General features: G+C 38.7%; 38 protein-coding genes and 1 tRNA gene. 20 read left to right on the top strand and 19 right to left on the bottom strand.

Features of this window, described 5'->3' with window-relative positions:
• The coding region (locus tag A0J48_RS15020) for an AAA family ATPase (protein ID WP_411841135.1) at window positions 1-296 on the top strand (296 nt) is incomplete at its 5' end.
• 1 nt (window position 297) lies between these two features.
• Window positions 298-1,059 carry an RloB family protein gene (locus tag A0J48_RS15025; protein WP_200324329.1) on the top strand — a complete coding sequence of 254 codons (762 nt, stop codon included), beginning with the start codon at window positions 298-300 and terminating at the stop codon, window positions 1,057-1,059.
• 7 nt (window positions 1,060-1,066) lie between these two features.
• On the opposite strand, the gene A0J48_RS15030 is transcribed toward A0J48_RS15025, so the two are convergent.
• The 4 genes from A0J48_RS15030 to A0J48_RS15045 all read right to left on the bottom strand — a co-directional run bounded on the left by A0J48_RS15030 (window position 1,067) and on the right by A0J48_RS15045 (window position 3,950).
• Window positions 1,067-1,516, bottom strand: coding sequence for an SRPBCC family protein (locus A0J48_RS15030; RefSeq protein WP_200324331.1), 450 nt, complete (start codon window positions 1,514-1,516; stop codon window positions 1,067-1,069).
• Between the two features lie 18 nt (window positions 1,517-1,534).
• Window positions 1,535-1,723 (bottom strand): CPXCG motif-containing cysteine-rich protein, encoded by a 189-nt coding sequence (locus A0J48_RS15035; protein ID WP_200324333.1) that lies wholly within the window; start codon window positions 1,721-1,723, stop codon window positions 1,535-1,537.
• Between the two features lie 47 nt (window positions 1,724-1,770).
• Window positions 1,771-3,402 (bottom strand): B12-binding domain-containing radical SAM protein, encoded by a 1,632-nt coding sequence (locus A0J48_RS15040; protein ID WP_200324335.1) that lies wholly within the window; start codon window positions 3,400-3,402, stop codon window positions 1,771-1,773.
• A 293-nt stretch (window positions 3,403-3,695) separates the two neighbouring features.
• Complete coding sequence (locus tag A0J48_RS15045; protein WP_200324337.1) at window positions 3,696-3,950, bottom strand: SemiSWEET transporter; 255 nt, start codon at window positions 3,948-3,950, stop codon at window positions 3,696-3,698.
• Window positions 3,951-4,379: 429 nt separating this feature from the next.
• Between A0J48_RS15045 and A0J48_RS15050 the strand changes: the two genes are divergently transcribed.
• Entirely contained in the window at window positions 4,380-4,853 is a 474-nt protein-coding gene (locus A0J48_RS15050) for a hypothetical protein (RefSeq protein WP_234300937.1), read from the top strand.
• A 365-nt stretch (window positions 4,854-5,218) separates the two neighbouring features.
• Here A0J48_RS15050 and A0J48_RS15055 read toward each other — a convergent pair whose 3' ends face one another.
• From A0J48_RS15055 to A0J48_RS15065, 3 genes are all read right to left on the bottom strand, one after another.
• Window positions 5,219-5,470 carry a hypothetical protein gene (locus A0J48_RS15055; protein WP_200324399.1) on the bottom strand — a complete coding sequence of 84 codons (252 nt, stop codon included), beginning with the start codon at window positions 5,468-5,470 and terminating at the stop codon, window positions 5,219-5,221.
• A 241-nt stretch (window positions 5,471-5,711) separates the two neighbouring features.
• Window positions 5,712-6,629, bottom strand: coding sequence for a hypothetical protein (locus A0J48_RS15060; protein ID WP_325078836.1), 918 nt, complete (start codon window positions 6,627-6,629; stop codon window positions 5,712-5,714).
• A gap of 117 nt (window positions 6,630-6,746) precedes the next feature.
• A complete protein-coding gene (locus tag A0J48_RS15065) occupies window positions 6,747-7,523 on the bottom strand; it encodes an RNA polymerase sigma factor SigF (RefSeq protein ID WP_200324343.1) in 777 nt (258 codons plus the stop codon).
• A 927-nt stretch (window positions 7,524-8,450) separates the two neighbouring features.
• Here A0J48_RS15065 and A0J48_RS15070 point away from each other — a divergent pair.
• Entirely contained in the window at window positions 8,451-9,002 is a 552-nt protein-coding gene (locus tag A0J48_RS15070; protein WP_200324345.1) for a DUF4126 domain-containing protein, read from the top strand.
• Window positions 9,003-9,130: 128 nt separating this feature from the next.
• Here A0J48_RS15070 and hemH read toward each other — a convergent pair whose 3' ends face one another.
• Window positions 9,131-10,294, bottom strand: a complete 1,164-nt coding sequence (gene hemH / locus A0J48_RS15075) for a ferrochelatase (protein ID WP_200324347.1) — start codon at window positions 10,292-10,294, stop codon at window positions 9,131-9,133.
• A 92-nt stretch (window positions 10,295-10,386) separates the two neighbouring features.
• Between hemH and A0J48_RS15080 the strand changes: the two genes are divergently transcribed.
• The gene (locus A0J48_RS15080) at window positions 10,387-11,010 is read left to right on the top strand and encodes a class I SAM-dependent methyltransferase (RefSeq protein WP_200324349.1); all 624 of its coding nucleotides are present in this window, start codon (window positions 10,387-10,389) and stop codon (window positions 11,008-11,010) included.
• A 221-nt stretch (window positions 11,011-11,231) separates the two neighbouring features.
• Here the strand turns inward: A0J48_RS15080 and A0J48_RS15085 are convergent, their stop codons facing one another.
• Both A0J48_RS15085 and A0J48_RS15090 read right to left on the bottom strand, forming a co-directional pair.
• A complete protein-coding gene (locus A0J48_RS15085; protein WP_200324351.1) occupies window positions 11,232-12,005 on the bottom strand; it encodes a hypothetical protein in 774 nt (257 codons plus the stop codon).
• A 708-nt stretch (window positions 12,006-12,713) separates the two neighbouring features.
• On the bottom strand, window positions 12,714-13,121 hold the full coding sequence (locus A0J48_RS15090; protein ID WP_200324353.1) for an NUDIX hydrolase: 408 nt from the start codon (window positions 13,119-13,121) through the stop codon (window positions 12,714-12,716).
• 269 nt (window positions 13,122-13,390) lie between these two features.
• Here A0J48_RS15090 and A0J48_RS15095 point away from each other — a divergent pair, with 269 nt between their 5' ends.
• Both A0J48_RS15095 and A0J48_RS15100 read left to right on the top strand, forming a co-directional pair.
• A complete protein-coding gene (locus A0J48_RS15095; protein WP_200324355.1) occupies window positions 13,391-13,831 on the top strand; it encodes a hypothetical protein in 441 nt (146 codons plus the stop codon).
• 157 nt (window positions 13,832-13,988) lie between these two features.
• The gene (locus tag A0J48_RS15100; RefSeq protein WP_200324357.1) at window positions 13,989-14,816 is read left to right on the top strand and encodes an SDR family oxidoreductase; all 828 of its coding nucleotides are present in this window, start codon (window positions 13,989-13,991) and stop codon (window positions 14,814-14,816) included.
• On the opposite strand, the gene A0J48_RS15105 is transcribed toward A0J48_RS15100, so the two are convergent.
• A complete protein-coding gene (locus tag A0J48_RS15105) occupies window positions 14,813-15,274 on the bottom strand; it encodes a cupin domain-containing protein (protein WP_200324359.1) in 462 nt (153 codons plus the stop codon). The genes A0J48_RS15100 and A0J48_RS15105 overlap by 4 nt on opposite strands.
• 111 nt (window positions 15,275-15,385) lie before the next feature.
• Window positions 15,386-16,168 carry a cysteine hydrolase family protein gene (locus A0J48_RS15110; RefSeq protein ID WP_200324361.1) on the bottom strand — a complete coding sequence of 261 codons (783 nt, stop codon included), beginning with the start codon at window positions 16,166-16,168 and terminating at the stop codon, window positions 15,386-15,388.
• Between the two features lie 177 nt (window positions 16,169-16,345).
• On the opposite strand from A0J48_RS15110, the gene A0J48_RS15115 reads away from it, so the two are divergent.
• The 4 genes from A0J48_RS15115 (at window position 16,346) to A0J48_RS15130 (ending at window position 21,221) form a co-directional block, all read left to right on the top strand.
• Entirely contained in the window at window positions 16,346-17,743 is a 1,398-nt protein-coding gene (locus A0J48_RS15115) for an amidohydrolase (protein ID WP_200324363.1), read from the top strand.
• A gap of 53 nt (window positions 17,744-17,796) precedes the next feature.
• The gene (locus A0J48_RS15120) at window positions 17,797-18,975 is read left to right on the top strand and encodes a pentapeptide repeat-containing protein (RefSeq protein WP_200324365.1); all 1,179 of its coding nucleotides are present in this window, start codon (window positions 17,797-17,799) and stop codon (window positions 18,973-18,975) included.
• 49 nt (window positions 18,976-19,024) lie between these two features.
• A complete protein-coding gene (locus A0J48_RS15125) occupies window positions 19,025-21,028 on the top strand; it encodes a glycoside hydrolase family 10 protein (RefSeq protein ID WP_200324367.1) in 2,004 nt (667 codons plus the stop codon).
• A gap of 119 nt (window positions 21,029-21,147) precedes the next feature.
• Window positions 21,148-21,221: transfer RNA gene (locus tag A0J48_RS15130), tRNA-Val, on the top strand.
• 199 nt (window positions 21,222-21,420) lie between these two features.
• On the opposite strand, the gene A0J48_RS15135 is transcribed toward A0J48_RS15130, so the two are convergent.
• Window positions 21,421-25,410, bottom strand: a complete 3,990-nt coding sequence (locus A0J48_RS15135) for a magnesium chelatase subunit H (protein ID WP_200324369.1) — start codon at window positions 25,408-25,410, stop codon at window positions 21,421-21,423.
• 486 nt (window positions 25,411-25,896) lie between these two features.
• Here A0J48_RS15135 and A0J48_RS15140 point away from each other — a divergent pair, with 486 nt between their 5' ends.
• From A0J48_RS15140 to A0J48_RS15150, 3 genes are all read left to right on the top strand, one after another.
• Complete coding sequence (locus A0J48_RS15140) at window positions 25,897-26,472, top strand: Uma2 family endonuclease (protein WP_200324371.1); 576 nt, start codon at window positions 25,897-25,899, stop codon at window positions 26,470-26,472.
• 813 nt (window positions 26,473-27,285) lie between these two features.
• Window positions 27,286-27,789, top strand: coding sequence for a hypothetical protein (locus tag A0J48_RS15145; RefSeq protein WP_200324373.1), 504 nt, complete (start codon window positions 27,286-27,288; stop codon window positions 27,787-27,789).
• Window positions 27,790-27,882: 93 nt separating this feature from the next.
• The gene (locus A0J48_RS15150) at window positions 27,883-29,124 is read left to right on the top strand and encodes a glycosyltransferase family protein (RefSeq protein ID WP_200324401.1); all 1,242 of its coding nucleotides are present in this window, start codon (window positions 27,883-27,885) and stop codon (window positions 29,122-29,124) included.
• Here the strand turns inward: A0J48_RS15150 and A0J48_RS15155 are convergent.
• Window positions 29,121-30,482: a UDP-N-acetylmuramoyl-tripeptide--D-alanyl-D-alanine ligase gene (locus A0J48_RS15155; RefSeq protein ID WP_200324375.1), complete on the bottom strand. Its 1,362-nt coding sequence runs from the start codon at window positions 30,480-30,482 to the stop codon at window positions 29,121-29,123. The two genes, A0J48_RS15150 and A0J48_RS15155, sit on opposite strands and share 4 nt — an antisense overlap.
• Window positions 30,483-30,907: 425 nt before the next feature.
• Window positions 30,908-31,045: a hypothetical protein gene (locus A0J48_RS15160; protein WP_200324377.1), complete on the bottom strand. Its 138-nt coding sequence runs from the start codon at window positions 31,043-31,045 to the stop codon at window positions 30,908-30,910.
• 282 nt (window positions 31,046-31,327) lie between these two features.
• On the opposite strand from A0J48_RS15160, the gene A0J48_RS15165 reads away from it, so the two are divergent.
• Window positions 31,328-31,861: a GNAT family N-acetyltransferase gene (locus tag A0J48_RS15165; protein WP_200324379.1), complete on the top strand. Its 534-nt coding sequence runs from the start codon at window positions 31,328-31,330 to the stop codon at window positions 31,859-31,861.
• 42 nt (window positions 31,862-31,903) lie between these two features.
• On the opposite strand, the gene A0J48_RS15170 is transcribed toward A0J48_RS15165, so the two are convergent.
• Window positions 31,904-32,827: a histone deacetylase family protein gene (locus A0J48_RS15170; protein WP_200324381.1), complete on the bottom strand. Its 924-nt coding sequence runs from the start codon at window positions 32,825-32,827 to the stop codon at window positions 31,904-31,906.
• A gap of 150 nt (window positions 32,828-32,977) precedes the next feature.
• Between A0J48_RS15170 and A0J48_RS15175 the strand changes: the two genes are divergently transcribed.
• From A0J48_RS15175 to A0J48_RS15185, 3 genes are all read left to right on the top strand, one after another.
• On the top strand, window positions 32,978-34,468 hold the full coding sequence (locus A0J48_RS15175; protein ID WP_200324383.1) for an acyl-CoA synthetase: 1,491 nt from the start codon (window positions 32,978-32,980) through the stop codon (window positions 34,466-34,468).
• A 139-nt stretch (window positions 34,469-34,607) separates the two neighbouring features.
• The gene (locus tag A0J48_RS15180) at window positions 34,608-34,865 is read left to right on the top strand and encodes a hypothetical protein (protein WP_200324385.1); all 258 of its coding nucleotides are present in this window, start codon (window positions 34,608-34,610) and stop codon (window positions 34,863-34,865) included.
• 9 nt (window positions 34,866-34,874) lie between these two features.
• Window positions 34,875-35,318 (top strand): HNH endonuclease, encoded by a 444-nt coding sequence (locus A0J48_RS15185; protein WP_200324387.1) that lies wholly within the window; start codon window positions 34,875-34,877, stop codon window positions 35,316-35,318.
• 12 nt (window positions 35,319-35,330) lie between these two features.
• Here the strand turns inward: A0J48_RS15185 and A0J48_RS15190 are convergent, their stop codons facing one another.
• The 3 genes from A0J48_RS15190 to A0J48_RS15200 form a co-directional block, all read right to left on the bottom strand.
• Window positions 35,331-35,591: a hypothetical protein gene (locus A0J48_RS15190; RefSeq protein ID WP_200324389.1), complete on the bottom strand. Its 261-nt coding sequence runs from the start codon at window positions 35,589-35,591 to the stop codon at window positions 35,331-35,333.
• Between the two features lie 299 nt (window positions 35,592-35,890).
• Window positions 35,891-36,703: a hypothetical protein gene (locus tag A0J48_RS15195; protein ID WP_200324391.1), complete on the bottom strand. Its 813-nt coding sequence runs from the start codon at window positions 36,701-36,703 to the stop codon at window positions 35,891-35,893.
• Window positions 36,704-36,790: 87 nt separating this feature from the next.
• A complete protein-coding gene (locus A0J48_RS15200) occupies window positions 36,791-39,046 on the bottom strand; it encodes a DUF1796 family putative cysteine peptidase (RefSeq protein ID WP_200324393.1) in 2,256 nt (751 codons plus the stop codon).
• A gap of 376 nt (window positions 39,047-39,422) precedes the next feature.
• On the opposite strand from A0J48_RS15200, the gene A0J48_RS15205 reads away from it, so the two are divergent.
• Window positions 39,423-39,587, top strand: coding sequence for a hypothetical protein (locus A0J48_RS15205; protein ID WP_200324395.1), 165 nt, complete (start codon window positions 39,423-39,425; stop codon window positions 39,585-39,587).
• 831 nt (window positions 39,588-40,418) lie between these two features.
• Complete coding sequence (gene gyrA / locus A0J48_RS15210; RefSeq protein WP_200324397.1) at window positions 40,419-43,031, top strand: DNA topoisomerase (ATP-hydrolyzing) subunit A; 2,613 nt, start codon at window positions 40,419-40,421, stop codon at window positions 43,029-43,031.
• Window positions 43,032-43,212: the final 181 nt, after the last annotated feature.

Genomic DNA, 43,212 nt, shown 5'->3' on the forward strand with positions numbered 1-43,212 from the left:
CTATACTGATTTATAAACTGTTTGACCATTTTTTAAACAATACTGAATATAAGAACTCAAGTAGTCAGTTAATAGCATCAACACATGAAGTTAACTTACTAGATATAAAGGATGTTTTTAGAAAAGATGAAATTTGGTTTGTAGAAAAAGATAAATATGGACAATCTATACTTTATTCTTTAGCAAATACAGATGTTGAAAATTTAGATTTAGTTGCTGGATATCTTAATGGAAGATTTGGAGCAATACCTTTTATCAAAGATTTAAAAGCTTTAGGTTGGAGCAAAGAGAAATAAAATGGGAAGAGAAAGAAATGATGATTATCAGAGGATATCAATTGAAATTAATAGTAAATGTAGTCCAGATGGAAAATGGAAATTATATATAATAGTTGCAGAAGGTGATAAAACTGAATATAAATATTTTCATGCTTTAAAAAAGCAATATGCAGAAGAATTTAGGATGAGTAATTTATATGTAGAGTTTATAGATAGAGAAGAATCTAAAGCGGGTAATTCTCATCCTGATATAGTCTTAGAGACTTTAGATAAATTTCTCGAAGAATTAAAACAAAGGTATCAACCTCAAGAAAATTATGATGAGTTATGGTTAATAGTAGATACAGATGAATATGATAACCGTAAAACATCTATTGAACAAATTTATCAAAAATGTTTAGAAAGTTCTCTTTATCAGCTAGGATTAAGTAATCCATGTTTTGAACTTTGGTTAATTTTGCACTTTGTGGATTTAAACACGACTTTAAAAGATTGTGTTTTAGGAGAAACTTCAACTGAAAGTTTACATGATTACATCTGGAAACATCCTATTAAAAAACGTCCAGGAATATGTAAAAGTTTATTAGCTCGTATTCATCAAGGAAAATTTCCTCAATATTATGAGACACTAATTGAATATATACCCAAAGCAATACCTAGAGCAAAAATCCTGGGTGGATGTAGTCCCAATGATGCAAATTATCCAGAGCAAAAAATTGGGACTGAGGTTTATAAACTGCTGGAAAAATTAACACAACTTTCTATAAATATGGATAATTAATAATTAATTACTTGACCTCACATTCCCGTTTTGTGATAAAATGCCGATAACGAAACATGGCTTCTAACTGCACTTGTACCAACCAACCACCGACAAATTCCACCCCATCACCTCCCGGCATAGAATAAGAAATATTATCAGTTAATCTCGTCTTTCCCTCTTCCTCTGCAAACTCATGACGATGTACCCAAGACTCAAAAGGCCCAGATATTTGTTCATCAGTAAACAGACGATATTTTTCAAATTCACTGTGACGTGCTAACCAAGTCAAAGGTAAAAGACCAATAAACAAACGGAACTCTGTAATAGCACCTTCATCTAGTCCTCCTTCTCGACGCACTACTTGGAGTGGTTGCCAAGGTGGAGTTAGTAACTGTAGAATGTCTGGACGTTCATGAAATTTCCAAACTACTTCGACAGGTGCATTAATAATAGAAGAGTGAGTAAAGTACAGCATGAAACGAAAACCTAAACTTTAACCTTCGTATTCACTATCAATTTCAATATCTAGTGTATCTTCATCAATTCTGACATACAAAATATTAGGACGACAACAAACCTGACAATCTTCCACATAACTTTGTGTCATTCCTGCACTCAAGTCAATAAAAGTAGTGTTTTCTTCACCACAATAAGCACAATAAAACTCCGATGTATTTTGCATCCTCTAACTCCGCGAACCTCTGCGTTGACCTCTGCGAACCTCTGCGTTTATTTCACTCCTGCAACAGAGCGAAAATGACTCATTGCTTCATGCAAATGCTTTACTAGTGTAGACTGAGGTAAAGGTCCTTGCAAGTGATTCCAAGGTAAAATTTGCTCAGTAGACCAATGACTATAAACGTAAAAATCTAAATCAGGAATTTTTCCCTTTAATTCCTTAAAAGCGCGTTTGTAACTACCCAAAGAATCACCAAAATCACGAGTTAATTCTAACAGATGGGAAAGTCTGCGATCGCCTCTCGATAACAAAGCTTGAATAATAGACCAATTATAACTTTCAGGACGAAAATCTATACCTTGGGGTTTTAACTGTTTTTGTAAAAATTGCAACCGCTTCTCAGATTGCTTATTCACGCCAAACCACTGAAAAGGCGTGTGTGACTTCGGTACAAAGGTGCTACATCCCAGAGTTAACCGCAAACCAGGAGCAGCTTTTTTAACAGCCTTCATCATTGCCACGGTTGCATCTAAATCTTCTGGTTCTTCCCCAGGAATACCCACCATTCCGTATAATTTTAAACTTGATAAACCTCCAGCTTTCGCATTTATGGCAGCTTGGATAATTTCATCATTATATAACTTTTTATTGATGATTTCCCGCAGTTTTTCTGAACCACTTTCTACAGCAATTGTCAAAGAACGAGTATCACGTTTTGCCAAAGTTGCAGCTAACTTTTCCGTTACTGTATTTGTTCTCACCGACGCAACACTCAACCGCACATCATCATATTTAGGTTGACTAATATAATCTAATAACTCTGAAAATTCAGGATGTTGTGTCACGGAAGCACCCAATAGACCCAGACGGTTAGTAACCTTTAAACCTTGTTCAATAGCGGGAATTAAAGAATTTTCCAAACTCGCAGTTCTAAAAGGTAAAGTTAAATAACTTGCTAAACAGAAGCGACACATTTCTGGACAACTCCTCACCACTTCCACCATGAAAATATTTTCCCAAGCGGCTTTTTCCGTTACCACAGTAGAAGCAGAAAGAGTATTTCCCCGGTAAGTTTGCTTTTGAATAACTGCGGTAATTTCTGAAGAAATGGGATTTATTGATTTTATTTCTCCATCAGGGCTAGAATATTCAACATAATATAAACTGGGAATATAGATGCCAGGTACTTGTGCCAATCTTGTTAATTTAACTTCCCTGGATGCGTTTCTAACTTCTTTATAAGCTTCGATAAAACTCCCCAGTAAAATTTCCCCATCACCCAATAAAATCACATCAAAAAAATCAGCAAACGGTTCAGGGTTAGCAGTCAAAACCGGACCGCCACCAAAAACTAAAGGGTGATTTTCTGTTCTATTACTTGCGCGAAGGGGAATATTTAAAGATTCCAAAAGATTGAAAATATTCACATAATCTAATTCCCAAGACATAGAAAAACCTAGTATTTCTGGTTTTCTAGGAAGTTGTTCTTGAGTATCAGTAAATAAGCGACTCACCTGTAAATCATCACGCATCGCTAAAGTTGCCCATACCACTTGATAGCCAAGACTGGTTATTCCCACCGTGTACTCATTTGGGAAAGCGAAAATAAGGGGAATAGCATCAGTTTGGGGAGTAGCGGGTGTAAATAAAAGGCGTTCAGAGTTAAATACAGATGATGTCACAGGTTAATCTAAAAATTTAGCTATTATATAATTATAAACCAAATTAGCTCTTGTCGGTTGGTTTGACGCAAGTAACCCCAAAATTTTTACCAATTATAAATTATTTATAAATTCACATACAACTTTTTTCCTACATTCTCATCAATCCTTAGCAGATTAATTTCCTTTCTTCCTTTGCGTACTTGGCGTACTTTGCGGTTCGTTAAATATATTTTTTGGGGATTGATATCAAGCGTACAAAATTTAAGAACTCTGTAGGTTTTTAGCAATGCCAAACCCTTAACAATCAAATATTATCTATATTTAATTTTCAACCAGAGAATAATGAAATTGAAAAATAAAGTGATGCCATTAGCTAAAATAATGGGTATAGCACCAAGGATAATCCCATAAATTAACCACAGAAACAAACCGGACATAAAAGTAATCAGCATCACGAAAGAGACATCTTTTGCTGATTTGGTTTTCCAGGTTTGGAACATCTGCGGTAAAAAAGCAATAGTGGTTAATGTCCCTGCAACTAAGCCTAAAATAGTGAGTAAATCCATTTGTAGTCATTGATGCTAAATTCTAACATAGAATATACCATGTTAATAATAATTATACTTACCATTACCCGGCATCTATAAAAGATACATAGGGTGTGTTGTTGAAGATTCTTTACACTCTTCTTTTTCACCTTCTATAACAATCCCCTGTTGATTAATATTTATTAAATATTAAGCAAATATGAATTTTGTAAGGGGCTGCTAGATAATTGCATTTAGCTGTCTTAATTTTTCTTTGTCACGAAAAATAAGGTTTGAGGCTAATAAACAGGAAACAGTAAACCAATGGTATTTATGAGAATTGCGAACTTGAAAATTTGTCAAACGTACTACAGCTTATTAAAATCCAGCGATTTAAAGTAAAGCATACAAAGAGCAGAGCATTTCGCTACAGTTACAAAGGCATTATACGATACAGGAGGATATATTATGTCTAAGCTTAAAACGCTAGTGCATTATTACGAAATTCCGTCTGTACCTTGGATTGGAGGTGGAGATCCAGACGTATATACCAAACCAGGACGCAAAACAAGAATGATTCTTGAAGCTAATAATTTAAGAGTTAGAGAAGATGGAAAAGCTCTTCTAATTCATATTGCTTATGATGTCAAAGAAATGCGAAGTAATTATACGCATCTTCGCTATGAGGGTGATGTTACTATTCCCGTGCCACTTGATTGGAAAGCAAAAGTTTTAAAATTTGCTGACGTAGAGGACTTCTATTTACAGACAAGCTTTGTTGGTGAAAATCATCAGTGGAATGAAATAATCATGAATGTTCCCAATTCAGTTATTCAAAGTGCGCGAGCAAGGATTGATGGACATGGTAATGATGATCAAGGTAACGCATCACTGCAAGTTACGTTTAAAATTCCTGTGTTGGTTGAAGACCGCTTTACTTGATAATATATGAGCTTTTCAGTCTTGTCTTAACAACCAGAATTTTCCTTTACTCAAACTAAGCTGTAATGCACATATCGGTGTTGTTGAATATGTAATGATTTTTATGCAATTACTTACAACAAAAGTACTTGTTCCGGTTTTAAAAATGCTTAATTTCATTACCTAATTAGCAATGCCTAAGATGACCTAAAAAGTTCAAGGCTTTTGAAGAAGCACCATTGGTGTGCATTTTGGGTCTGATCAATCAAAAAATTTGGGGATAACGAATAACTAAAACTATTCCCTATTCCCTATTCCCTCTTCCCTATTAATAGCCCTCACAGATAACTTTTATGGCTTACGCCACGCTCCGCTATCAGCAAACCCTATTTAACAGAATAACTACCATAACAATTTTGATAGTAAGCCAAAATTTGTTGAATCCGTTCTTCATTAGTATTTGGTTGCCAAGAAACAGACAAGTAAGCAATTTGACTTTGATTGTAATCAAAATCAGAAGAAGTTTGGGGAATTAAATCAACATCTACCCCTTCTACTTGACGCAAATGTGATGCTATTTCCCGATACACAGCCAAAGGTAAATTAGTAAATTCAATTTTTTTCTGAGTCATTTCCATAGAAATAATATAAAACCGGAAATATCCGGTCATTAAATCTTATTGTTTGTTTTTTGGCAACCGTGTATAGCTATAGTCGGTAACAGTGAACAGGTGACAGGTGACAATGCTAAAAGTTTTTTGGTGTCTTTTGTTTTATCATCCGTTGCTACATATTCAGCAAAAACTCAGTTAAATTAACCTGATTTTTGAGATTGCTCACCGCATTAAAATCAGGTTTAAAGTTGATATTTCACAACATTTACAATGGTGTACCCATCGAAATCGCACTACTAGCAGCAGTCTTAGAAGGCTCAGAGACGGGTTTTTCTCCTACACCTTTTGCTACTTCAATACCGTATTGTTCAAAAATCACAATAGGATTAGAACCACCGTTCATTTCAATCCGTTTAATCAAAACCCCATTACCTAATCTTTGTCCCGCTTGAACATAGCGACTGGTTGGCTCTTCTGGTACTTTAATAATTGCCTGGGGTTGTCTACCAATTAAAACTACACCACTAACTACAACTGCTCTTGCAGTTTCCGGTTGTGGCTGTGGTGGTAGTACAGGCGTGATTTTGGGATTGGGAACAGGTTGAGGTAAAACTTTAGGCAGTTGTGACACTACAGGAGGCTTGGGTTTAGGTACAGTGGCAATTGTTCCAGTAGTACCACCAGGTCTTCCTACTCCGTTGGGAGTTGTTGGTAATTGTCCACCACCAGGTGTATTTACTCCTGTGGAACCTGTTTGTGGTTTTTGTGTAGTGGGAAGGGGAGGTAATGTAGGAACTGGCCTGGTGCTGGATATCGTCAGCGGAGTAGTTCCTTGACCAATTGGAGGTTTAACAATTTCTGCAAATGGGTCGCGTCTACCTGGTTGTATAATTTTTTGCTGCAAATCTATATTTGTAGATGGAATTAAATCATTACCCCCTGCAACAGTGGTGCTTTTCACAGGAGGAGATACCAGAGGACTGGGAAAAGGCGCTGGTGATGGTGGTGTCTGGGCTGTATCTTGGGGAGTTGGGGCAGGAGGAGTGTTAGTAGCTTCTGGTGTTTCTCCAATAGTACAACCTGCGATCGCCAAAGTTAAAATAGCCGTAGCTGTAATTTGCGAATTTATACCCATTAGCTGTTCTCGAAAGCTATAGGAAAGTTTACTTGTGGTAGTCAACACACTTGAAGTTAATATTCAAAGCGAAGACTGTTTAATTTATAACCTACATTTTGACATTTCGCAGCTTATTTTTAATACAGTCAGGCCAGCAAAACCACAGCTTGAGCTTGTTTGCTGTTAATCTTCTCCGACACCCATCAGATGTTTCAATAAATCCAGACCTTTTTTGACTCTTCGAGATACCGTAACTACACTAATACCTAAATGTTCTGCAACTTGCTTCTGAGTCAAATCATGCAAAAATACACACTCTAAAACCTCACGGGTACGATTCTCTAACTGTACCAGTGCTAGTTGCAGACGAATTTGATCCTCTTGAGCCAGTTGAAAACTGCGGTAATGAGGATCTGGAACTAGTTCACCCAAGCTAGTAGAGCCTTCTTCTCCATCTTGTATAGGCACATCCAGACTCAAAGGGGAGCGGTTCACCCAAGCTAATTTAATCTCTTGCCATTCGCTAACAGGGATATTTAGCACTGCTGCTATTTCTGCATCAGTAGGTTGACGATTGTATTTTTCGCGTAAAGAACGGGAAACTCCTATTGCTTGCTGTTGTAGTGCCAACCAGCGCCGGGGGATTCGCATAGTAACACCTTTATCTCGCAGGTAGTGTTGAATTTCCCCGCGAATATAAGGAATAGCATAAGAACTAAAGGCATTACCTTTGGAAAGTTCAAATTTTTCAATAGCCCTAATTAAACCTAAACAGCCGACCTGGATCAAATCTTCGTAGCTTTCTTGACATTGATTGATCCAGTAGTGAGCTTCTTTTCTCACCAGTCCAAAATTTAGTTTCACCAGTTGATTGCGAATACGTTCGGAAGGACACTGCTGATACTCTCGCAATAACTGGGAAATCTCATGTTTCAGTTCGTTCGTGGCTGTAGTAGACATGGCACATTGGGGATTAAGCAAATAGTTGAGTTGAGTAATCGCTCTTAAACCTAGCTTTGTTCGCGCTTGAGGCAGACAGACACCGTTCTGGCAGAATCCATAAACACCAGAGCAGACGAAAATTTTGGATGGAAGAAGGATTCTCTAGGATGGGTAGAAAATCTAGCGCGATTTTGAGCGGAATGCGGAATTAGTTGTTTTGTTATTGAATGAGATTTGGTATGTTGTAGTTTATCAGACAACTACCATAGAATCAAAATATACAATTGTGTCCCCAAAGTCAAACCGAAATCGTACTTAATTTAACAAATGCAATATGAGATTTACTTATAAGTGTTTAGTAAAAATATTCATTATTTTTCTAGCTCAGTAACAGGAAGTTACCAGTAATAGTACGTATTGAAGTTTAGTAAATTCATATTTTCTTTAAAAAGACTAATTTTGTTTACGTTTATTTACTGATGCAAAATGTGGATCTAATTATGTAATATCTTATATTTTTATGTCAAGTTTTGTAAAAAGTAAGACCTTAAGAGGAGTTAACGAGGGTGTGGGGTCTACCCGCTTAAAGTCAGTGACTTAAGCTTTAACCCAATTGGGTGTAAAGTAGATTCATAGTTTAAAAACTCGACTTTTTTTTATTTACACCCTGTTTCGGTAAGAGGTATAAAACAGAAGGCAGGTATGATTTGGGAATTTTGAATTTTTTCCTCCCCTAGTTCATTTCCAGAAATCTAAAATTTAAAATTGCTCTTATATCTACCCAAACATCAAAACTATAGATTACAACTGAGTATATAAAATATAAATAGAGTATCTAAAATTATGGACAAAGTAGTTAATGTAAATTTTGAGCAAAAATTACTTTCGGAAACATAACTACCCATAACCTGCTCTTAACAATTGATTAATACCAGGGATATTCCCATGATTGAAATCCTTGCCGCCCTATCTGCTGGAGCAGCAGCAGGACTAAGATTAGGTATACCATTACTAGTCATTGGCTTGTTACAAGGCAATAACCTCTGGTCTCAAGTCCCGCTTTTATCACGTATTTCACCTTATGTATTACTTTGTTTATTTACTAGTTGGTCACTATTTGAACTATTGGCTTCCAAAAAGCTAGGAGGACAGAGAATATTACAGCTGGTGCAATTATTTTTGTCTCCCATAGTAGGCGCAATTATGGGTTTAGCAGTTGCTTCGGCAACAGAAATGCCCAGTTGGATAATTGCTTTAATAGGCGGTTTACTGGCTTTGGTACTCCAGCTAGTTCAATTAGGCTGGTTTTATCGCTTGCGTGGCTTGCCCTTGTGGGCAGTGTTTATTCAAGATGCCTTGTGTATTCTTTTGGTGCTGTTTGCCGTTGATGCTCCCCGTTCAGGAGGATTAATTGCGCTAATTCTGCTCTGGTGTGCAATTCGTAGTGCTAAACAGTGGTATCGCTGGTACTGGGAAAATCGAAAGAAGAGGGTGTAGGGTGTGGGGTGTGGGGTGTGGGGGACAGACAAGTAACGAGCGATGAGTCATGAGTGGTGACAAGAAGACGAGTCAACCACTCGGTACTCGGTACTCGGTACTCTTTATTCAACTGCCCCCTACCTTGTTTAGAGAAGACCTATGGCATGGAGTAAGCCTCGACCGGTCACGATCTCAATGATTAAAGCAATAAAACCTAGCATGGCTATGCGACCATTCCAGACTTCGGCGCTGGTTGTCATTCCCCATTCCCAACGCTCTTGAGGATACATTTTTACCCTTTTTTTCATCTGGGTGACTTGGGAAAGTTTGAGACTAGGTTTTTCTAGAGACTCAATTACCAAGTCTGCGAGTGCTTTAATAAATACCGGATGGGTGTTGGGAGCAGAAGCGCGACGGAAGTTGTGAATTCCTGCTGCTTCAGCTATTTCTCGATATTCAATATCAATTTCTTGCAGTGTCTCAATGTGTTCAGAAACAAAACTAATGGGTACAACTACCAAATCTTTGACACCTTTTGCACCTAGTTCTTTCAGAGCATCCTCGGTGTAAGGTTGCAACCATTCTACTGGGCCAACGCGACTTTGATAGGCTAAGGTGTGGGGATTGGGGCGCTTGAGGGTTTGCATAATTAGGTGTGTACATTCCTCAATCTCTTGTTGATAAGGATCTCCGGCTTCTACAACATAGCTTTTTGGTACACCGTGGGCGCTAAAGAAAATATGCACTTGATCCGGATCAGGAAATTGATTCAGTTGTTCTAGAATCAGTTCAGCCATTGCTTGCAGATAGCCCGGTTGTTTGTACCAGGAAGGAATAACGGTATATTCCAGAGGCTGAAGTTGAGGGTTTTCTCGCCAAAGTCTTTCTAACAGCCGGAAACTAGAACCACTGGTACTGATGGAAAATTGCGGGTAAAGTGGCAGAATTACCAACTTTTCAATGTTGTCTTGTGCCAGTTGAGCGATCGCTTCTTCTGTGTAAGGATGCCAATAACGCATTCCCACATAAATCTTGGCTTCTTTCCCTACAGCATCCAAATGAGCTTTTAAGGCTTCCCCTTGCTCTTCCGTAATGCGCCGCAGTGGTGAACCACCACCTATATGCTTATAATTTTCCTGGGATGTTTTTTCTCGCCTTGTGGCAATAAACCAAGCCAATGGTTTTTGCATCCAACGAAATGGTAGGCGAATGATTTCGGGATCAGAAAACAGGTTATATAAAAACGGACCGACATCCTCTAACTTATCGGGTCCACCGAGATTGAGTAATAATACGCCTACACGACCCATAGCAGTTACTTTCCCCCAACCTTACAAATTTTTTACTAATGTTAACAATATATCTTTATTAAATATAAAGCTTTATTCGCAGGAAATATGCAATGGCGACAATTTTTAGAGACTTGAGTTATCGTTATCAATGGTTATATGACGGTATATCCCGTTTAGCAGCCTTGGCTGTAGGGGGTGAGGAGCGTTTCCGCCAACTAGCTTTACAAGGTTTAACGTTGCACTCACATACTCACATCTTAGATTTGTGCTGTGGTAGCGGTCAAGCGACAGAATTTTTGGTGAAATTATCACAAAACGTTACAGGGCTGGATGCTTCTCCGTTATCTTTACGACGGGCGCGTAATAATGTGCCGAATGCGACTTATGTGGAAGCTTTTGCGGAAAATATGCCTTTTACAGATAATTTATTTGATGTAGTCCATACTAGCGCCGCTTTACATGAGATGCGGCCTGAACAATTGCGAAAAATTATTCAAGAAGTTTATCGAGTATTAAAACCAGGAGGAGTATTCACTTTGGTAGACTTTCATCCTCCTACAAATCCTATTTTTTGGCCGGGTTTATCGGTGTTTTTCTGGTTGTTTGAAACGGAAACCGCTTGGGAATTGTTGAAAACTGATTTACCAGGTTTATTAAGAGAAACTGGTTTTGAGGTGGATGCACCAACTTTATATGCTGGTGGTAGTTTACAAGTTCTTCAAGGGAGGAAATAGAAGCAGGAGTATGGCTTACGTCACGCTCCGCTATCTATCAGAAGGCCTTTATTAATGAACTACGATAACTGTTTAACAATAGACAATTATCTCTGCCTAAAGGGTACAATATTGAAAGTAAGGAAAGGTTTTTTCTTGAACTTTCTCTTTAAAAAAAGAGGTTTTAATCCAAATTAATCAATTGTCAATTGTCAATTATCAATTGTCCATTGCTCACTCCATTAGGCAGATTTAAAAAATCTAATAATCTCACGGACGTGATCGAGAAATTGACCATCGGTAGAAAGTTGGGCAATCGCATTTCTGGCTTCTCTCGATAAACGCTCATGTTCTGTTTGGTTTGTAGCTCTTAATTCTTCTACACTAGCCAGAATACGAGCTAATTCTCGGCGTGTTTCTTCACTAAATCTTTGGTTGTTTGCTGCTAAAGAATAGGGTTGTTCAGGATTAAGTTGATCTTCTAAAGCTTGCACTTTTTGTTCTAGTTCATAAAAGCGGTTACGCAGTTCCAAAATATCTTCACGAGGATAGGTAAAGGCTTGACGAATCATTCTCAACCTTGCATATAGATATTCGTAGGCACTAATTGCTGGACGCAATAAAGTTAATAATAAGGCTGCACCAGAACTGATATATCCAACAGCACTAATTCCTGTGGCTGCTAGAATATACAACGCTATCGCTGAGATTAAGTGTAAACCAATAGCCAACCAAAGCGATCGCTTGGCTAAAATTCTCACATACCTAATTTGTTTTTCATCTACGGGAATGTTTTTTTCTATTGATTCTGCTGCTTCTGCTAAAACTTCTTTAGCTTGAAAATGGACATTCCACGGAACTGTCACAATTACTAATAACCACCAAAAACTTGCACCACCAATTACCCAGTCGAGAAAGTTACCAGCAGCGATATGAAACCATTGTAAAACCCCAAAAGCTAGTAATACTGCTGCTATTATCCCCACAATTGAACTGATAAAAAAGTTTAAATACATCTTGTTGTGTCTCCCATAAATCTCTTACCTCTATCATGGACAGACGTTAACAGTTATACCCTGATCATTGTGATGCTTTTTCTACTAGCACATTCTGGTTAGCAGCAATCAACTGTCAAAATTTATCATCTTTATTTTCGCAAAATCTTGATAAATTCATCCTTTTTGTGGAAATTATCAGCCTTAATTATTAAAAACCAACTCAGCATCTCAAGTATTATATGTCTAAACTTTATAGAGACTTGACAATTAATAGTAGAGGATATAGGCTATAATTATCGCGGGTGTTTAATGGAAACATTATTAATCAATCAATCAAAAATTAAACCCCAAGCAATCAGTGAAAACTTCAATATCTTGGTTTGGATATACTGAAGCAGCTTTAGCAAACAGCAAAATAGTGTTCTCTACGCTTGCCAAAATTCCCAACCAGTTTGATAGTAGAGAGATCAAAAAATTGCTGAATGCTTACCGTTCAATAATGGACAATTAACAATGAACAATTGACAATTACCTCTCCCTGAAAAGAAGAAGATTGAGAAAGCAGAATTTTTTGCTTTTTTCCCCTTGAAAGGGGAGGTTTTAAACCTTGAAAGAAACAATTATCAATTGTCAATGATCAATTATCAATTGATAATTTTTCCTTACCCAATGCAATACAATATCCCCCCATTCTGGAAGAATTCGGGGATATAAGAACTGGAATTTTTACAAATTACAACACATTAAAATTCTTTTGAGAGAATTTCCCTTGACTAGCATAGCAGCATGATTGATATCTAACCAGATTCGGTCTCTTTGGGTTGCTTCTGGCCAATCTTCTAATTCTTGCTCTACTGGTAATAAAAATAAGTTTACTCGATAAGTATTACCGCGTTTACGATATTGATAAGCGCCAATTTTTGTAGTATTTACTTGACCGACAACTCCTGCTTCTTCCCAAGCTTCTTTAGCTGCTGAATCAGGTGGAGTCATCCCTTTACAAACGCCTCCTTTGGGTATTACCCAGCTTTGACGTTTACGAGTGGTAATCAATAAGACTTCCACTTTTCCGTCTCTAACACGATAGGGAATAACTCCTGATTGTTGGCAAATTTTGTTGGTTTTTCTGTTCATGGGAGTATATTTTTTGTAGATTAACCTCTAGATTGTGGGAATTGCAAAGCTATGTGGACTATCTTGACAGGAAATTCATCGTTCTTGGTTACATCTTTCACTTGCTTAACTGGTAATTCCGTATAATATTTAACCAAGTTAGATTATTTATCCTGTTGCAAATCAAATCTACAATATTCCTGTCTGGTAATCACAATGTTATTTTTACGGTATTTTAATCATAAAAAATTCATAAAAACAGTCATTTTGGCAATAAAAGAGCGTAATTTATGGAACTCAAACTACAAACATTTTGGTTAATTGAACCGGAAAAAAAGCCATCACAGCAAATAATAGCTGGAGGAGTCCTCTTACCAGATGGACAAGTGGCGATCGCTCGTTGTTTGCCAAATTCCAGTCATACTACTTTCCCCTCTTTAAATTCTTTCCAACAACTCCAAGACAAAAGGGGTAGACACTTAGTTTTTGATCAACAGTCTTTAGATGGATATCATCTCAACACTTTTCAGTTAGTGAGAAGAAAAGATGTCACAGGTATTAGCGGCACTGGTGTAGTTGCGGTAGGATGCTATTTTCCCAGTTGTGGTGGTATTGCTGTGATGCAATGGTTAGGTGAATTTTGTTCAACTGGTTGGTATACTGGAGGATGGGAGCAAATTGAATTAATTCATGGACACAATGGTAAAACTCAGATTGTTATGGATGTTTAAATTCATGTCAATAAAGGCTGCCTATTAAAAGAATGCAGAATTTAGAATTTAGAATTTAGAATTTAGAATTACGTTTTGCAACGGGGATTTTACGCCGACGCAAAACCCGCTGCTTGTAGAAGCAGGGGATTTTCACCCCCAAAGGTAAGTTAAAGTTATGACTAATGGAGAACTTTCCAGGGAAGATATAGTATTAGTTGCTGGTGCTACTGGTGGTGTTGGACAACTTGTAGTCAGCAAATTACTAGAAAAAGGTTTATCAGTTCGCATTCTCACACGAAATGCCAACAAAGCCGAAAAAATGTTCAATCAAAAAGTTGAAATAGCTGTTGGTGATATCCGCGAACCAAATACCCTACCAGCAGCCATGTCCAACATTACTTCTATTATATGCTGTACTGGAACTACTGCTTTTCCCTCTGCAAGATGGGAATTTGACTCACCCCCTAATATTATCGAATGGGGACTGGCTTTGTTTGATCCTCAATCAATTGCAAGTAAAGCTAAAAATACACCAGCTAAAGTTGATTCCCAAGCTATTAAAAACCTAGTTGCAGCAGCACCTAAAAATTTAAACAGGTTCGTTTTTGTTTCTTCCTGTGGTATTCTCAGAAAAAAAGAGTTTCCTTTTAATCTTCTCAATCGCTTTGGTGTTTTAGATGCTAAACAAGAGGGAGAAGAAACTATTATTCATTCAGGTATTCCTTACACAATTATCCGTCCAGGACGTTTAATTGACGGACCCTATACTTCCTACGATTTGAATACCTTAACAAAGGCAACAACGGCAGGTAAGTTAGGTGTAGTATTGGGTAAAGGTGATACTCTTTCAGGAGAAGCCAGTCGCATTGATGTAGCTGCTGCTTGTGTAGAAAGTTTATTTTACCCCAGTTCTATCGGACAGGTTTTTGAGTTAGTTAATCAAGGAACAAGACCACCTGTAATTGATTGGCAACAGCTTTTTTCTCAGCTAATAAATACTTAATTTTCCACAAATTTCCAGTAATCAAATCTTCCTAAAACAGACATATCTTCAGCATCTAATTCTACAGGTATACCACTGCGAATTAATTCTGAAAAGTCTTCATTGGGAATCATAATGGTCAGAGTGTAAAGACGAGTATCACCTGTATTTCTAATCAAATGCGTGCCTGTTGGTGGAACTAATAAACTATCACCAGCCTTGATGGATACTGTTTTTCCGTCACAAATAGCAATTCCTTCTCCTTTGAGGATGAAAAACATTTCTACTGCACCTTGATGGCGATTTGGTGGCGTTTGTCCACCCACATCAAATATTTCCACGCAACAAGTTAAGGAAGTATTAGCATTTGTGGAATCAAAGATAATTGCTAACCGATTAGAGTCCTGGGGACTAATGCGGTATGCTTGATAATCTTTGGGAGATTTGATAACTGGAATTACACAACTAATAGAGGTCATAATTAATTCAAAAAGGGGAACAGGGAATAGGGAATAGGGAATAGGGAATAGGAAAAAAAGAATATATATTTTCCTCCAGACTCCTCAACTCCTAATTAGCAAATTAGATGATTATTCTCTCTTGTTTTCTGCTAAGGCTGTAAAAATTGCCGAGGAATCTGTAACAAACCCGAAGCATTGTTTAACGTTGTACAAAGTTGCTAACCAACAATATTCTGGTGAAGTTGTGGCTGTACAATCTTGTAATAAAATACAGTCATAACCTAAGAAGTTAGCATCACAAAGGGTTGTGAAAACGCATTGATCGGCATTAACTCCCGCAAATAATATTGTCGTTATTCCTAAGTTCCGCAGAATACTATCTAAGGGCGTATCCCAAAACCCACTCATGCGATATTTATCAACGCGAATATCGTCTGGTAATTGTTCGAGTTCATCTACTACCGCAGCAGCCCAACTACCTGCCATTAGCACTTTCGCGCCATTTTTAGGCAGAGGATCACCTAATCCTACTTCTTCACCAGTAGAGTTATAAACGTGCAGTAAACCAGCATTAATATTGAGTAAGTCAGGGCGATTTCCCCAGTTTAACCAAATTAAAGATACACCAACTGCACGCAATTCTGGTAATAATTTTTGTAAAGGTTCTATTGGTTTACGTGCGGGACTTACATCCACACCAATATGCGCCAACCAACCATCAGGATGACAGAAATCATTTTGCATATCAATAACAATAATAGCGGTTTTTGCTAAGTCGATACGCAGGGTTTTAGTTGCTGTTGATAAAATCACAGGCTGTGGTATCTTGGGAGGACGAGTAATGTCTGCAAAGCTTTGATTTACTCCCCAAGCATTGGGAGAAACTCCTAATGTTCGTAACGGTAGATTCATAAATATTCAATATCCAACATCATTGCTTCTGTTGTACCTTGAAATTCTGTTGAGTGTTCAATTACTTAATTAAGGTTAAAATATGGCAGGAAATAGGGAAGCGATTTCATTCGTCTTGGAAATTTGGTGTCGATATTATTGTGACATACAATAAATTTGTAGTATGGCTAAACACTCATGAACTGGACTATTAAAAAGGCTTTAATTCCTGTTACAAATGGTTACACAACTGTAGATGTACAGATTGTAGATGGTATCATCACTGCCATCGCACCGAATTTAGAGGTGATGGGTACAGAAATTGACGGTGAACATAAACTTTTATTACCTGGTTTTGTCAATGCCCATACCCATTCTTCAGAAAAGTGGCAACGGGGTATAATTCCTCCTTTACCTTTAGAATTGTGGTTAGCACATTTATATGATTTTACTCCTCTAGATACAGAACAAGTTTATCTGAGTGCTTTGGGTACGGCTGTAGAAACTTTGCTTTCTGGGGGGACGAGTGTAGTAGACCATTTGGTGTTAATTCCTGGCCAAGAGTTAGAAACTATTGCTACTACAGTTCGCGCTTATAGAGAAGTAGGAATTAGGGCTTTTGTTGCGCCTTTAATTCAAGATGAATCTTTTAGTGCTGGTCTACCTTCTGGAGAATTTGCACAAAATCATGAACCTTATTTTCGTTCTACATCTGAAACTTTAGCGATTATTGAAGAAGCTGTTATTAAGTTTCATCGTCCAGATGAGGGGATTAATATTTTAGTTGCACCGACGGGGATTCAGTTGTGTACTGATGCTTTATTTACTGGTTGTATTGAGTTAAGTAATAGTTATAATCTTTGTCGTCATTCTCATTTACTGGAAACTAAGGCACAGGAAAAACTAGCACAGGAAAAATATGGTTGTAGTGCGGTTGCACATTTAAATAGAATTGGTTATTTGAGCGATCGCACCAGTTTAGCACATTGTGTTTGGTTAAACGATGCTGATATTAATATCCTGGCTGAAACTAAATCTACAGTTGTTCATAATCCGTTAAGTAATCTGCGTTTAGGTAGTGGTATTGCCCCGATTTTAAAATATCGTCAAGCTGGTGTTAATGTAACTTTTGGTTGTGATGGTGCTTCTAGTAATGACTCTCAAGACTTGTTAGAAGCAATTAAAATAGGTTCGATTCTACACAATGTTACAGAATTAGATTATCAATACTGGATTACACCCCGTGAAGCTATCGAAATGGCATCTTTAGGAGGTGCAAAAGGATTGAATATAGATGATAAAATTGGTTCTTTGACGGTTGGCAAGCAAGCTGATTTAGTGCTTTATGATTTAACTCATTTATCTTTGCTTCCTCGTACTGATCCGATTGGTTTATTGGTTTTAGGTCGTCCTCATAATGTTGTTAGTAATGCTTGGGTGAATGGTAAACAAGTTGTTGCTAATGGTGAAGTTACAACTATTAATGTTGATGAATTACGGCAAGAGTTATTTAACCGTAGTCAATGGGAAACTCAGGGGAAATCGGCTGGTGTAATGCAAATTGAGTCTCGTTATCGTCAAGTTATGGGTTTATAAAACGCAGAGGTACGCTGAGGTTAACGCGGAGGTACGCGGAGGAGGTTTTTGTCATGGTTAAGGTTAATAGTGCAGAAGAGTTATTGAATTTCTATGCAGCAGGGGAAAGGAATTTTGAAAATTCTGATTTAACTGCTGCTATTCTTCCAGGTGTGAATTTGCGAGATATTAATTTGAGTGGTGCAATTTTAGCAAGGGCAGATTTGAGTGGTGCAAACTTAAGTAATGCCGTTTTATTAAGGGCTAATTTGAGTGCAGCAATGTTAAATAAAGCTGATTTTAGTCACGCCAATTTAACTAGGGCTGATTTCAGTCGCGCAGTGATGACGAAAACAATTTTTGTGAAGGCGACAATGCTGCGAACTAATTTGAGTGGTACTATTCTGTTGCAAGCAAATTTAGAAAATGCCCGTTTGCGAGAAGCTAATTTAAAAGATGCAAATTTACGGGGATCAAATCTGGAAGGCGCAAATTTAGTTCAGGCACAATATAATCATAAAACTTTATTTCCAGAAGGTTTTGATCCCATTAATGCCACGAAAACCCTAATGCCAGATTATCCCATTCCTACTAATGTTAACGATGCTGAGGGTTGGAATTATTTTTGGAAATATTTGATTACTAAGGGATATGAATATGATTTTTTGTGTCATATATTTGATGATAGCGATTGGCTAATACCTTTTTTGCAAAAACTGGAATATAAAACTGTTCTCTGTGCTGGTAATGGGATTTCTTTAGAAGCTTATGTTTTGGCTTACCTGGGATTTGATGTAACGGTGCTTGATGTTTCTGCCTATGCAAATCAATATTTAGCTAATTATCCACTCAGTTCTCAGGAATTAAATTGGTTTGCTTATTTTGCAGAAAATAACTTAGATGTCATCTCCACAGCAGAGATTAGGAATAAGATAAAGACAGTGAAGTTTATGACAGGTAGTATATTTGATAGTGACATTTGTCCTGGTTTATTTGATGTAATTATCACTCGTAGCACCGTTCAACTTTTTAACCTGATGTCAGAAGATAAGCTGATTGAAGCAATGCAATCTTTGTTAAATCGTCTGAGTCCGACAGGATTACTTATTAATCACGGACATAATGCTGATAGAATTAATGAGTTTTTGCAAAATTGGCTTTTGAGTCAGGGGATATGTGCTTCTACAAAAATAGATGATAAGTTAGAAAATAGGAATCGGCAGTTTGTTTATTTGCGGGGAACTTCTGGTTAGTCAAAATCAACATTAAGCGTAAAAATATCAGTTGCTATCAAAATATTCTATGGTATCTACTTCTTCACAATTTCCAGATATTCAAAATCACTGGGCGCGTCTATTCATTCAGGCTTTAGTCCAACGGCGCATTGTCAATGGATATCGAGATGGAACTTTTCGCCCTGATTATCCCGTTACCCGTGCTGAATTTGCGGCTATTATCGCTTCTATATTTACACCGCCTAAACAACGGGAATATGTCTCTTTTAAAGATGTTCCGGAAACATATTGGGCTAAAAGTGCTATTCAAAAGGTTTACGAAACAGGTTTTTTAGTTGGCTATCCTGACCAGACTTTCCGCCCTAATGATAGTATTTCTAGGGGTGATATTTTAGTCTCTATGGTCAATGGACTAAATATTGCTTCTCAGGTAGCGCCTGACTTGGTGAGTAAATTACCACAAATTTATCAAGATTCTACTGCTATTCCTAACTATGCTATCAATCAAATAGCGATCGCCACTCGTGTCGGTTGGGTGGCTAACTATCCGAATATTAAATTACTCAACCCCAGAATGTCGGCGACTCGTGCAGATGTGGCTGTAATGGTATATCAAGCTTTGGTATATCAGGGAAAAGCAGAAAAAATTGCTTCTGATTATATTGTTGTACCCCCATCATCTAATACTGTGAGAGTCAGTCATAACCGCGAGTTTCGTGGTGTTTGGGTTGCAGCTGTATGGAATAGTGATTGGCCTTCCAAACCTGGACTTTCTGTGGAACAGCAGAAAACGGAACTGCTGGAAATAATTAAACAATTACAATCTCTCAATTTTAACGCCCTAGTATTACAGGTGCGACCGGAAGGTGATGCTTTATATGCTTCTGCTTTAGAACCTTGGAGTGCTTGGATTACGGGAACTCAAGGAAAACCACCAGAACCATTTTATGATCCTTTGGAATTTGCGATCGCTGAATGTCATAAACGCAATATCGAACTTCATGCTTGGTTCAATCCCTACCGTGCCAAAACTACCACCAAAAGCGGTTTTAATGTCTCTCCCCACATCGCTATCACTAATCCTGAAGTTGTTTATCAATGGGGTAATCAACTATGGATGGATCCAGGTGCAAAAATAGTTCAAGACCGAGCTTACAATGTCATTATTGATGTTGTTAACCGCTACAATTTAGATGGCGTTCACCTAGACGATTATTTTTATCCCTATCCCATATCTGGTCAATCTTTTCCTGACCAAAAAACCTACGCAGCTTACACAGCTAATGGTGGAAAACTAAGTTTAGAAGATTGGCGACGAGAAAACGTCAATCAAATGGTACTAAGGTTATCTCAAGGAATTAAAAAAACTAAACCTCACGTGAAATTTGGTATTAGTCCCTTCGGCATTTATCGCCCTGGACAACCATCTGGTATTGTTGGTTTAGATCCCTATAATGTACTGTATGCAGATTCCAAAAAATGGTTACAAGAAGGTTGGATTGATTATTTAGCCCCGCAACTTTATTGGCGTACTGACCAAACACAACAAAGTTATGAAGTCTTGCTGAAATGGTGGACAGAAGCTAATACTAAACAACGCCATATTTACGCTGGTAATAATATTGGACAACTAGACAATAAGGCTTGGAAAAATTCAGAAATTGAAAAACAAATTCAACTTTCTCGCAATTTAGCAGGTAAATTTTCTTTGGGAAATATCTTTTTTAGTATGAGTTCCCTATCTGAAAATCGCCAAGGTATTGCTGACCAATTTAAAAGTACCTATTATTCCAGACCTGCTATAGTTCCCACAATGTCATGGCAAAATGCTACACCCCCCTCTCCTCCCAAGGAACTAAAATTTGAAAACGGTAGACTAAATTGGCAACCTGGTGATAATCAACCCGTGCGTTCTTGGACGCTGTACCGTCAAAATGGAGATAGTTGGATAATTCAGCGCATTTTATCTGCTGGTACGACTTTTGCCACTGTTCAAGCTGGTACTTATGCCGTGTGTGCAGTTGATAGGTTGGGGAATGAGAGTGCAGGTGTGAGGATAACTGTTAGTTAGTTCATACACTAAGAGGGTTTGGCGGTGCTAAACCCCTACTGAATAACTAGTTTGGCTGGTTTTGGATTTTGCTCTTGCTTTTTAAAATATGTATGTTATGATGAATAAGGCTTGTTTAAGGACGTATAGCTCAGTTGGTTAGAGTACATCGTTGACATCGATGGGGTCACTGGTTCGAATCCAGTTACGTCCATATTGAATTATTTCAATTCAATTCTTGTTTGTGTGACTTTACCTGTCGATTGCCAAATTATTTGACCGCGTTGACAAATTGTTGTCCGTATTGGCAAATTACTGTCCCCGTTGACAAGTAGTTAATTTACCAGAAAATCCCTGTAATCAAGATATTATTCATTTCAAAATAGGCAGGTTTTATACCTGCCCATATAACCCTATTCTATACCCTCAATCCGATTTTCCACCTCCTGATACAACTCTCTCAACTTATCTAAATTCTCCTCACTCGTCTCCCAATAACCGCGACCATTCACTTCCAACAAAGTAGAAACAATCTTGCGGAAAGAATGAGGATTCAAATTCATCAAACGCTTCTGCATTTCCTCATCTTTAATAAACGTCTCATTCGTCTCCTCATAAACCCAGTTATCCACAGCACCAGCAGTTGCACTCCAACCAGTGGTATTAACCAACCGCTTGGAAAGTTCCCGCACACCTTCGTAACCGTGAGATAACATCCCCTCATACCATTTGGGGTTTAACAACTTCGTCCGCGCATCCAAACGCACAGTTTCCGATAAACTTCTCACCTGTGCATTCGCGGTAGTTGTATCTGCAATGTAAGATGCAGGTTTCTTACCATCTTTACGCAGACTTGCAACTAACTTAGTGGGGTCAGAGTCGAAATAATGGGAAACATCAGTTAAACTGATTTCCGAAGAATCCAGATTTTGGAAAGTTGCATCAGCAGTTTTCAAAGTAGTTTCAAAAATCTGCCGTGACTCATCCATTACACCAGGGTTATCAGAATTGAAAGAGAAAGATTTGCGTTTCAAATACATTTCTTGCAACTCTGCTTCACTATCCCAAGTGCTATTCTCCACTGCCAGGTTAATATTAGAAGAATAAGAACCAGAAGCATTAGAGAAAACACGAGTTGCAGCTTGACGCAGATTTATGCCCATTTCCTCTGCTTGTTGCAGTGCGTGTTTCCGCACAAAGTTCATTTCCAAGGGTTCATCAGCTTCAGCGGCCATTTTCACACCTTGGTCAAGCAGGTTCATTTGGTTGATGAACAGGTCACGGAATACACCAGAACAGTTAATTACCACGTCAATTCTGGGTCGTCCCAACTCTTCTAAAGGTATCAATTCCAACTTGTTCACCCGTCCCAAAGAATCGGGAACAGGACGCACTCCCACCATCCACATAATTTGGGCGAGGGATTCCCCGTAGGTTTTGATGTTATCTGTACCCCAGAGGACACAGGCAATGGTTTCTGGCCAGTTTCCACCATTTTCAACCTTGTTGCGTTCTAACAGCCTGTCAACAACTATTTTCGCAGACTGCACAGCGGCGGTTGTAGGGATAGATTGGGGGTCTAAAGCGTGTATATTTTTACCTGTGGGCAATACATCAGGGTTACGGATGGGGTCGCCACCGGGTCCGGGTAAAATATATTCACCTTCCAAACCTTGCAATAAACCACCGAGTTCGTTATCTGCACAAACTTGTTTTAAGCAGAATTCCAAATATTCAAACAGGGGTTTTAATGCAGAGGTGTCAACTTTGGTGTAACCTGACTTGTGCAAAGATTCTACCCAAGGTTCTTTTTTACCCATGTTGAAGAAATTCAACTTGGAAACCAAGGAAACTCTACCTTCAGCGTCGGTTTGTTCCTGCACCAAAGAACCTACAGCAGCGCGGGTAGCTAAGGTGATATCTTGTAGTAGTTGTACGTCGGCTAAAATGCCTTTGTCGCTATTTTTGTAAATTTCCTCAATGTCCCGTCCCAAGCTATTGGCAATAATGCGGGGTAAACTGAGAATTTCTTCTTCGGTGCGGTCTAAGCTGGCAATATTTACCAAAGTTGCAACGGCTTCTTCCGCTGTGGGTGGTTTACCAATAACGTGCAAACCGCAAGGTAATAAGCGGGATTCAATTTCCATTAACTTGCGATAAACGATACCGACGATATTGTCCCGTTCTTCAGAGGACATATCTTTTGCGTCGGTTTCGGGAAGGTTGATATCTTTATCTAAGTTAACGATGCGGCATTTGTCGATGATGGCGTTAACAATGGAAACTCCCCGACCGCTATCTTTTAAGGTTTGATAAGATGCAATTAATTCACTCAGTTCTTTCAACCCTTTGTACAAACCAGCATTTTCCGCAGGTGGTGTCAGGTAAGAAATTGTTTCGGCGTAACTGCGGCGTTTAGCAATTGTTGCTTCACTGGGGTTATTGGCTGCGTAATAATACAGGTTGGGAATTGTGCCAATTAAGCTATCAGGGTAACATTCGCCTGACATTCCCATTTGCTTACCGGGCATGAATTCCAATGAGCCGTGTGTACCGAAGTGTAACACAGCATCCGCACCCCAAACTTTTTCTAAATAGGTATAGTATGCAGCGAAACCGTGATGGGGACTAGCGGAACGAGAGAATAATAAGCGCATGGGGTCGCCTTCATAACCGAAGGTGGGTTGCACACCGATGAAGACGTTACCGAAATGCTTACCGTATACGAGCAGGTTTTGTCCATCGCTGTTTAAGTTTCCTGGTGGTGGACCCCAGTTTTCTTCTAAGCGTTGGGAGTAAGGTGTCAGTGCTTCATATTCTGGCACGGACATTTTGTAAGCAATATTGAGTTCAGGACTTGCGTATTGTGCTTGTGCGTCGTGGATGACTTGTTCCATCAGTTCTTTAGCACTTTCTGGAATGTCTTGCACATCGTAACCGTTGTCTCTGAGTCCTTTCATGACTTCGTAGATAGAACCGAATACGTCTAAATATGCGGCTGTACCAACGTTACCTTTATCGGGGGGGAAACTAAAAACAGTGATGGCTACTTTTTTGTTAAGTTTGGGTTTGCGACGCAGGTTTGCCCATTTTAAAGCTCGTTGGGCTACTGATTCTACCCGGTCTTGTAATGCGATCGCTTTTCCTGTTGCCCCGTCTCTACCAGATAATATGATTGGTTCGATCGCCCCGTCAAGTTCAGGAATGGCAATTTGTAAGGCTACTTGAATGGGATGTAAACCCAGTTCGCTATCTAACCATTCTTCGGTGGTTTGGAACACCAAAGGTAAGGCCACCATGTAGGGACGGTTGAGGCGTTTTAGCGCGTCTATCGCTTTGGGATGGTCTTGTCTAGCAGGTCCACCGACTAACGCAAAGCCAGTTAAGGATACTACTGCATCTACTAATGGTTTATTGGTTGTAGGTTCGTAGAAGTAAGCATCTACCGGTTTGGAGAAATCTAAACCACCAGCAAATACAGGTAATACTTTTGCCCCTAATGATTCAAATTCTTGGACAATAGCTACATAGTGGGCATCATCACCAGTTACTAAGTGGGTTCTTTGTAAAACCAGACCAATACATGGTGCTAGTGGGTCTTTCAGGTCTGGGTAAATATCTTTTCTAGCTGCATACCAGTTGAGGTATTCACGGACATCCTCGTACATAGTGGTAGCTAAAGGATGCCATATCCCCATGTCGGGATAAACTACTGGTGCAGCATAGTTAATGGTTTCTTCTGTTCTTTGTGCGTTGTTGCCTTTTAATACATATTTGTCAGCCAGCATCAACAGGAAATTTTCCAAGTTTTCCGCTGAACCACCCAGCCAATACTGGAAACTGAGCATGAAGTTACGCGCGTCCTGTGCTTTATCTATGGGTAAGAATTTTAGCACTTGGGGTAGTGTTCTCAGTAGTTTCAGCATTCCATCTTGGAAACTAGCTCCGGATTTTTCCTTGCGCTTCTTCATGAATTGAGCGATCGCACTCTTAGATTGTCCTAATTGTGCTAAGGAAAAGGTACCCATCTTGTTAAGGCGCATTACCTCGGGCATAGATGGGAAAACAACGGAAACATCTAGGTTATCCCGATGGGGTTCAACAGCCGCAACGACTTTCTGAGCTAAGTCTTCGATGAAAATTAGTGAGGCAATGAATATATTAGCATTGGCTATATCACGCTTGAACTCTTCATAATTTTCTGAACTGCGTAATTCTTCTATTAAGTACCCACTGATTTCGATCGCTATATTAGGATGATTAGCATTGACTTCTCGTACTGCTTGTGATAAAGCACTTTGGTACTGAGATTCAAGCACAACATAAACAACCTTAATCAGATTACGTCCCCGTAACTCATCAGGTGCAATATGTCTAATAGTGGACTTGACCTGGGTAAACATTCAGATAAGCTCCTTTGAGGCGTGTTCTCTACTGGAAGTTTTTTTCTTCCATTTTCTTCGGCAATTAAGAGTTTTGTACCAGAAAACTCTGTTTCAGTGGGGGTTTTATCCCTGAACTGAAACAAAATGATATAAAAAACGTAATCATTATTGACAAATCTTAACAATTTAGCAAGGTTTTCTCACTTATTTGTAAATTCTGTTTACATAAGTAATCTGTTATTTAACTATATGGTTAGTTAATAGGTTTGGGGAAGGGTAGGGGTTTGTATGAAAATGAACCACGAAGACACGAAGGAAGAGGAATGAACCGCAGAGGCGCAGAGTACGCAGAGGTAAGAGGTTTTGAGAGGGTTTTTGTGTATGTCTTTATTTTCTCTGTTAAATACTCCACATATATAAAGATATAAAAAATCGGATTAATCCTATAAAATAGGATATGAGATAGTTAAATTTTCTACCTAAATATTCAATGAGGATATGACCATGAATGCTTTAACTGTCAATTTAGAATCAGTAATAGAAATGACTGATGAGCAGTTTTTCAAACTATGTCAACAAAACCGCGAATTGAGATTTGAAAGAACAGCAAATGGAGAATTAATAATTATGCCACCAACGGGGGGAGAAACAGGCAATCGTAATGCGGGTATAACTGCTCAACTTTGGATTTGGAATGAGCAAAATAAACAGGGTATAGTTTTTGATTCTTCTACTTGTTTTAAATTACCAAATGGTGCAGATCGTTCTCCTGATGCTGCTTGGATCAAGTTAGAAAGATGGGATGCTTTAACTGATGAGGAAAAACAAAAGTTTCCTCCTATTTGTCCTGATTTTGTAATTGAGTTAATTTCTCCTAGTGATAGTTTGAAGACTACACAGGAAAAGATGAAGGAATATATAGATAATGGTGTGCGATTAGGTTTATTAATTAATCGTAAATCTCGTCAAGTGGAGATTTATAGACCAGATAAGGAGGTTGAGGTTTTAGATTCTCCTGCTACGGTTTTGGGGGAAGATGTTTTAAAGGGTTTTGTTTTGAATTTGGGGATGATTTGGTAATACAGTATTATTGAATCCATATTCAAAACTTTACATAGAAACTTTACAGATTAATCAATAATCAAGAATTTGTTGGTGGGAAGTTGGTTTTTTTTTGTTAATCCTGATTCAAACAATTACAACATTCACTACCAACAAACAACCGATAAATTACATCCTGTACATCCTCAAATCCTGGATATCCTGATTCAGACAATTACAACATTCAGCACCAACAAACAACCGATAAATTACATCCTATACATCCTCAAATCCTGGATATCCTGATTCAGACAAAAATCCGCGTTTATCTGCGTTTATCTGCGTTCACCCCTTAATCAATGATCAAAAATAGGCGATACTAAAAAGTAGGATATCGCTCTTTTTATTTGCGAAATGAGTTAGATGCTTTTCATGATATAATTACTAATATTTTTTGGTTCTTCAGTACCTAATATGCTAAATTGTTCTGATAAAATCCGAAAAGGCTTACCAGATAAGGGAAATAATGTTGGTTATTGAAGAAAATGTCTGAATATTCCTTCTTAATCTCTGTTAAGAGTTCCCTGTTAAGAGTTCCCTCGAACCAGTTGTTAAATTAGCATAACAAGTACGGTAGAGCCTATTTTTTTCACTGACCTTATCTCAATTTAGAACTCATGCCTGAAGACTACGAACTTGCTGCCGAGTTTTTCAATATCTGCCGCAGTAAAGGCATTCAGGTTTCAAATACTGATTTTTTAATTTGTGCTAGTAATTGCATAAACGTAAATTCTCGTTAATACAAAGTGACAACTAAATTTGTATTTCTAGAAGTTGATACTCGGAGATTATATGATTAACTCTCTTTGGTACTTAAACAAGTTTCTTTATCTAGCAAATGCAGGAATTCCACTATTTACTCAGAGTATTTTTTATCAAATTTACCTGTTAATTCCAATTATTGTAATCGAAGCTTACACACACAAAAAAATACTTAAACTTAGCATTACCAAAGCAATATATATTTCTTCTGTGACTAACATTTTTTCAACGGTAGTTGGAGGAGTTTTAATTTTGTTTTTTGGGGTATTTGCTGGACAAATATTGTTTCAAACATCTATCCCTGTACAGCCTGGTGCTTTTCCATTTTTGCCTTTGGAGATCATTGTCACACTTATTCCGATGTTTTTCATTTCTGTCTTTATGGAATCACTACTAGTGATTTTCCGTCTTAAAGAAATTGAAAAAAGCAAAGCAAAGCAATCATTCTGGGTAGCTAATGCTTTCACTTATTTCATGCTAGTTATATTAGCTGTAACCCAACTTATTCAAGGATATGTTCAAGGACGCGGCTAAGATGTTGAGAAGACGACAGCGTATGCTTTTAAATTTAATCTAACTTGACAATGATATTGTATCATAAAGATAATAGGCGATCGCTCTCACATGATAACACCAGTAGATATTCTCATTCTCTCCAATGGACCAGGGGAAGTAACAACCTGGGTACGTCCTGTTGTCAAAGCATTAAGAAAACAGTTAGGAAATGATCGTTCCCAAGTGAGAATTTCCGTCATTCTATCACCTTGTCCCCATGCTAGTGGGAAAGAAGCAGCCATAGCTAAATCTTATCCAGAAGTTGATCGAGTCCAAGCATCTGAGCATTTTTGGCAATTTTTAATCTGGGGTAAAACCGCCCAAAATTGGGATTGGAGAAATCAAGGTGTAGTAGTATTTCTGGGTGGAGATCAAATTTTTCCAGTTATTATTGGCAAGAAATTAGGATATAAAACCGTAGTGTATGCAGAATGGGAAGCAAGGTGGCATAATTTTATAGATAAATTTGCCATTATGAAACCTGAAGTTGCTAAAAATGTCCCTCCTAAATATACTCATAAATTTACCGTTGTCGGTGACTTAATGTTAGAAGCCGCAGCAGTTAACATCAAATCTCCAAGTGATCATCCCCAAACTAAAGATATAATTGGACTGTTACCCGGTTCAAAATCAGCAAAATTAACCCAAGGTGTACCATTAGAATTAGCAATTGCTGAATATATCCATAGTCAAAAACCAGAAACCAAGTTTTTAATCCCCGTTGCACCAACTTTAGATCTATCTACTTTAGCTAATTTTGCCAATCCTGAACATAACCAATTTACCAAGGCTTTTAATTTTCAAGGTGCATCTTTAATAGATAATATTTTAATCACTTCCACAGGTTTAGAAGTGGAATTAAAACAAGAAAACCCTGCATATCATTTATTATCCCAATGTGCCATTTGCTTAACTACTGTGGGTGCAAATACAGCCGAATTAGGTGCTTTAGGTGTACCAATGATTATCTTATTACCAACCCAACAACTTGATGCTATGCGTTCTTGGGATGGTTTACCCGGTTTATTAGCAAATTTACCGGGAATAGGTTCTAGTTTTGCCAAGTTAATTAATTGGTGGTTTCTTAGACGCAAAGGTTTATTAGCTTGGCCAAATATTTGGGCGCAAGCAGAAATTGTACCGGAATTAGTCGGGAAATTGCAACCAGAAGTTGTCGGAGATATGGTAATAGACTTTTTAGAAAATCCAGAAAAATTAGCAGCTATGCGTGAGAAATTACGCAGTGCTAGAGGAGAAGGTGGTGCAGCACAAAAATTAGCTGCTTTGGTAAAAGAAGAAATAGAAAAATTTTAGCTTTCAGTAGTAAATTCTATCCTTAACTGACTCACAACTCTATCCAAACCTACAGAATGGGCAGCTTTAAAAAGTAAAATATCGCCCTCTTGCATAAATGTTTTTAATCTGGATACCAACTCAGCATGAGTAGCAAAACATTCACAAGGAATACCTTTAGCACTATTAGCGATAATTTCTGCATCTGTGCTATTAACTAAAACCAGCAACCCATCTAAATTTAACTTCTGTACCATTTCCCCAACTTGTTGATGCAGTTGTTGTGATCTTTCTCCTAACTCTTTCATTGCTCCTAAAACAGCAATTTTCCGCTTTCCAGGAGTATCTGCCAATAACTGCAAAGCGGCTAACATCGCTTCTGGGGCTGCATTATAAGTTTCATCTAAAATTATAATATCACCAGGTAAAGTAACCCGTTGCGATCGCCCACCGGGCATATTCACAATTACCCCGTCTTGTAAAGATTGCCAACCAATTTCTAACACCTTTGCTACTGCTAAAGCTGCTAAAAAATTAGTCGCATTATGACGGCCAGGTAAGGGTAAAGGTAAACTTATTCCTGCTACTTCTACAGTTTCATTATCAATTAATTTTCCTTGAATATCACCACCAGAAAAACCATAACTAATCACTTTCCCCTGCCAAAATTTCTTTGCTGTCTCCATTAAGAGAGGACTATCATAATTAAGAATCGCCACACTATCTGTGGGCATTTCTGCTAACAATTCACATTTAGCTTCAGCGATCGCTTGTTCACAACCAAGTAACTCAATATGTGCTGTTCCCACATTAGTAATTACACCGATAGTCGGTCTGGCGATGTGCGTAAGTTCCGCAATTTGTCCCCTCCCCCGCATCGCCATTTCAATGACAGCAAAATCATGTTCTGCACCTAGTTCTAGTAGCGTTTTGGGAACACCAATTTCGTTATTGAAATTTCCGTAAGTTTTGTGAACCCTTCCCTGGGTGGCTAAAACAGCAGCTATCAGTTCCTTAGTTGTGGTTTTACCCACCGAACCAGTCACACCAATAACAGGAATGGAAAAGGAATCTCGCCACCATCTGCCAATTTGCTGATATGCCTTCAATGTGTCGGCAACTTGCAATACAGGTAATCCAGGGTTTTCATACGCATGATCCACAATAGCGGCAATTGCACCTTTAGCGATCGCCATCCCTACAAACTCGTGTCCATCAAACTTCTCACCGCGCAAAGCCACAAACACTTCACCCGGTTGTAAAATCCTAGTATCTGTTTGGATACCGTTACTCACCTGAGATAAGGCAGATGCAGATAAATTTACAGGACAAGCTGACAGAACTTCCACCAATTGGGATAAAGTGGCTGCAACAGACATAGTGATCATCAATAAAAGTTAATTATCAAATCCTACAATACAGTAGCTCCCTAACTTCTCTAATCACTGGAGGATCTGGGTATTTTTTCTTCTTTACAAATCTACATATTTACAAAACTTAATCTGAAATTATTTATCCGAGAAAATACATAAAAAAGACATCGGTCTGCTTCATCAAAAATTTAAAATTCTGTTTTCGTACTTTTGTACTGTGGCATTTGATCATGACGACTAACGACTGATGACTGATAGCTATCAATTCCCGTCCCAGTAGCGGTACAGTTACCTGCGGGGCGGAAAAAGTCGATCACTTCCAGGTAAACCTGCAACGCTGTGAGACCTGTAGAGTTTGCTGTTACCCAGATGAAGGGTGAACAAGCCCATTAAATCTGATCCTTTTGGAACAACACCCAAAGAGTGTAAATTTAGTGTTCTCCCGTTTTTTCAATTGTCTCAATCACCGCCAAACCTATAGTAGAACCGACAATTAAGAGAACTGCTGAAATCAAATAGGCATTGGTCAGCATTCGGAGGGCTTCGTCAAAAAAAATGTAGGTGGTCATTTATTCACCTTCTGAACTTTAAGAGGCTACTAGTGCTATTTATTTCTCAACACCCTGTTCAGTCAATTTTGCTGATTAATTCCTAGCAATAGTATCTTAACAAAACTTTAGCTAATTCAAAACCCCATGACACAATTTTCTCCCTCAAGATTTGATGAATTTAACCTAGATTTGGTGCAAGACAATACAGAAAAATACTATAAGTAAAAATAACGCCCTTGGATAGTAACGTAAATAGTATATTTGCTTGTATTAAATAAGACATAAAATTTTAGGGGTAATATGGAATATTTACATTTAGCAATATCTACAGAACGCCTGTTATTACAGCCAATATCACTCCAATATAAAGAAGAAATTTTTCAGGAATTCACTGCTGAAATTACCACTTATTTATATGCTGCCCCACCTAGAAGAATAGGAGATACTGAATTTTTTATTAATCAATCTTTACTAGAAATGCAAAGAGGAGAAAATTTAATAGTTGTGATTCTCAAGCAAGATTCTCAAGAATTTTTAGGCTGTAGTGGCATATATAAAATTAATAGCCAATATCCCCAAACTGGCATTTGGTTAAAAAAATCAGCATTCGGTCAAGGTTATGCAACAGAAGCAATTCAAGCCCTGAAAAAATGGGCTGATTCTCATTTAGAATACGAATATCTTAGATATCCTGTAGATCAGGAAAACACCGCCAGTAGAAGAATTGCAGAAAAGCTAGGAGGGCAAATATTTACTAAATATAAGCATACTAATTTGAGTGGCAACATCTTAAATATAGTTGAGTATAGAATCCGTAAATCCACCAAATATTAAATTAAACACAAGCAGGGGTTTAGCATTGCTAACCCCATATTCCTAAATTCCTGGAATTAAACAGCCTTTAATCGTAGCAACCACTGATTTTGATAGTGTTGGTAAATCATAACCACCTTCTAAACCAAAGAGAATTTTTCGAGTGATACCTAAACAATATTCTGTGAATAAACCAAAATCTTCAGGTTGCAAATTGACACTTGCTAAAGGATCATCTGCTAAGGCATCATAGCCAGCACTAACAATCAGTAAATCTGGCTGAAAGTTAGTTAAAAACGGTAATATTTTGTATTCCCACAAAGGTTGATAGACGCTGATATCACTACCAGGGGGTAGAGGTAAATTGAGAACATTGTTATGCAAACCTTTTTCAGAAGCTTTCCCAGTACCGGGGTAAGCTGGATATTGATGTAGAGAACAATATGCAATTTCGGAGTAACTCTCGACAATGGCTTGAGTACCATTACCATGATGTACATCCCAATCTAAGATAGCAACGCGGTTAATTCCTGGTTGTTGTAAAGCGTATAAGGCAGCAATAGCAGCATTAGAAAATAAGCAAAACCCCATCCCCGTATTACTTACCGCATGGTGTCCCGGTGGACGTGCCAGTACAAAAGCGGGATTTTCCCTGGTTAAAACCTGATTTACCCCATCTAACCAAGCACTCACCGCTAACAAAGCCACATCATAACTGCGGGGAGAAATAGGAGTGTCTCCATCCAAATAACCGCCACCACTAGAAGCAATATCTTTAAGTTTCTGAATATACGCCTGATTATGGGCAGTTTCAATCCAAGACATTAATTGAGTTTCTACAGGTGTAGGATTTACCCATTCTATTTGTGCAGAAAATTCAGCATTCTTTAAAGCGTTGACAATCGCAGTTAAACGATCTGGTTTTTCTGGATGATAGCGCCCCGTTTTGTGATCTAAAAATTCGTCAGAATAAATTACTGGTAGCATGAGATCGAAAAGTCAGGATACTGGATGCCATTCTAGCCTGACTGAATAATTACTAAAACGAATCACTTATGTTGTCGTAATTAGAAGTAATTATAGAATCGGGATATCATCTCATCAGCAGGTTAGAGTGTCAAAAATGGTAAATATAACGTGAATATCCCTTTGATTACTCGTGCTGAAAAACATAACGAGAAAATAGCAATTGTGACAGATGAAGGAGCATTTACCTATCAGGATTTGCTTCGTATCTCTAGTCTAATTGCCGCAGGTCTGCTTAAGGATACAGAAGATTTACAAGAGCAGAGAGTTGCTTTTCTTATTCCACCTGGGTTTGAGTATGTAGCCACTCAGTGGGGAATTTGGCGTGCTGGGGGAATAGCGGTACCTCTTTGTATTTCCCACCCGCGACCAGAATTAGAGTATGTGATTACCAATTCAGGCGCATCAATTATTGTTGCCCATCCCCAATTTGAGGATATATTACGCCCAATTACCCAAGCACAAAATTTGCGCTTTATTCTCACCTCAGAAACGCTCCCAGATCATGTTGGTAGTCTCCCAGATGTAGATATTAAAAGACGGGCATTAATTCTCTATACGAGTGGGACAACAGGTAAACCCAAGGGTGTGGTGACAACCCATGATCATATTCAAGCGCAAGTAACTAGTTTAATTACTGCTTGGGAATGGACATCGGATGACCGCATTTTACATATACTGCCTTTACATCATATTCATGGGATTATTAACGTCCTAACTTGTGCTTTATGGGCTGGTGCGGAATGCCACATATTGAGCAAATTTGATGCTGAAACTGTGTGGCATCGAATTTGTGAGGTTAACTTAACCCTATTGATGGCAGTACCAACAATTTATGTAAAATTAATTGCTGCTTGGGAAAATGCTACTCAGGAACGCCAAAAAACCATGTCACAAGGCTGTGCGAAAATGCGTTTGATGGTTTCTGGTTCAGCAGCTTTACCAGTGCAAGTATTAGAAAAGTGGCAAAGTATTAGCGGTCATTTTCTCCTAGAACGCTATGGAATGACAGAAATTGGTATGGCGCTATCCAACCCTTTACACGGTCAAAGGTACGCAGGATATGTGGGTCAACCTTTACCACAAGTAGAAGTTAGATTAGTAGATGAAAGTGGAGAATTAGTTTCACCAGGAACACCAGGAGAAATTCAAGTTAAAAGTCCTGGAGTGTTTTTAGAATATTGGCAAAACCCCCAAGCAACAGAAAAAGCATTTAGCAATGGCTGGTTCTGTACTGGAGATACGGCCATAGTCGAGAATGACAACTATCGTATTTTAGGACGAATGAGCGTTGATATCATCAAAACGGGAGGGTATAAAGTTTCCGCTTTAGAAATTGAGGAAGTGTTAAGAACCCATCCAGATATTCAGGAATGTGCAGTAGTTGGGGTTGCTGATTTAGAATGGGGTGAGCGAGTTTGTGCAGCTTTAGTATTGCGATCGCAACGCCAATTGACATTAGAAGCTTTTAGGAGTTGGGCAAAGGAACAATTGGCAGTTTATAAGATTCCCACTCGAATTATCATAGTTGATGAATTACCGCGCAATGCTATGGGGAAAGTAACTAAACCGCAGGTGGTTGAACTATTTCACGCAGGATAATAAGCCGATAATTAACCCATCCTATAATATCAGCAATTTGCTTGTAGCAGTGCTGCGCTATCCCCGCAAAAAGTGTTACAATAAGTCATGAGTTTAAAGATGTCAAAAATATCTTTAATAAGAGAGATGGTAAATCATCATGAAAACATCAATCAGTATTAATCTAGCTTATGAAGAAATAATCAACTTTCTTGCGGCTGGGATAACATCTCAAAGTTTAATTGAATTTCAAGCATCAGAAACGGTAAAAGAAAGAGTGGCTGATCTAATTTTTCGTGAGAAGAATGAGGGTATTTCTTCAGACGAAAAATCAGAATTAGATCATTATCTGATTTTGGAACATTTATTAAGATTAGCAAAAGCTCGCGCTTATGATTTTATTAAAGAGGAGGCTTAAAATTTAATTATGGAGCGTCCTTATTTGAATCAAGAAGTTCGCCGTTTAGTTGCCAAAAGAGCCGATTATTTATGTGAATATTGTCTTATTTCTGAAAATGATACCATTCTCGGATGTGCCATTGATCATATTATTAGTATTAAACATGGTGGCTCATCAAATATAGATAATCTCGCTTATTGTTGTGTGTATTGTAATCGTTTTAAAGGGAGTGATATTGGTTCAATCATTTTCGATAAAAAAGAATTTTTCCGTTTTTATCATCCTCGTTGGGATAATTGGGGAGAACATTTTCAACTGAATGATTCTACAATTGAACCGCTGACAGATATAGGACAAGTAACTGCTAGGATTTTAGGATTTAATGATCAACTTCGTTTATTAGAACGTCAATTACTTATTGATAAGAAAAAATATCCTTCTTCTGTGGCAATTAGAAGAATGAAGACTTGAGAAAATGTCTTCCTACGACTCACAAAATCCACCTCGACGTGCAGCCAGTTCCTGTTCAATTTCGTCCTCGTTCAGCAGTCGCAAACCAGTCCTTATGGCTCGTTGTCGAATTTCCCATAATTTCTGTGCCAAGGGAGTTTGTGGTACAAAATCAGAGGCGGGGGTGGTTGTTTCTGGTTCTGATTTTAGGAGTTCCACAAATTCCAAAACTTTTTGTTGCTTTTCGGGTGCGAGTTCTCGCCAGTTTTCCAGTAGTTCTTCTTCTTTACTCATAAATACCTCACTGTTAAATGATATTTCTATTTTAATTGCAGAAAACTTTGTTTGTGGGGTTTCCTTTTGTCAATCCAATCTACAAGAAGAGCGATCTGCTTGCATCACTGCTACGCGATCGCATTGCGGTTATCCCATCACTTAATCCTATTGCAATAATTATACCCCATCTGCGATACAATTAGAGGCTAAGTATACAACCAGATGAAAAAAATAGAGTGGGATAATTATTGGTGTCCACTTAAGATCAAAATTCTTTATCTGTTGGACTTCACACCCATTTCAACAAGGCAGTGAAACTATGAAGCAGTTCGGTGGACACGATGATTAGTTAGTGAACGAAATCTAATATTTGGTTTGGACTGGTTTTCGTGTGGAGTTTGATTACTCAGAAACCTATCTAATGTATCGAGAGATTGAATCATTTCATCCACCTCATTAGATGATTTTAGATGAAAATCCGCAAAGAAACGAATAGGCCGATAGAACCAAAAATAGTTCACGTCATCAATTATTTCATAACAAAATTCCCTGTAATTTCTAAGTTTACCGTTCTCCTTTAAAAGATACTCACCTATAGAATCCTGCAACTCGTTCCAAATTCCATAAGACCCACCTAATGCGCTTCTAACATTGATCAAATGTTTTCGTAGTTCTACATCATCCCCAGAACTTAATTTAACATAAGGTAATTCCTGAAGAATCTTACTTGCCTGATAGAAATATAAAGCTGTTGTTCTTAGCGTAGATAATGAAAAACATCCTATGCCATTTGCCCATTCTGCATAATCACCTTTATTTTGCCATATATATTTGTATGGGAGATCGTTGGCAGCATTACCAGTTTTATTTGAAATAAGCTGTTGAAGACCAGTTTGCAAAATTGGATCTTTTTGATTTTGACGCTCTCTAATCTCTATAAGACGATCACGTAAGTCTTGTGTCGCAACTCGCAGAGGATCTAAATATTGAAGCTTAAGCTTATCTCGTTCCTCGTTCTCTTTTTCTTTTTGCTTTATGGCATAACCTGAACGCTGGGTAAACCAACCACTCAGTACACCTCCTATAATACCTAATAGTGCTGGCGCTAAAATTTTTAATATCTCAACCATATATACCTCTCTGAAATGGAAAAATCTCTGATACTGCTATTTAACACTTGGGGGAGGTGAAATCGCACCCCCTACCTAGTTTCTTTCTCACCCCTTCGGCGGATTTGGTGGACACCAAAACAGATTTTTACTGGACACTCCCAGAGATTCTAAAATCCCTTTCATTACATCTGTGCAGTACATCCAATGTCCCAAATCGTCATACATCCGATCAGGATTAAACTCAAAATTGTAATGCAATACATTAGGCAGATTTGAGAACTCATCAGAGGATTGGGGAGAAAGAATCAACAGTTGAAAAGGCTTACCTTGACATTTTTTTTCCAACTTATTCAACAGATCAATTACTCCACCTCGGTCAGCAATTCCTGTACGAATAAATAACACTTGATCACAATGATCGAGTACATACCAAAACCTTTCCGAACGTGCCGTATAACGAACTCGCATCCGTTCATGGACGGGAGACATATCGTTAACAGGGTCTTCCGTGTCCTCAACTTCATGGGCAAAGGATAGACCGCCCCATTTGCTATGATAAATTCTGCGTTCGTCGGAATTGTAATGCAGCAAATGAGGATTCCACATATCATAAAAACGGTTTTCGATGATGTCCGCAATATCTGCAATCTTGGTGGTGCGGGTCAAATCAAAGGGAAAGGCTGGACCATCGTATTCCATTTTGTACAACATCATGCGGACAGCACAGCGATCGCCTAAAGGCAGAATAGCCACACGGCTAATATCCGATAATTTGCACTTGTATTGCAAAAATACTGCTGATTTAGGTGGTGCTTTCACCCGGCTTTCTAACCCTTCTTTGCCAATCATCATGGTACGAAAAGGTGCATCGGCATGAAGTGGATCTTCATATACACCCGATGGCATGGCTTTTAATGCCTTACGTACCTCCGGCCACATCGGCTGGATGTTGTACTCGTTATCTGATTCGTTGATGATCCAGAGGTGATGTTCGTCTTTTTGCAAAATCCCCAGATGCCCATCATAAAACAAAACTTGTGAGTTATTCGGTGCAAAGAGATTGAAGGCGGCACTGTATTCTACTTCAGCACCAGGGGGGATATCCACAGTTGTAGCGATCACGCCATCCTCTTGTACAGCAAAAAATGGGAGTATTCCTTTCTGAGCATTTTTAGCAATGTAGATACCTGGAATTAATCCTGCCTTGTTTTGCAGTACAGTTTGTAGTTCTTGCCAATAGGGAGCGATGGTATAACTATATTTTGATGGATTTTTAATCCGCAAACTCTTCTCTTCGATACAAGCACAGACATAGAAACCTGCATCATCAAGGTAAATGGGGACTTCGTTCGGTTGCCAAAAGCGTTGTTTTTCTTTTGCTAATTCGTCTTTTTCGATGTGGAAGAGGCGCAGGTCTATGGCCTCATACATCAGGTTATGACCGATGGTGTTAGGGTGAGATGGGTCAAAAGATATTCCCTCTTGCCAGCGTCCCTGACCATTATCTAATGGTGCTAACCAATCTAAAATTGGCACACCCCAATTCAACATTCGGTTATGTGTATCCTTCAACAGCCAATGATGTTCAGGGGAAAAATCGCCATTGGGATAGACTCCCCCTAAAATTGGACGTGCGCCCAGTGTCCGGGTCATTTTTACCAACTGCTGCAAGCCACTTTCAAACCGCCTTTGTACTGCCCTGCGTTCATGAGGAGGACAGTAAGCTAACCCTTCGTTACCCAAAGATAAGGCAATAATCACTATATCTGGTTTTTCCGGGGTGACAACTGAGGCAAATCGGGCGATCGTTCTGCTAACATTTGCTCCCGACTCTGATAAATTTATGACTTGATGCCCATATTTTTGCTGCAAATCCTGTGCCAACTGCCAAGCCCAACCTCTCAATAACCAAGCCTTCTGTCCTAATGCAACAGAACTGCCAATAACCACAATTTTCAGACCGCCGGACTCTTTTTCAACGGGTTTAATGTCAGAAATATCCTGAAAGTATCCAAAGGGATAGGGCTGTAAATAACCATAAGCACCATCATCCACAGTAATAGTACGGGACTGTTCTTCAGGTTTAATTGGTAGCCAACGGTTTGCACCTATAGCTTCCCATTGTCCACGGCCTTTGGCATCAATGCGTACATATTTGTATTCTACTCTTTGGTAATCATCAGACTCCAAAGATGGCTGAATGTCAATTTCTTTATCTGTCCACCATAAAGGATAGCAGTCGGCACTTGTACGGAGGTGAATACATTTGTTAATGTCCCACAATCCCAATTCGGGAGTAGAACCGACGATACCAATGGATTCACCAGTTTGTGTGTATGCACTAACCTGGAATTGATACATTATGTTTTTCGCTGATTTAGGATACAATGCCTGATGGACAGGCTAAATCCTCACAGATACCTTGAAAGATTATCACATAGAACACCTAGTGAGTATGAAAAATAATTGGAAAATTACCCAAGTTATAAACAGGCATAACCCGTTTTAGTTTTGTTTCACGCACAGACGCAATTTCCGTCAGGAGATCCCGCTTTCTTAGACGCAAAGCAAGAACGCAAAGTTAGATTTTTATATTCCAGAGATTGTAGAATAAGATCATTTTGAATCTGGTTGAATATTTATAGCGGTATGCACTTGCATAAAATCCAAAATTTACCTAAAAACCTATACACTAAAAGACTTTCAATTCTGTTACCTGTTCACTGTTATCTGCTATATGATCAGAACATATCAGGTTCAAGTAGATCAAAGATTTTTACTAGATTTTATAGAAAAAGTATGGTTAGTAAAATCAGGTTATTTAGCCCTTTTTCGCACTAAGTTTGCGGCAGGAGAATCTATAGTAAATCGCCGCTATTTGTTTAATGTTAGTATGGGATAAGCTTTCTTTATTAATTGATAATTGATAATTGATAATTGATAATTGATAATTGATAATTGACAATTGACAATTGTTTCATTCCAGGTTTAAAACCTCTCCTTTCAAGGATAGGACTTACGCACAAGTCACGGAATAATGAATTAAGTTCACCGTTCGCGTAGCGTGCGCTCAGGTGTTACCGAAGGGTAGAGAAGCGGGTTTGAGAGATATTTTGCGTAAGTCCTGAAGGAAAAAAAATCAAACAGTTCCTATGTTCCTATTCCCCAATCCTCTCACTTCTAGAGAGAGGTAATTGTCAATTTTCAATTGTTAATTGTCCATTGTTGAAATCTGGACTATGGAGTGAGGCAGAAACTAATTCTCAACATGGTATTTTAGCATTAAATCTGGAAAGTACAGAAATTGAGTTATTATAACTGAGCAATATAATTGCAGAAATAGAGGATGATAAAGACGACATTTCACTATTTCCTAATAAATCGGATAATCTAATATTTGAAGCTCTCTAAATAAAGTACACAATTTGTTTACTTTCTCTATATAAAAAACTGGTTTTTATACAGAAGACTGTTATATTTATGAATTAATTGGTGACTTGTACATTGACACCAATAATAAACATATAATGTTGATTATAACAGTTAATACCAAATTTTATGTTTGAGTTTAGAAGATATTATTCTTGGGGTTAGCCACTCTGTCCACAGACTATGTCAACTTTATGTTAAAATTATATCAAAATATGACAATTATTCAAGATTAATTTGACATAATTTTGCATTTTGTCAAGCATAAAGGCTAAAATCTACATTTTTTGGAGTTTTGTTGTTTATGACAACCTCACAGGAGAGGATTATCCCGACGGATCTGCGAAACGAAATGTCGCGGTCTTATCTGGAATACGCCATGAGCGTAATTGTAGGTCGGGCGCTGCCAGATGCCAGGGATGGTCTCAAACCTGTGCATCGTCGCATCCTTTACGCTATGCATGAGTTGGGGCTGCTGCCTGATCGCCCTTTTCGGAAAAGCGCCCGTGTGGTGGGGGAAGTGTTAGGTAAATATCACCCCCACGGTGATACAGCGGTTTATGATGCCTTAGTGCGGATGGCGCAGGATTTTTCCATGCGATCGCCCTTGATCAACGGTCATGGTAACTTCGGTTCTATCGACAACGATCCCCCAGCCGCAATGCGGTACACAGAATGTCGTTTGCAAGCTTTAACTAGTGCCTCCCTACTGCAAGACATCGAGGCGGAAACTGTAGACTTTATTGATAACTTCGACGGTTCACAACAAGAACCCACAGTTTTACCTTCCCGCATCCCCCAATTATTACTGAATGGTTCCTCTGGTATTGCCGTGGGAATGGCTACCAATATTCCTCCGCATAATTTGGGAGAATTGATTGATGGGTTAGTGGCATTAATTCACAACTCAGAAATCACGAATATGCAGTTAATGCAGTATGTTCATGGGCCAGACTTTCCTACCGGAGCGCAAATTCTGGGAACATCAGCAATTAAAGAAGCTTATACCACCGGACGCGGTTCAATTACCATGCGGGGTGTGGCGACAATTGAAACCATTGAACAACGCAATCGTCCAGAACGGGAAGCAATTATTATTACAGAATTGCCCTACCAAACCAACAAAGCCGCATTAATTGAAAAAATCGCCGAGTTGGTAAATGATAAGAAAATTGAGGGCATCGCAGATATTCGAGATGAAAGCGATCGTGACGGAATGCGAATCGTCATCGAATTAAAACGCGATGCCTATCCCCGTGTGGTTTTAAATAACCTTTATAAACAAACACCACTCCAGTCCAACTTTGGCGCGAATATGTTGGCCTTGGTCAACGGGGAACCCCAAATACTCACCCTGAAAAACTTCCTCAACGTCTTTTTGGATTTCCGCATTGAAACCATTAACAGACGTACCCGTTACCAACTCAAAAAAGCCGAAGAACGAGATCATCTATTACAAGGGTTATTAATTGCCTTATCACATTTAGATGCAATAATTAACCTCATTCGTAGCGCCCCAGACGCACCCTCAGCCAAAGGTGAGTTAATCACTAATTATGGACTTTCTGAAGTCCAAGCTGATGCCATTTTGCAAATGCAACTGCGCCGGTTAACAGCCTTAGAAGCAGATAAAATTCGCCTGGAACATGAAGAATTACAGGTGCAAATAGCAGACTTGCGGGATATTTTGGACAGAAGGGAAAGGGTACTAGAAATTATCGAAACCGAAGTTACCCAAATCAAAACCCAATTTGCCACGCCCCGACGGACAATTATTACCCACGCAGAAGGGGATATAGATGATATTGACTTAATAGCTAACGAAAAAGTCCTGATTCTGCTGACACAACAAGGTTACATCAAACGGATGCCCGTTAACACCTTTGAAGCCCAAAGCCGTGCTACCAGAGGTAAAGCCGGTGCTAAGGTAAAAGATGATGATACCATTGAGCATTTCTTAACTTGCTGCGACCATGACAGCGTATTATTCTTTAGCGATCGCGGCGTAGTCTACAGCCTCAAAGCCTATCAAATACCCGTGGGTTCACGCACTAGTCGCGGTACACCCATTGTGCAGATGTTACCCATTCCCAAAGAAGAAAAAATCACCTCTATCGTCCCCGTAGACGAATTTAGCAGCGAAGAATATCTAGTCATGCTCACCAAAGGCGGTAACATCAAAAAAACCGCATTGGAAGCATTTAGCAACATTCGCGCTAACGGTTTAATCGCCATATCCTTAGAAGAAGGCGACCAACTGCGCTGGGTCAGACGCGCCAAAGTAGAAGATAGTATTATCATTGGTTCACGTCACGGGATGGCCATTCACTTCCGTTGTACTCATGATCAACTGCGTCCCCTCGGTAGGGCAACTCGTGGGGTAAAATCCATGAAACTCAAGCCCGGAGATGAACTGGTCGGAATGGATATTCTTCCTGCTGCCATTCTCGACACTTTAAATACAGAAACAGAAGCGGAAATAGAAGAAGAAAGCATCGACATTGAAGAAACTACCGAAATCACAGAAGAAACCACAGAAACCTTAGAAACCACAGAAACACCAAACAACAACAGCACTGGTCCTTGGGTGTTAGTAATTACAATGGGTGGCTATGGAAAGCGCGTACCAGTGGGACAATTCCGCTTACAAAACCGCGCCGGACAAGGTTTAACCGCCACCAAATTCAAAAACCGCAAAACCAAAGACCAACTGGCAACCCTGCGAATTGTCAACTGTGACGAAGAAATTATGATGGCGACAAATCGCGGTATTATCATTCGTCAAGCCGTCAATGCTATTTCCGTACAATCACGGACAGCTACCGGAGTGAGAGTACAGCGTTTAGACGAAGATGATGCCATCACCGGAGTAGCAGTCGTTCCCCCAGATGCTGGAGATGCTGAAGACTCTGAGTAAACAGTTGAGGGAGAGGTTTTATTCCTTACTCCCTTATTTAGTAGCTTTAATTAGTGGAACATTGATGGGGGTGACAGTCGCCCCTATCGGCGCTTGGTTTTTCACCTGGGTTGCTCTTGCTCCCCTTTGGGTATTAGTTGTTAAACATACAAGTAAAACCTTACCTCCCCATCTCCCCATC

Origin of the sequence: Sphaerospermopsis aphanizomenoides BCCUSP55 (assembly GCF_001586785.1) — a bacterium.
Taxonomy (GTDB): Bacteria; Cyanobacteriota; Cyanobacteriia; order Cyanobacteriales; family Nostocaceae; genus Sphaerospermopsis_A; species Sphaerospermopsis_A aphanizomenoides_A.

Excerpts from the sequence above, each read along its gene's own strand:
- A0J48_RS15070 (WP_200324345.1), top strand. The coding sequence starts at position 8,451 with ATGATTGAAATCCTTGCCGCCCTATCTGCTGGAGCAGCAGCAGGACTA.
- A0J48_RS15035 (WP_200324333.1), bottom strand. The coding sequence starts at position 1,723 with ATGCAAAATACATCGGAGTTTTATTGTGCTTATTGTGGTGAAGAAAAC.
- A0J48_RS15125 (WP_200324367.1), top strand. The coding sequence starts at position 19,025 with ATGGTATCTACTTCTTCACAATTTCCAGATATTCAAAATCACTGGGCG.
- A0J48_RS15030 (WP_200324331.1), bottom strand. The coding sequence starts at position 1,516 with ATGCTGTACTTTACTCACTCTTCTATTATTAATGCACCTGTCGAAGTA.
- A0J48_RS15065 (WP_200324343.1), bottom strand. The coding sequence starts at position 7,523 with ATGTCTACTACAGCCACGAACGAACTGAAACATGAGATTTCCCAGTTA.
- A0J48_RS15180 (WP_200324385.1), top strand. The coding sequence starts at position 34,608 with ATGAAAACATCAATCAGTATTAATCTAGCTTATGAAGAAATAATCAAC.
- A0J48_RS15140 (WP_200324371.1), top strand. The coding sequence starts at position 25,897 with ATGAATGCTTTAACTGTCAATTTAGAATCAGTAATAGAAATGACTGAT.
- A0J48_RS15085 (WP_200324351.1), bottom strand. The coding sequence starts at position 12,005 with ATGTATTTAAACTTTTTTATCAGTTCAATTGTGGGGATAATAGCAGCA.
- A0J48_RS15095 (WP_200324355.1), top strand. The coding sequence starts at position 13,391 with ATGGAACTCAAACTACAAACATTTTGGTTAATTGAACCGGAAAAAAAG.
- A0J48_RS15025 (WP_200324329.1), top strand. The coding sequence starts at position 298 with ATGGGAAGAGAAAGAAATGATGATTATCAGAGGATATCAATTGAAATT.
- A0J48_RS15115 (WP_200324363.1), top strand. The coding sequence starts at position 16,346 with ATGAACTGGACTATTAAAAAGGCTTTAATTCCTGTTACAAATGGTTAC.
- A0J48_RS15080 (WP_200324349.1), top strand. The coding sequence starts at position 10,387 with ATGGCGACAATTTTTAGAGACTTGAGTTATCGTTATCAATGGTTATAT.
- gyrA (WP_200324397.1), top strand. The coding sequence starts at position 40,419 with ATGACAACCTCACAGGAGAGGATTATCCCGACGGATCTGCGAAACGAA.
- A0J48_RS15120 (WP_200324365.1), top strand. The coding sequence starts at position 17,797 with ATGGTTAAGGTTAATAGTGCAGAAGAGTTATTGAATTTCTATGCAGCA.
- A0J48_RS15090 (WP_200324353.1), bottom strand. The coding sequence starts at position 13,121 with ATGAACAGAAAAACCAACAAAATTTGCCAACAATCAGGAGTTATTCCC.
- A0J48_RS15205 (WP_200324395.1), top strand. The coding sequence starts at position 39,423 with ATGATCAGAACATATCAGGTTCAAGTAGATCAAAGATTTTTACTAGAT.
- A0J48_RS15100 (WP_200324357.1), top strand. The coding sequence starts at position 13,989 with ATGACTAATGGAGAACTTTCCAGGGAAGATATAGTATTAGTTGCTGGT.
- A0J48_RS15200 (WP_200324393.1), bottom strand. The coding sequence starts at position 39,046 with ATGTATCAATTCCAGGTTAGTGCATACACACAAACTGGTGAATCCATT.
- A0J48_RS15170 (WP_200324381.1), bottom strand. The coding sequence starts at position 32,827 with ATGCTACCAGTAATTTATTCTGACGAATTTTTAGATCACAAAACGGGG.
- A0J48_RS15145 (WP_200324373.1), top strand. The coding sequence starts at position 27,286 with ATGATTAACTCTCTTTGGTACTTAAACAAGTTTCTTTATCTAGCAAAT.
- A0J48_RS15155 (WP_200324375.1), bottom strand. The coding sequence starts at position 30,482 with ATGTCTGTTGCAGCCACTTTATCCCAATTGGTGGAAGTTCTGTCAGCT.
- A0J48_RS15105 (WP_200324359.1), bottom strand. The coding sequence starts at position 15,274 with ATGACCTCTATTAGTTGTGTAATTCCAGTTATCAAATCTCCCAAAGAT.
- A0J48_RS15160 (WP_200324377.1), bottom strand. The coding sequence starts at position 31,045 with ATGACCACCTACATTTTTTTTGACGAAGCCCTCCGAATGCTGACCAAT.
- A0J48_RS15190 (WP_200324389.1), bottom strand. The coding sequence starts at position 35,591 with ATGAGTAAAGAAGAAGAACTACTGGAAAACTGGCGAGAACTCGCACCC.
- A0J48_RS15195 (WP_200324391.1), bottom strand. The coding sequence starts at position 36,703 with ATGGTTGAGATATTAAAAATTTTAGCGCCAGCACTATTAGGTATTATA.
- A0J48_RS15185 (WP_200324387.1), top strand. The coding sequence starts at position 34,875 with ATGGAGCGTCCTTATTTGAATCAAGAAGTTCGCCGTTTAGTTGCCAAA.
- A0J48_RS15165 (WP_200324379.1), top strand. The coding sequence starts at position 31,328 with ATGGAATATTTACATTTAGCAATATCTACAGAACGCCTGTTATTACAG.
- A0J48_RS15055 (WP_200324399.1), bottom strand. The coding sequence starts at position 5,470 with ATGGAAATGACTCAGAAAAAAATTGAATTTACTAATTTACCTTTGGCT.
- hemH (WP_200324347.1), bottom strand. The coding sequence starts at position 10,294 with ATGGGTCGTGTAGGCGTATTATTACTCAATCTCGGTGGACCCGATAAG.
- A0J48_RS15110 (WP_200324361.1), bottom strand. The coding sequence starts at position 16,168 with ATGAATCTACCGTTACGAACATTAGGAGTTTCTCCCAATGCTTGGGGA.
- A0J48_RS15135 (WP_200324369.1), bottom strand. The coding sequence starts at position 25,410 with ATGTTTACCCAGGTCAAGTCCACTATTAGACATATTGCACCTGATGAG.
- A0J48_RS15050 (WP_234300937.1), top strand. The coding sequence starts at position 4,380 with ATGTCTAAGCTTAAAACGCTAGTGCATTATTACGAAATTCCGTCTGTA.
- A0J48_RS15045 (WP_200324337.1), bottom strand. The coding sequence starts at position 3,950 with ATGGATTTACTCACTATTTTAGGCTTAGTTGCAGGGACATTAACCACT.